Source organism: Paraburkholderia sp. SECH4, assembly GCF_030511745.1.
GTDB classification, from domain to species: domain Bacteria; phylum Pseudomonadota; class Gammaproteobacteria; order Burkholderiales; family Burkholderiaceae; genus Paraburkholderia; species Paraburkholderia madseniana.
The window spans coordinates 1-57,671 of sequence record NZ_JALOCP010000044.1; the positions used below are offsets into that span (position 1 = coordinate 1).

Genomic DNA, 57,671 nt, shown 5'->3' on the forward strand with positions numbered 1-57,671 from the left:
TCGTATCTCTGATTGACGCCGCCGTTTAGTGTCGGCTTCTCACAGCCGTTCACAGCTGACAAGCAGTACGCGGCAATCGCAATGGAGAACAGAGGTCGCTTTACGGAGGCTTTTTCGAGAGAAAGGCTGGAGCTTGTCTTCGGCAAGGACCGGGTCTTTGGCAACGTCGACGTCTACGAGTCCAAGGGGAAGCGGGTCGGGGAAATCGATGTACTGGTCCTGTTTGCGAACCGTGCAATTGTCCTTCAGGCGAAGTCGAAGAAGCTGACCTTGGAGGCGCGTAAAGGAAATGACCTTCAAATCAAGGACGACTTCAAGAAGAGCGTTCAGGATGCGTACGACCAGGGCCTTACGTGTGCGTCGCTTCTATCCGACGAGGGCTACAGATTTGTGGTCGGAGCAACAGGAAAGGAAATCGCTCCGGGGAAGCTGAAGGAGGTGTTTCTTTTCTGTGTTGTCTCCGACCACTATCCTGCGCTCAGCTTCCAGGCTCGGCAGTTCCTCGCGCTGCAGAGTTCGGATGCAATTACAGCACCCTTTGTCATGGACGTTTTTACTCTGGATGCCATGACTGAGATGCTCCAATCTCCGTTGCGCTTCCTCGCCTACGTGAAGCAACGAACGTACTACGCCGACAGGATACTTGCCACCCACGAGCTCACTGTTCTGTCATACCACCTTAAGCACAATTTGTGGCTTGAGCAGGGTACCGACATGTTCATGCTGCATGACGATATCTCGGCCGACCTTGACGTTGCGATGGCTGCCAGACGGGGCGGCGTGCCAGGCAAAACTACGCCAGCCGGAATCCTGACAAGATTGCGGAATACGCCTGTGGGCACTCTCCTAGAAGACATAGAACGCGTGGCGGACCCGGGAACGATTGACTTGGGATTTATGCTACTTACTCTCAGTGAGGACACAGTTATTCGCATTGGCGACGCGATAAAGAAAATCGCTGCAGCAACCCGGCGAGACAGGAAGTCGCATGACTTGACGGTCCCTATGAGGGACGAAGGAACGGGCCTGACGATTCACTGCAATGACAACCCGTTTCCGCGGGCGGGTGCGTCACTCCAGCGACACTGTGAACGTCGCAAGTACACGGAGCATGTCGACAGCTGGTTTGGGCTTTGCATTCGACCAGCCGACATGCGGATGCGCTTCGGTTTGGAACTCGAGTACCGCTGGGAGCAAAGCGACCGCATGGATGGGCTGACGAGCAACATGGCGGAGCCGGTAAGCTGGGAAAAAGCAATGAATAGGGTTGGGCGAACCCCAAAGATTGGTCGAAACGACAAGTGCCTATGCGGGAGCGGCCGGAAGTACAAGGTTTGTTGCATGCCGTGACGCCGCGTCTGTCTTGAACGAGAAGATAGGCGGCGCCCAGGCCTATCGCTTTGTCCGCAGCTTCACGCAAGTCGGCGACATGGCGGCAGTGGTCTTTTCCGCGGATTAGCCGTGGGGACATGGCTTGCAGACTAAAACCGCCGCGTTGGTGAGTCGCCGATGGCACGACGTCGTTCGGGCACGTGGAATCGTCGTCGCGGCAACTTGGTCGGGGTCGTACGGTCCAAGAATCGTGGCCCGTTGGTCGCTCCCCGAGCGGCGATTTCTTGCCACTGCTATGCCAATCGGCTTCATAGGAGGACTGGTGCGTCTGAAGCATTACTTTGCATTGCTGCTGGCACTGACAGCTTTAGGTTCAACCGGAGCATGGGCGAACGATATTCGATGTGCGACCACGCGACAACCGGCAGAGCGCGTGATATGCGACCACGCCATCCTGAACAACGAATACGACGATGTCTTCGCGCAGCAGCAGGCTCTGCTGAGCAGTGGAAAGCTGTCACCCGAACAACTTGCTCAGTGGCGGCAATCGCGCAACGGCTGCAGGGACGTCCACTGCATCGACGGCGTATTTGCTCGGTGGGCGGCGATGGCCAAGTCTGTCGAAACCAATTCCCGCGCTGCAGTGGCTCCGGTTATAGCCTCGACTAATGCCATGGCCCCTGTCGGACCTGCTTCGGAACCAATCGTACTCCCCGCGCCCCAGGCCTTGCCGACATCGGAAGCATCTCTTGTGCGTCAAGGGAGTGCCGCCGGGGTGGCGCTTCCGAAACCCGTGGAGACACAGGGCTCTTCGCCTACAGCCGCGTCTGCTCCTTCTAGCGCAAGTGAATCTCGTAGTACGACCGGCATGAGCACCGTCCTGTTAACGGCATTGCTTGTCGCCGTTGGATTCGGCGCTCTCTTCCGACGCCGAAGGAGGGGCGGTGGAAGTACCGGGGAACCACCAGGTAATGTTCGTGGCAAGGACAAGCCTTGAGCGGACCGCATTGAAGGGCATGGAGCTCGGCGACACAGTGTTGTGATTTTTGGTGATACGCCGCTTTAGTCAATGCACTAGCCTTTTCTCGCGCGACCGTGGCATATTGCGACCACATTTACGAGGAGGCCACTTGAGGGCAACGACTTTGGAAGCAATGCAGGCGAAGATTAAAAAATTGCAGGCCCAAGCGGATGCGCTGATTGCAAAGCAATCGTCGGGCGTCATCGAAAAGATTCGCGAGTTGATGGCGAAGCACGGCCTAACCACCGCTGACATTGACGCGCACCTTGGCGGCAAGCAGCGCGCCACGAAGGCAGTTGCTAAGACCATGAGCAAAGGCAGCGCTGCTGCGGTCAAGTATCGCGACCCGAAGAGTGGTGCAACCTGGACCGGACACGGCCGGGCACCAAGTTGGATTGCCGCCGCGAAGAACCGAGACAAATTCCTGGTTGATGGAAGTACGGCGACAACGAAACTGGCTTCTGTTGGCAAAGCGAAGGCTGCTGGCAACTATGTCCGTGGGCCGCAGCCGGCGATGTACCAGGACCCAAAGTCGGGCGCGACGTGGAGTGGACGCGGCCGCGCGCCGGCGTGGATTGCCGAAGCCAAAGACAGGAGTAAGTTCCTGATTGCAGGTGTTGTTGAAGCAACTGTTGCGACGAACGCAGCTGTTGTGAGCAAGACGAAGGCTGCGGTGAAGAAGGCCTCGAAGGCAGTTGGTGCGACCTCTACCAAGGGTCAGCCAAAAGGTCCGCAGCCGGCTAAGTATCGCGACCCGAAGTCCGGCGCGACCTGGAGCGGACGCGGTCCGGCACCGGCTTGGCTGTCTGGTGCCAAAGACCGGACGAGTTTTTTGATTGATGGCGCCAGCGCGGCGGCCGATGCGGGTGTTTCAACCAAGATGGAGCCTGCGGCAAAAAAGGCGGTTGCCAAGCAAGCCGTCGCCAAGCAGATGGCGACGAAGAAAGCCACTGGCAAGAAGGTCGTCGTTAAGCAGGCTGTGGGAAAGAAGGAGGTCAGCGCAAAGGCACCTTCGACCAAGGAGGCCCCCGCAAAGAACGCGACTGCGAAGAAGGCGGCGCCGGCCGCAAGCAAGAAGGCATCGTCTAAGAAAGCACCGAACGCGGGGGCGGGAGTGACCGCCGCGCCGGATACAGTCGAATCGGACGTCAGCTCGACAACCTAACCGTATCTGTCAGTCTCCCGGTGGAACGTCGACCGGCTGGCCCCCCACACGTGCCCAGATGACTAGCACGGGAAGTGTTTCAACAGTCTGCTAGACAAAAGGGTTATCGACAATACCGGTCGGAGCCGGCGGCTCGTCGGCGACGTGCTCCGGCAACGACGGGTCTTTCTGCAGCACATCGATGACGCTCCCGATGGCCTGCTGCAGCGCGAGTGCTGCCTTCAGTCCAACCCTGTCGCGGGTGAGTTCCAGTGTGCCCGATATGACAATACGTACCAGGTCGTTGGTTACTGTCAACGCGTCGCCGTCAATGTTCAGGACGTCCGTGTCATTCGCAAATGCCTTAAACACCATTCAGCCCTCCGATTCGCTTGTCCTTCAGGGACTCCGGGATGCCGGGGAAGCGCAGACCGCTCGCGGCTTCGAGTTCGTGCACGCTCTTCACGTCGTACCGATTCGTGGCTTCATTATTAACCACGATGGCAAACGCGAGTTGCTGCGACGGAATGTATACGACTTTGAACAGCTGAGTGGGTACGAAGACGCCTGTTGCGCCGATAGTTTTCAGCTGACGGCCGGTGAACATCGGGCCGGTCACAACATATGTGTCACCAGCACTGACCGCTATACGGCGAACCGCCTCCTCAATATGGGCCCACAAATGACGGTTATTCGTCGGATTCTGTGGGACCATGTTTGCGAGCGTGAACGATTCCGCCATGGCTTCGTCGTTCCACCGGTCGCCCGCGGGGCTCATATGCCCGCGGTCGAAGCCGCTCTTTCGGTAGTCGGCGAGCGTCGCACCGTCGCCTTCCGGCAGAGCGGTCTCCTCATAAAACTTGTTTGTACGGAGTTCGCCTCTCGCGGCGCTCATATGAGCGCGCGTCAAGTGTTCGGCTGACCAGAGCGGCCCGTGCGTGACGCCGGAGTGAAGGACTGCGAAATCCGAGTAACACAACGCCTTGGTCTTTGTCGCCAACTTCGCATTCGCGAGGGCGGGAGGCTGTCCGTTCGGACTGAACTGAGGACATGCGGGGCCAGCGGAAGCATGCGTTGCCACTGCGGCTAGCAGAGCAGCTAAGAGTTTTTTCATTCGCATTGTGAATACGCAGGTTAGTACACCGCCCGCACCTCTTCAGCTTCGAAGCTCGAGCTTGTAGAAGAAGTTCTCGATGGCATAGCGGTGTCGATTGAATGAGTCAAGGTCCCTGACGCGATTTTTCAGGTACACGTAGTGACGGCACTCTTTGGCCTTGCTCAGGCGGTCAATGCCTTGCATCGCCGCACTGAATTCGGCCAAAGATAACGGCTTGGCCATGGTCAGCTTGTCCACGTCAGGCAAGGCGGCCGCGTCCGTTTGGCGCGTGTCAGGCCACGCCGGGGTGATAAGCAGCCCCTCGGGCAAAATCTCGATGGTAAAAAGGAACTCGACCTTCCCGGTTTGCTCGTTTGCCCAGCACGGCGGGTAATCGCGCCCGCCGCGCGCATCGAGCCGCGCCTTCAAGAAGGCGACCTGTCCCCGCAAATCGGCGTTTTCCTTTTTTAGAGTTCCAGGCATTAGCGGGTTCTGCCCTGTTTCTCGCTCAAACTTGCTCGCCGCGACGAGTTGCTTGGCTAGCTGCGCTTCCTGCCCTGGGATGTACGTTTCGTCGAGTTGTTCGCGCAACTGCTGCTGAATCTGGCCTTTCAAGGTGACGCCGGCGAGCGCTTCTGTCGTGACATCTCGCGGGGCCGAGGGGCGCGTGGGGCCGCTCGCCACCGTAACGGCGCTCGCCGGTTGCCCCGATTTGTCCTCCGCCTTCAGCTGCTTCTTCAGTTTGGCCTTGAGCGCCAGCGCATCAGTGACTTCCTTTTGAATCGTGTCGCTCGCCCCGGTGCCTGCGCGCGCCGCATCGAGCGTATTCTTTACCTCGGTCAGGGCGCTGAGCTGCGCATCGAGGTCGTCGACGCGTTTTTTGAGCGCATCGCGTTCTTGCACAAGCTTCGACTGCGAAACGAGCGACGAAATGATGTCATCGGGCTTCGCTCCCTTTTCTGACAACGTTTTTGCTAGTTGCGCGCGGGCCGTCTCCAGCAGCTCACGTTCGGCTGTGACGTTGCCGGCCGCGAGCAGCGCTTGCTCGAACTGCCGCGCACGTTCGTCAGCCTGAAAGAGCATCCATCCCAGCAGCAGAAGCAGTAGGAATGTCAGCGTGAACGCAATCTCAGTCAGGGAGAGCTGGAAAATCTGGTCATTGGCTCGCTGCACATCAGACTCCTTTCCCTAGAGTTCCGCGCGCGGGAGTTCGTTGACCGGCGGATGAGTGGTCGGTGGGTGCTCCGAATTCCATGCGGGGACTTGAAGGGTCGACCCGTTGCCAAGCTGGACGACATGACTACCATCAAGCCCAGAAGGCGTGAGCGGGGCCAGCACTTGCCCGTTCGAGGAATTCGCGGGGAACGCCGAGCGGTCGCGGGTGTAACTGTGTAACTCGCGCACCAAAGTGGCCAAGTGCTCCGTCATCGCGTGAACGGCCTCCTTCATCCCCGGCAGTTCGTGCATCGCTGCATCGAGTCGCTGTGCCGTGTGTTGCGTTGTAGTGTGAGTTTGCTCGGCCGTTACTTGGGCGTCGGCCACGCGTTGCGAAAGCGCGAGCACACCGTGTGAGCTTTGGTTGACAGCGGCCGCAACATCGCCAAGGGTACTGGTAAGTCCTTGCAACTCTCGGGTCACTTGGCCTAGCGCCGCCGCTTGTCCGGCAGCTTCGGCGGATACCGATGTTAGGGTCTTCTGCTGTGTTGCAATGTCTGCAACGGTAGTTTTGACTACCTCACTGAGCGACTGAAATGCCGGCACGACATTCGCCAGACTTGCGGCCTCCGCCGTGAGAGCCTGTGCGGCTGCCGTCAGCGCTTCCCGTTGCGAAAGCACGTTATCGCTAAGCCTGCCCAAGCCATCTTGAGTGGCCCGCAGCGTCCCGTTGAGAACGCTCAAGGTATCGAGTTGTGCTTGCGAGCCGACGAGTAGAGCGTCTTGGCTGGCGGCGAGTTGAATAACACGCTCCAGCATGGCGTCGACGTCGCCGCTACGCGAGCGCATTGCTGCCGCTGCAGTCCGCAACGAGTCGACGGATTGATGCATTTCCCCCGCCGCCGTGCGAACTGTTGTCGCAATGTCGTGCGTGCTCTGGCTGAGCTGCGCCATCGGTTCACTGAGTTTGCTCGAGAAGTAGTCGTCTGGAAATGTGGTTTGCTCGAGTCGCCGGGTCACCTCGTCAGCGAACTGAATAACCCTGGCCTCGACACTCTGGAGATTTTGGTTCATCCCGTTCGAGTAGCCGTCAACGGAGTGCGATAGCCTTCGACTGGCCTCCTTCACTTCGTTGAGAGATGAGCTGAAGGCTTTCGTGTTCTCAGCAGCCAGTCGCTGGAAGAACTCGGTCAATTTCTGCCCGTAAGACTTGGTCAACTCCTCAACGCCGACGCTCACTTTGGCGACGGACTGGTTCGTGGCGTCATCCACTTGCGTTTGAAGGTCCCGGAGATTCTCAAGAACCATCGTGAGTTGCTCGCGCAGCCGGTGTGACGCATCAATGACTCCTTCCTCGGCCGATTTAACCGCGTCGTCAAGGTCCTCGCGAAAGCTTACCCAGTACACCCGGACCATCAGACCGAATACAGTGCTAACCATCGCTGCGCCAAATCGCACCGCGATGAGCGACATCTTGGTGCCGATGCTGGGCAGGTCAAGAAGGCAAAAAATAATCGACGTAATCGTGAAAATGAAGCCGAGGTAGTAGCAACTATCCGCAAACTTCTCATCGGAGACGCTCTTATCAAGCCGTTTGCTGCCAATCAGGATGTACACGGCCATAACGGTCAACGGAATGGCAAAGCCGAACCACCAGGGGTCGTTGATGGCCCAGCCGATGCCAGAGGATGTCACCTTCAATAGAAGGGTGACAATGAAGAGCTTTTGGACGGGTACGGAGAAAATCTTGCGCATGGCTTCACCCCTCGAGTGGTCTGACTGCCACAATGTGCGCGCCGCCCGCAGCAAAGTAGTCCTCCCAGAATTTCAGGTTCCGGCGAGTTTGTAGCTTCGGCGTGTTGAGAAGGTACTCAATCTCGACCTCAACCCCTGTGAGGTCAGCAGTCGCTTTCCGACCGTAGTCGGAGTCGTGAAACCGGTCGAAATCGAAGTTGCCCCGGTACATCGAATATTCGGGCGTGTTGTGCAGCATGTCGGAGACGATAATGAGGCGGCGCGGACCTGTTACATTTTGCTTTCGGAAGCCATTGATGGCGGTCATCTCGAGCATCTCGAATATCGGCGAAAACCTCGACGACTTTTTCGCCTCGAGTTCGTCGGCAAGCCGCAACATCGGTTCACGGAAGCCCTGTTCGAACCGCTTTTTGAGATGTGAAAGGTTGGCATTCATCTCGCTTTTGCCGGTCCCATCGCCCGGATTGCATTCCTCGAACACGGGTCGCGCAGTGGCGGTGTAGTCATTATCGAGGACGAACACGGACAGCAGATATCCGGCCGGGATGCGTTGCGTTATCAACTGCTCCAGAAACGCCTGAAACGCTTGCTTTTGCGTAAAGTTGAGCGGGTCAGTCTTGTCGACGAGCAAGACAAATTGACCCACCGGTCCGCTAACCGGGCACATGCGCTGGTCTAACTCGGTTGCGCGGGTGAGGCGCATGTAGAAAACGGCCGTGCCGAGAATCGCGACGCAAAAGGCTAGGATGGCCATTCCCCACACCCGGTTACGCGTTTGGCGTCTGGCTGCCGCTCGGCTTCTCCTCATGCTGCCACCGCTTTGAGTGAACGCGAGTTGGCGCGGGGCTGAAGGTGGTCCTCAAGGGCAGTAAGCGTGTCAAACTCTTGATTGAAGGACGACTGAATCGCAGCGCGCAGCGTCTGAACCTTTTCGAGCAGTGTTTGTACGCGCGCGTGTTGTGCGTCGAAGGCTGCTCGGTTTTCTTCGAGTTTGAAGTTTGGCCACTCGACTTCCACTAACGTCGGAATCACCGAAAAGCTCGCAGGCGGAGGGGTCCCTTTTCTATGCATCACGTTCTCGGTGCGGAACAATGTGATGAGCGCTTGGTGGCACCGTTGAGCGTTGAGCATCGCGTTCTGAAGGCGCGATAGTGTCTTTGTCTTAATCCCGAGCGACGCCTCCTGCCGCACGAGAAGCGCTTGCGCGGCTTTGATGTTTTCGTCGACCAGTTCCAGCGCTTCGTCCTTGAGTGCCGCCAGTTCATCGCGCACGTCCGAAATTTCTTCCTGATAAGCCTCGTGGGCCTCGTCCGCTTCCCGCGCATGCCGTCCATATCCCGGATAGGCGTCGTCGAAAAGGACGCCGTCAGCGAGCGCGGCAGTGGCGAAGAGCATGCTGAGGCCAAAGAGAAGCCAGGACGTAATGTCGTCAAACCCGAAAGGAGTATGTTTCAGGGTCTCCAACGCGATTTTTCCCGGGGCGTCGACGTCGGCGACCAAGGCCGCACGATAGTGGGCGATAGTGAGGCTGACGCCTGTCATCATGACAAGCGCGGCAATCAAACCGAGGCTCCCCAAAGCTTTACGAAGCCGACTACGATGAAAGAGATTGGGCAGGAAAAACCGCCCGAGGCTGGCGGCGAGCGCCACGTTGACCAACGCAAGCCCGGCGGCGTACACGAATCCGCTTATCAGCCCCCCCTCCAAGCCTGTCGCAAAGAGCGCCGAATTCACGCCGCCCTCCACCACGATGAGCAGGACGAGGACGGCAATCCGAAGGAACGTCCCGGCACCTTGCGGATAGCGGGCACTGCGCACCAATCGATTCTGCTGCCTGAATTCATCCAGCGCCGAATCGCATCGAGCGACCTCTTCCTTGAGTTCGCGCAAAACGGCGCTTCGTTCGGATAAGAGCGCGCTTGCTTTACGTGCGAATTCCTCGGCGGCCTGTGCCGCGTGGTTCACGACCGTCGTGACGTCCAATCGCGACAGGTCTCCATTGACCACAGCGAGTCTGCTGGCGGCCCAATCGAGGTAGCTTGCCCGAGCCTTATCGATGCGCTGAACAATCTGTGCCTCGATGCCGGCCGGAATGGTGGAATCGGGGGCGGGCTGCCCTGCTTCCCCTAAGCGTTTCGCTTCTTCGCGCAGCTGGAGTTCTTTCGCGATATCCGCCTCGTTGGGTTCGGGAGGGAACTCCGGCGAACGTGTCTCCTGTCGTCGCGACGGCGAAAAAAGCCACGCGGTACACCGCTGCCACAGGCCCATGTCAGCTTCTTTTTAATCTATATTTTTGATAAATCGTTCGCCGCTCGTTTTTGTCAGAGTCGGTCGAACTCCCCGAGAGATGCTGGAAATAACCATATCTTGGGTACCGCGCTTGGCATTGTTCGCCAGCGTACTCATGACGGAAAGATTATCGTCAGCGTTCGCGCCGTCGTTGTTCACCCGACCAATTGACCGGCTGGCATACACCCCGGTTCCGCTGGGTATTGTTACCACCGCTACCAGGCCAATTGGATGGTCGGCGTTCTCTTGACGCTGAAACCACTTTCGTCGCAATCGGCTCGACACGCCGCGCGCACTGGAGACGTGCATGCGCCCAGTGTTATGGCGCTCGATGACGTCGGATTAGCATAGTGTCTTGGCGCTCAACCGAAGTGCGTCAGGTTCCACCCGAGCTCGTGTCGTGCTTCCACGCGGTATTTGTGCTCCATTTGTCGCAGCCTGATTTCGCCTCCTAGCTTCGGTTACGGCCGATTTCGCGTACGCCTTGAGACTGGTAAACCCCTGCCTCGCCGCCGGGACAAATCCAGCCATTGATTTGCTGGGTTGGGATGTAAAATCTGGGGCATTTCGTGCCGGTAACTACGGCGATGCCATTCACCGTCCGATTCGGGCGGCCGACATATATAAGTAGTAGCGGGTACAGGCTCCGAAAAAATGAACCACCAAGCCCTCTCATCCTTCATCTGGTCCGTAGCCGACTTGCTACGTGGGGATTACAAGCAGTCGGAGTACGGACACGTCATCCTGCCGTTCACCGTGCTGCGCCGTCTCGATTGTGTACTGGAGCCGACCAAGACCGCGGTAGTTGCTGAATTTGAAGCCAAGACCAAGGCGGGGCTGAATCCGGACCCGTTCCTCACCCGTAAAGCCGGACAGTCCTTCTACAACACCTCACCCCTCGACCTCGTCACGCTGCTCGGCGACCAGGACCATATCCGCCAGAACCTCTACGCATACATCCAGGCGTTTTCTCCCGCTGCAAGAGACATCTTCGAGCGCTTCGATTTCTACACGCAGGTGGAGCGACTGGCGAAGGCCAATCTGCTTTATCTGGTCACTGAGAAGTTCGCGAATATCGACCTGCATCCGTCCGCCGTCGATAACGCACAGATGGGGCTGGTGTTCGAGGAACTCATCCGGAAGTTTGCGGAAATCTCGAACGAGACCGCCGGGGAGCATTTCACCCCGCGCGAGGTCATCCGGCTTATGGTGAACCTGTTGTTCATCGAGGATGATGACGTCTTGACTCCCGGCAACGCCGTGGTGCGGACCATCTATGACCCGACGGCGGGCACGGGTGGCATGCTCTCAGTGGCGGGCGAGTATCTGCTGGAACACAACCCGGCCGCGCGGCTCACCATGTTCGGGCAGGAGTTGAATGACGAGTCGTACGCCATCTGTAAGGCGGACATGCTCATCAAGGGGCAGGATGTCGCCAACATCATTGTCGGCAACACGCTTTCGGACGACGGGCACGGCGGCCGCAAGTTTGACTACATGCTCTCCAATCCTCCGTTCGGCGTCGAATGGAAGAAGGTCGAGAAGGCTGTTCGCAAGGAGCATGAGGAAAAGGGCTTCGATGGCCGCTTCGGCCCCGGGCTGCCGCGTGTATCGGATGGCTCGATGCTGTTCCTGATGCACCTGCTTTCAAAGATGCGTCCGGCACAGGATGGAGGCAGTCGCTTCGGCATCGTGCTTAACGGCTCGCCGCTCTTCACCGGTGGTGCTGGCTCGGGGGAATCCGAAATCCGCCGCTATGTGCTGGAGAACGACTTGGTTGAAGCAATCGTCGGTTTGCCGACGGACATGTTTTACAACACCGGCATCTCGACCTACGTCTGGGTTCTGTCGAACAAAAAGCCGCATAACCGCAAGGGGTATGTGCAACTTATCGACGCGTCGAGCTTCTGGCAAAAGATGCGTAAGTCGCTTGGCAGCAAGAGGAAGGAAATGCCGGGCGAGCATATCGCGACAGTGACTCGGATTTTCGGAAATTTCATCGAGGCGGACCTAACAACGGTGCGTGACGCTGAAGGCCAAGCAATTTCCCGCGTGGTTGTTACCTGCGGCGGACAAGCACCGGAAGTAGTGCCTGGTGGCACCGTGAAGTCCGTGCCGATTTCGCGTATTTTCAGGAACGAGGAGTTTGGCTATACGGCTATCACGGTGGAACGCCCGTTGCGCAACGAGCAAGGTGAGGTTCTCCTAGGTCAAAAAGGCAAGCAAAAGGGGCAACTACAGTCGGATGCTTCGCTGCGCGACACCGAGAACGTCCCACTGACGGATGACATCGAAAGTTATTTTGAACGCGAGGTGCTGCCGCACGCTCCGGACGCTTGGATAGACCACGATAAAAGCAAGGTCGGTTATGAAATTCCGTTCAATCGCCATTTCTATGTTTTCGAGCCTTCGCGCGACCTGCATACCATCGACGAAGAGCTTAAGGCAGTCGCTTCGAACATTATGACGATGCTCGGGGAGTTGGCAGAATGAGTTTGCCTCACTATCCGGAATATAAGGACAGCGGTGAGCTTTGGATGGCTCAAGTGCCTTCGCATTGGCAGGTACTCAAAGGCGCGCATATCGGCAGGCTCTTCGGTTCAGAGGCTGTGCCTGAAAACTCTGTCCTTGAGGACGGAAGTCTTCCTTTCATTAAGGTTGGTTCCTTATCCTTGGACACGCTGGAGATTGCTTCTTGGGATTGGTACGTGGATGAACTTACCGCGGCCCGAGCAACGCCGAGGAATAATTTCATAGTTTTTCCGAAAAGAGGGGCTGCAATTTTTTCGAATAAAGTCAATATTGTAGGCCGTCCTTCTTTAATAGACCCGAATTTGATGGGGTGGGAGATTGGGCCCCGAGCTATTGCAAAATTTATTGCGTATTCAATTAAAGCAAGAAAATTGGGCCAACTTGCCGATGTTTCCACGGTCCCGCAAATAAACAATAAACATATTGAACCCGAGAAATTTCCAGTTCCTCCGCTATCCGAGCAATTCTCAATAGTTGCTTTCCTCGACCGCGAGACAAACAAGCTTGACGCTCTCGTTTCCGAACAGGAAAAGCTGCTCACGCTTCTCGCAGAAAAGCGTCAAGCAACCATTTCACACGCCGTCACCCGTGGCCTTAATCCTAGCGTAGCAACGAAGGACTCAGGTGTCGCTTGGTTAGGGCAAGTGCCTCAGCACTGGGAAGTGAAGCGATTGAAGCATGTCGGAAACGCGATTATTGGGCTCACCTATGACCCGGAGGAGGTAGCTACCGAGGACGATGGGGTCCTTGTACTCAGGTCATCGAATGTGCAGAATGGTAAAATAACGCTCGAGGACAATGTCTACGTAGCTAAGGATATTCCTCCAAAACTACGCACCTTAGATGGTGACATCCTAATATGCTCGAGAAACGGAAGTCGCAATCTAATAGGGAAAAATGCAAAATTATCGAAAGATAATGAAGGCTTGACGTTTGGTGCCTTTATGACAATTTTTCGAAGCAAATTTAATAATTATCTATTTTGGGCATTCAATTCTCAGGTTTTCTCTTTCCAGTCTGGAACGTTCTTAACTTCCACTATTAATCAATTGACGGTGGGTAACCTCTACAGCTTCGAGATTCCTATACCCCCAATGGACGAGCAAAAAAGCATTGCTGATTTTCTCGAGCGGGAAACTGAGAGACTTGATGCCCTCACAGCTGAAGCGGAACGTGCCATCCAGCTGCTGAAAGAACGACGTAGCGCGCTGATTGCCGCTGCGGTCATCGGGAAGATTGATGTCCGCGACGCTGTTGGCGCGACCGCATCATCGGCCGACCTTACGACGCCATCAGTAGTTGAATAGACTATGAATCTGCACCAGGAACATCATTTCGAAGCGGAAATATGCGAGTACCTGTCGAACCATGGCTGGCTGTATGCAGAGGAAGATGCCGCTCGGTATGACCGTGCCAGTGCGCTCTACCTACCCGACCTACTGGCATGGATTGAGAGCACGCAGCCCGACACGTGGCAACGTCTGACCAAGACCCATCGCGCGGGACTGTCCGAACGGCTGGCCGAACGTGTCCGCAGAAGCATGAATGAGCGAGGCACGCTTGACGTTCTGCGCCGGGGCGTTGAAATGTTGGGGCTGGTAAAACCCCTATCCCTGGTTCAATTCAAGCCGGCACTTGCCATCAACCCGGTCATCCAGCACCACTATGCGGCCAATCGGCTGCGCGTGGTGCGGCAGGTGCGTCATTCGCCGAACAACCCGCAGGATGCCATTGACCTTGTATTGTTTGTCAACGGCATTCCGGTCGCCACCGCGGAGCTGAAGTCGGATTTCACGCAGAGCGTCCAGGATGCAGTCGACCAGTACCGCTTTGACCGCAACCCGCATCCGAAGGGCGGCCTCGCCGAACCGCTCCTGAGCTTTCCGGGCGGTGCGCTGGTCCACTTTGCTGTGAGCCAGGGCGAAGTGATGATGTCCACGCGGCTGGCTGGGCCTGCGACGTACTTCCTGCCTTTCAACCGGGGGAACCAAGGCGCAGCCGGTAACGCGCCGAACCCAGATGGATTCGCGACTGCTTACCTTTGGGAGGAGGTCTGGGCGCGTGACAGCTGGCTAGAAATTCTGGGCCGCTACCTTATCGGCAAACGTGACGACAAAAAGCAGCTTAAGAGCGTCATCTTCCCACGCTATCACCAGCTCGACGCGACGCGCAAGCTGGTGGCCGATGTGTGGACACAAGGAGTCGGCCAGCGTTACCTGATTCAGCACTCCGCCGGCTCCGGCAAGACCAATTCGATTGCGTGGACGGCGCACTTCCTGGCCGACCTGCACAACGCCGAACATGCAAAGCTGTTCGACAGTGTGCTGGTGGTCTCCGACCGTACTGTGCTGGATGCGCAGCTACAGGAAGCCATCTTTGACTTCGAGCGGACCACCGGCGTGGTCGCAACCGTCACGAACGAACGTGGCAGCAAGAGCGCACAGTTATCTCAGGCGCTGAAGGACGGCAAGAAAATCATCGTCTGCACCATCCAGACCTTCCCGTTTGCCTTGCAGGCAGTGCAAGAACTGGCGGCAACGGAAGGCAAACGCTTTGCGGTAATTGCCGACGAGGCACACAGCTCGCAGACCGGCGAGGCGGCGGCCAAGCTCAAACAGTTGCTGTCGGCCGAGGAATGGGCAGAACTGCAAGATGGGGGGGAAATTGATACCGAAGTGCTACTTGCCGCGCAGATGGGCGCACGCACCGGCCGCGAAGGGCTGACCTACGTGGCGTTTACCGCGACGCCCAAGCAGAAGACGCTGGAGCTGTTCGGTCGCCCTGGCGCCGACGGGCTGCCGCAGCCGTTCCATGTCTACAGCATGCGTCAGGCCATCGAGGAGGGTTTCATCCTCGACGTGCTGAAGAACTATATGACCTACAAGCTTGCGTTCCGGCTCGCCAACAACGGCCAGGAATACGACGAGAAGGAGGTTGAACGCAGTGCGGCGATGAAAGGCATCATGCAATGGGTCCGCCTGCATCCGTACAATATTTCGCAGAAGGTGCGCATCGTTGTCGAGCACTATCGTGAAAACGTGCAACCGCTGCTGGATGGCAGGGCGAAGGCTATGGTTGTCGTCGGCAGTCGCAAAGAGGCCGTGCGCTGGCAGAAGGCGATTCGCGCGTACATCGAAAAGCAGAATTACCCGCTTGGGGTGCTGGTGGCGTTCTCCGGGGAAATCGACGACCCGGAAAGCTTTCCGACGCCGGTTACGGAAACCAGTAAAGAATTGAACCCTGGTTTGAAGGGTCGCGATATCCGCGACGCATTTGCCGAGCCGAACTATCACCTGCTGCTGGTGGCCAACAAATTCCAGACAGGCTTTGACCAGCCCTTGCTGTGCGGAATGTACGTGGACAAAATGCTCGGGGGCATCCAGGCAGTGCAAACGCTGTCACGTCTGAACCGCGCGCACCCCGGCAAGGATACGACCTACATCCTTGATTTCGTCAACGATGCCGCCGAGGTTCTGAAGGCGTTCAAGACCTACTACGAGACCGCCGAGCTCGAAGCTACCACCGACCCGCACCACGTCTTCGACCTGCGCGCCAAGCTTGACGCCAGCGGCCACTATGACGACTTTGAGGTCGACCGCGTGGCAAAGGTTGAGATGGACCCGAAGGGAACGCAGGCGCAACTGAGCGCAGCGATTGCGCCCGTCGCAGACAGGCTCCTCAAACGGTACAAGGCTGCGCAGCAAGACAAGACGGCCGTTGAGGACCAGCACGACGACAAGGCCGCACAGGCAGCGAAAGATGCGCTCGACGCCCTCGTGCTTTTCAAAAACGATATGGGTGCTTTTATCCGCTTATACGCGTTTTTGTCGCAAATTTTCGACTACGGCAACACCGATATCGAGAAGCGCTTCCTGTTCTACAAGCGCCTGCTCCCATTGCTGGAATTCGGCCGCGAACGCGATACTGTCGACCTGTCGAAGGTCGTGTTGACGCACCACAACCTGAGAAACATCGGCCGGCAACCATTGAGCCTAGGTCAGGGTGAAGCGCCGAAGTTGCCACCAATGGATGCTGTAGGCAGTGGCGCCGTGCAGGAGAAGGAAAAGGCACTTTTGGCACAGATTATCCAGAAGGTCAACGGGCTCTTCGAGGGCGAGCTGTCGGACGACGACCAGCTGGTGTATGTGAACGGAGTGCTCAAGGGCAAGCTGCTGGAAAATGACACGCTCATGCAACAGGCGATGAGTAACAGCAAGGAACAGTTCGCGAACTCACCGGACCTGCGGCAGGCACTTGTGCATGCAATCATGGATGCTTTCGAGGCGCATAGCGCAATGAGCACCCAAGCGCTTGGTTCCGAGCGTGTGCAGGAGGGGCTGACAGAAATCTTGCTGGGGCCGGCTCAGCTCTATGAAGCTTTGCGGGCGCGCTCGGGCGTAGGCGATTCTGCGAATTCGTCGAGATAAATGACAGCAGTCGCCTTTTAATGCAGACCGTATGGTTCGTTTGGTGTCGAACATCATCCGTCCTGTTGTCGCAAGCGTGCTGCTAAACGGGGATAAAAAAAATGCCGGACATCCCGATTCGGTCGGATGCACTGAAGGAGTATCGAAAGCTATACGAGGAAGGCGCGCCATTCGCGCAACTCGCGTCGTTATTCCAGGTCAATTTGATACTCGACGCCAACGTCATCATCAAAGAACTAATCTGGGCGACCACAAAGCGCAAGAACCCTCTGGGACGCTCCGACCTCCTGGAAGTACTTGAGGTCGAAACCGTGGTCGCGTGGGCGCCGACATTCCTTGAGTGCGAGGTTGAAAAGAACTTCGCGGTAGTAGTCGGCAAGGGTGCAAAACGAGAAGATGTGGTTGCCCATTGGGTGCACCTGCGTGCGCTTATCAACTTCGTTGACGTCGGTGGCGTACCTGACGACGACGTGAAATATCGCGACCCGAAGGATGTCCCATATATCCTTCTGCAACGTAAGATTGAAGCAGCCATTGTCACAGCTGATAAAGACGTAGCCGCCATGGACGGAAAAGTTGTGCCCCTAGCGGTTTTCGCGACCCTCCGCGCATATTCACGCGCGGCGGCAGTCCAGGTGACCCTTCAGGTTAGCGGATACACCCTAGGCAGTCTCGGATTGAGGGCCTTGGTCCAAATCACTCGGTTCGCGTCATCTGGCGTGAAAAAAGCAGCGGTGAATGTGCCGCGCGAGGTGTGGCTGGCAGTGCTGGGAATGCTTTGCGTCGCCCTGGTTGTCCCCGCATCGCAGAACTGGCTCCGGTTGCAGATGCAGACATTGACGGGACGATTCGGGACGGCTGCTGAGGGGCTCGTCCAGCTTTCGAATGCTGTCGCAACCGATTTCCACCAAAAAAAGCATGCGACCAACGAAGCTTGGTCACTGGTCCAGGCCCTTCTTGGCGACCTTCCTGAGGTTCCGAAAAAGCCGATTTTGCCGCGGCAGGAAATATGACTGGATTCATGCCGATATTTGGACCTGCAGCGCGTGTCGGTTTCGCTTCAAACACTTATGATGAGGCCCCGAAGCCGGCTCCTGTCAGCAAAGCAAAGGCTGCTGGCAATTATGTTCGCGGTCCGCAGCCGGCGCTTTACCTTGACCCCACGTCTGGTGCAGCTTGGAGCGGGCGTGGACGTGTTCCGGCGTGGTTGGCTGGTGCTAAAGACCGGAGTTATTTCTTTATTGGCGGCTCAGCCGACACCGGCTCGTTTGCAAACGCCGCACGCTGAAAATTGGAGTCAGGAAAGCTGTGGCAACGAGGGCGGGTGGCAAGCCTTGAATTACCGGAGCAGGTGGTTGCAGTACGCACTGACTCCTGGAAATTTGCAAAGTCGCATATTCCCGAGAGAGAACTGCCTGCGACTGCTGAGTCACTGGAAATAGTCAAATGATTGAGGTGAAATGTGAGCCTTGAGTCCGTTATCGGATGCGTACAAGAGTGGTGGAATCGAGTTGATGCAAATATCGATGCCTCAGACCTATATCTTTTCGGAAGTTCCATCTATCGCGATGGGCTGCAGTTCGACTGGCATCGAAGTGACCTGGATTTGGTTGCGCTAATTCCCGAGTCGAAGCGTACAGCGGTGGATAGGTATGAATGGCTTGTCGAACTTGCGAAGCACAAGCAGAGGTTAGAACTGGACCTCGTGCCTCTTTTGCAACGAGAGAACGCAGGGATGCCCGCTGTAAGTTTGATTCCGCTCACCACGGAAGAGTTGAGGGCTGACGTTCACAAGTCGAAGGTCAAGCACTTCTTCGCCGATAACGAATTCCTCAATATCCGGACGAAGGGCCTGCGCAAGGGTATTCCGCGTGCTGGGGACGGAGGGAACCGCTCTCCGCTCATTTTGCAGGGGCTCGAATATGCGCAAGAGTTGCGCTGCTAGTATTTGTCGGTCGCAGCAATCGGCAAGCAGAACAAGCTGGAATGGACTTCAGATGCTGACGCGATGCCAAAGGCCGCCATGCGATGTGTCGCGCAAATAGCTGCAGGGAATGGTCAGGATGCGACAGAAGACGAGCGATTTGACGTTAATGTCGGATTGTCGCACTTCAGCGCATACGTTTTTCAGATGCGGCGTCGCGGCGAGATGTACGGCAAACTGTACGATTGGCTGATGGCTCGCGGCGGTGGACGAGGACAGCGTGAAGGGCTGACTTCAGAGATGCACTTATTCCTTACTGAGGTCATCTTCGACCTCGCTGTGAGCTCCGACAACTCGACCGCCGACGCCGCGACTGTGGGGACGAGTGTCGCTGCGGAGACTCGTGCCGAAGTCACAGGCCAAAGACCGCTGAACGCGGAGTTTTTTATTAGTCGAAGCGGGCACCTTGCCGGCACTCAAGAGACGATTTTAGCGTCTGTTCTGGACGCAACGCACAACCTAAAATGGAGAAATCAGCCGTATCTATCGGTGCGTATGTCGGAAAGCGAAGTGGTCGACGAGATTGTTGCCTTCGAGAAGCTCAATGACGTCGCATCGAAGAAGCGAAGGCTAGAATTGCTGGACGAGCAGCGTTGGCAAGCTATCAAGCGCAGCGACCTTGAGCGGGGTTTCCAACTTATATTGTTCTTTCAGAGGCCGCTGTTTCCGGATGAGGCTACGCGGGACGACCTTCTTGTTCTTGCAATGCAGAGCTACGCGTTGCTATGCCAAGAACGTGGCATAGCCAAAGCGTCGAATTTTGATGGGCCGCTCGTGAGCGAAAATCTTAATCTGCAAGATACGCCGATGCGGAGCGCCATCCGATTTGGCATTCAAGAATCCATCCTGAAGAAATATCTCATGGAAAATTTCGCTGACGAGAGTTTGTTGCATCTAGGTGTGACCCAAAAGTCGATGCGCACGTTTCCTGAAGATATGGTCGCAATTAGCTTCGTGCCGCTTCTGGTTAAAGCATTGCTCGAAAGTATGCCGGAAGTCATTGATATCCCGACCAAAAGTCCTGACTATGTCGAAGTGGCATGCGAGTTGAGATACTGGCAAGTTGGCGTCTCCTGACGCACACGAGGATGGGTCGACGTGGGGTCTCTCGGAGCGGGTTTGTCGCAAAGACCACGAACAAATGAGGCAACTCAACGTCAACCGGGCTTCTCGCAGCAGCCAATGACCGTTATCGCTGGGTTCCGCACCAGCGCTAGTCGTCTGCCTCGTCGCGAGCCCCATCCACTTCGTCCCAACGTCGCACTACCGTTGGGTCCAACCAATCTGCCGCACGGCGAATCCAGCCGGCGTCAATCACCCCGTCGGTTGAAGACAGTTTTTCGGTCTGGAACTTGTCGGCAAGGCTCCTCAACCGATTTGCCCGCTCAAGTTGAGTCGCCCACTGTTCGACCTGTTTGAGACGCTCCAGCGCCTGCGTTCGTAATTCGGCCTGGCGCCGCTCCTCCGCGGCCTTGGCTTCGGCGATGACTTGGCGCTTCGGGTCAATTTCGGCTTTCACGCGTCGGCGTATCGACAGCTCACGAAGTCGGCCGATGTACGCCACGATTTTAGTTTCAACGGATGCGGTCCGACTGTCGCCAATTTTTGCCAGCTCATAGCTGCTATCGGGCTCGGTCACCGCGATAGACGAGAATGCTGCCGTCAGGAAGGTTACTCGCAACCTCTCCATCTACCGCAAAATAAGCTTTTGGAATCACGCCGTACCCCTAAGTTTCGGCGCTAGAGGCTAAAAAGCCAGGCACGAACCCCATTTATCGGAGAAATTGGCGAGAACTTTAGTTCGCAGTGGTATTTCGCTATGCGCCCGTCACCCATATGCAATCCGCTCGAGCGGGTCGAGAACACCTCTCGTAAGCTCCAGCGTACTGCGGCTCCGGACTTTAGCGCTGTCCCGTTTGTCGTTTTGACGTCAGACTCCGACTTGACCATATTCGTTGACACATGACCAACCGAATATGCGCCGTCAATCGCTGGGGCTTTATGCATCCTTGGTTCCAAACATGTCCGCCTGCCCGTCCGCTGGCTGTTTATCTGCGAAACGCTTCCTCCGCCCTTGAGACGTCTCATGAACTTTGCCACTTCCATCAATCTTGTCGAGTACAGTCGTCACGCGATAACCCGTTACCTTCTCGTTCCCGGCTTCATCTAGCTTCCGGTCGGTCTCAAGGACGCATCGAATGCTGTCTCCGTGCTGGAAGCTCACTTCGCTTCGGAACACTTGCTGCTTGAACGCCCTATCGTTCATCGCAAACGTGATGACTTCGCCACTACGGCGCCCCTTCCACTTCATATCGCCTTCGGAGATGACCGGTGAGACTATCTCAATTAAAGCGTCACTGACATCTGGTTCGAGTACGTTGCTCTGCATGATGAACGCGGTGAATTGAGAGCGTTCAGTGATGACTTCGTCTGGCGCGGGGCCACCGACAGGAATCGCGCGAAAGCCAACCGCGGTGACTCTTTCATATGCCAAGAGATGCTTGTAGAAGTTGGACCTCCGTGTGACCACCTTCAAATCGCTTTGCAATTGAAGGGTATTACCGCCCCCGTTCGTAGAAACCACCGGATTTGAGTCATTAACTGCGGAGGAGGACCGCTCGGGAACAGGCATCGGAGGTGATGCGGGAACCGCCGTCGTCGCAGCCGTGCCTGCCTGCGGTTTTGCAGACGGTTTTGACACCAAGGCACTTTCGCGCTCACGCTTCTGGATTTCCAGTTGCGAAAGCCGATTTTCGAGTTTCCAATGCTCGATATTTAACCGGTTGATTTCCAGCTGCTGTTTTTCGAGCTCCGGGTTCGGCTTTGGCGGTGCATTCCAAATATTTACGGTCTGAGTAAGCACCAATGACAAGAGCGGAATGAGCACGGTCCCCACCAGAGGATGGCTGGCTTTGCCAACCACAATTCGCCATATGTCTCGGAATCCGCCTTCGACGGGAACGGTCGCCTCGAAACGAAGCTCGATGCCAAGCGCTTGCGTTATATACGAAACGGCCGCCAAGAACTCAGCCTCGCATCGATTCCGGACAACCGCGTCTATGGAATGTGAGTCATCTTGCAGGTAGTAGTGCACTTCGAGGCGCGGAACGATATCCACCTAACGTCTCCCCACGGTATGTGAATACAGATTTTGAGCGCAACACCACGTACGCGACAAGGGTGCTCCCATGGACTGACGATGCGTTTTTCGCCACACTTTTTAAGGTACGTTATTTCCGATTCAATTGTTGCGTCCTGGGTCGACCCAAAGAAGCGTTTGCTCGGGATGCGGCCTCACCGAAAGTGCCACACGTCAGCGACCTGCACCGAGGGTCAATCTGCCACCGCAGCGGAAAAGGAAGGCGGGCGGCGGAATGTCGGTTCGTCTTCCATTCCTCAGCTACTCAGAGAAAGGCACACTTACCAATTCTGTGTTGATGAAGCAGTCCGGAGGTAGCGTAAGCGTCGCACTGTTGGTCTCAGGACCCGTCAGCTCAATCTCGACCCGTTCATCGGGCAGCAAAGATAGCCGAGACAGAGCCGCGCGCAAGGTGGCAAGGTTCACGGTGCTACCAAGGTAGCTTGATTGCAGGTCACTTTGCCTTGGCCGAAGAAGCGACGTGTCGGCTTTTCCCGGGTAAGTTGCAACGACCTCGCGGATTACCGCAGAATCGTTTTCGACGCCATAGACGACGCGCACACGAAGCGTGTGCTGTTCAACGCCCGGAATCCAGAAAAATCTGGTTTCATACGATTCGAGTTGCCCTTTTATAAAATCTCGCGCTGGCTCCCACCCCGGTTGAGTGACCCGGTCAAGCAGCATCGGTAGGCCTTCCCCGAGCACAGTCTCGCGAAGATTGCCCCTCGATTTGAAAAACGCCTCAAATAGTCCCCCAGCAATAAACCCCTGTTCGGGTAGGGGCGCCTGCAATTCGAGCGAGCGTGGGCCGCTGAAGAGAATGGCAGCTTTAGCCGCGCCCCGTTGCATAGCCGCAAACATTGCTCGGCCCACGGCGAACGCGGTATCTGTCGTCGGAGGTACACCGACGAGCTGAAACCGCCTGATTGCCAAGTCTTCCATCTTTCGGTTTTCCGAAAGGAGATTGCCAATCAACTGTACATAGGCTGCAACCTGAGGCATCGACCCCAGCCTTGTCCTCTCTACCATCACCTCATCTGAAACAAGCAATCCTTCCTCGGCGTCGGCCGCATGCGCGCCTGCGTCTTGCTCGCGGTCCGCGTGGTCGCCTGCTAAGGTTGCGCCGGCCTCAGAAGCTTCTTGTGCTGTCATCGCAAGTTCAGGTTCGTAATCAATCGCCTGCTCTTCCGCTATCTCGGCACTGCCTTCACCGAGTTGTCCTTCCACTGTCGCTACTTTCGTGTCAGCGACACGTTTCTGCTTCCGCATGGCGGAGATAAACATCCCGACCGAGTCCTGGAACTCTCGTTCCATAATTGCGGTGAGCGCACCAGCAGCAATCGACTCAAGATTTGCAAACGCTATCCGCCTATGACCGACCCTGAACTCAAATTCAGAAGCTAGTCGCGGGTCAATCAGGCGAATATCCGCGTTGTCTTCTGTCTCGACCTTCTTTTCTGCACTCGCCAGCCGTCGTCTTGGGCGATATAAAAAGTCTTCTTTCTTTTCTTGGGTGATAAACAAAACTTGGCTCTGCTTTGATTGCTCCGTAGCGGACTCCCGTCCGGATGCGCGCTCCGCCGATAGTTGCAACATCTCAAGCCACACTGCTAAGTCGCCCTCGGCGTTGCCGGCTGCCTCTTCCCCGTCTGCGGCGATTCCCTTCGCAACATCAGTGAGCCCAGGAGGAATACGACTGGAACGGCGATAAACAGCCTGCTCGCAAAGCATACGTGCAATCTGCCCCAAGTCATTGGAAATGAATGCTGCGCGCAGTTCTGTCAGTAACTCGCGATGGACGGCATCGATAGCCAAATCCCCACCGGCGTCGCCCAACGCGTACGCGAGCTGTTCGACACGTGCGTTCAATTCTCGGCTCGCTTCAGCTGGGGTCACCTTTAACCGCTTCGCGATTTTTTCCATGTCACGGTCGGACGCAACCTGATGGAGAATTGCCGAGAGCTGTTTGGTTGCCGGAAGCGAGGAGCGAAGGCGTTCCAAATCGGCTTCGCGAAATCCGTGACCGTTCTTCGAGGCTTTAAACGCGTTATGCACATATTCGTTCGCAACCCACGCCGGTACGACGAGTCGCTTTGACGCTAACGGGATGCGCAACAGCTTGAACAGTCCTTCTCGCGCTTCCTGGTGAAGACGGAAAGCCGCAGACAGCACGTTCGTGTCCAGAAATACTAATGTTTCTTCGTCCGATAGCGCCTTGTAGCAGGCGGTCTCATAACCGGCCGGAGATAGCGGTAGCTCCCAAAGGCCGATTGGTTCATTCAGGTCAAACAGACTGGACACGATACAGGCACCGATTTAATTTGACGAAGTCAACATGGACTGCCGTGTTGACACGTTTGAAAACGTCGTAGTCCCCGAAATCACTTCCGTGTCGCAGACTTTTTTACCGCCTTCCGAGTTGTCGAAGTTGTTCTCTTCGCGCTTACCGGAGGCGGTTTGAGTTCGAATCGCTCCTCGGCCAGTATTGGGTGTGCACGCTTTATTTCGTCAAACAAGTTCGAGAGCGTCCGCGCCGCTGCCGTTATCTCTTCAAACTGCTTGTTCGAGAATGTCACTTCCGAAACGGGGTCCCTCTGAGCTTTTGAGGTCTCAGATACCACCGGTGCACTAGGCCCGGACATTGAGCGATTTATTCGGTTTTCTGCCGAACGCTCATTTTTAGCAACTTCCGCACTCGCGCTTCCATGACCCTCGTCGGCGGACAGCCTAAAAGGCGCGGAAGCGCCCGGCAGCACATCGACGGAGAGAACTTTTGCGGACGCACGCGGCATACGGGACAACAGTTCAAATTGTCCGACGGACTCTAACCAAGCAAACTCGGTCCACGAAAGGTCAGCAGCAGAAGTGGACACTATGTCAAAGCCACCCCGCAGCATTTTGGCTATTGCCGCCGTGGTTCGAGCCCATTCCGGGTGCCAAGAACCCGGTCCCAAAACGCCTGCGAACGCGCCGAACCAAGCGAACGTGGCAGGCATACTCGACGATACTTCAGCCAGTAAGCTGATATGACTCGTCCCGGAACCGACCCACAAAGCTAGCGCAGCGAATATGGCCGGAAGTCTCACCTGTAACTGTTCTGCTTTCGCTCCAGTCTGAGGGATTAGGAGAGACACCACTCGCTCGAATTCCTCAACGCGATATTCGAGCGGACCGCTCGCGAGCTTACGCAGGTCAAGAGATACCGCACGCAGTTCTTCAGGGAGCTGTGGCATTGCGCCCCTTGAATCGCGCTGACGCTCGAATGTCCAAGACAACACACCCACCAAATCGCGTGTGAACGCGTCTAAGGCGAACGCATCTTCCGCAAGTGCCCAGGTTTCCCTGAGAACGCCGGTGTTAACGTTGCGCCATTGCCGTTCCGCCTTCTCAAGCAACTCCATCCTATCGGCAGCCAACACAAGAGCGACCGGGTTGCTACGGTACAAGGCAGAGGCACGGGCTTGTGTGTAGCTTCGGCACAATGGCACGCGCGACAAGGGAAGCGAGGTTAGCCGCAGGTCCGGGGTAGCAGCTTGGGCGAGTAGCTCGCCAAGGATGAGCGATGGCCAAATTGGGTCGGCCTCAAGTCGCGTGCAAGCCGGGACGTTCCCCATTTGCAGCCACTCATCGGTGTCCAAAACTCGGACGTATTGGCTTAGAGGAAAGATATCGGGGGAGTACGTCGCAAGCCACGCAAAAAGGTCTTCAGCGCGTTGTTTGTCGACTATCGCGACAGCTGGCGCCAGCGAGTTCCCTGCCCCGTTGCTGAATCCCAATACGATACCACCGCTAACAATCGGCTCGGATATCTGATTTGCAGGCGCAAGGACATTGGACGATGCGTCCTGGGTGCCGAGGAGAGCCGTGGCTACATTCCCTCTGTCGACAGAAAACCATACGATTGAGCTTGAGGTCATGAGCAGATTTTAAAAAAGGTCGTCCAAGGTGGGTTCAGCGGGTTCTGCGAATGCTGCATCTAGAAGCGGAGGCACCGAACCCGTCGAATAGGCCGTCAAGCTGGTCTTAGCCCGAGTTACAGCAGTGAACAGCTTCTCGGGACGCGCACTCCGAAGCTTTTCGACAAACATTAGGTGCACCGCGCGAAATTCCAGCCCCTTGGCCGAGTTCACCGTAATGACACATACCCTTTGGTTGACGTTGAAGGAGCGGTCGCCTTCGCGCCCCGGCTCATGGTAACTAACGACGTCAGAAAACTCCGTGGTCGTCAGCCTCTCCTTTACCCTCTGGATATCAGCGTTGGCCGGAACGAGCACACCGAGCAACTCGTCTGGATAGGCCCTCAATTGCCGTTTGATAGCGATGACGAGCCTGTCAAGTTGCTCATCGACCGAAGCACAAGGAATCAGCTTGGCCGACGACGGCTTGGCACCCTCATCGTATTTACATCTTGATAGCAAGCTGTCGGCCGGGTCAGCAGGAGGCGAGATGCAGTCTGCCACCTTACAGATGGCATGGCCGATTCGATAGTGATATGGAAGCTGAAACGTATTCAGTCCCAGTGCCTTCGCCGACGCTATACCCCTGCCCGCCTGAAGTTGCTGCTTCCCGTCGCCGGCCAGAATCAACCTCGGCGTGATTCGCCGCATAAACTCCAGCTCCTGCGCACTCAGGTCCTGCACTTCGTCGACAAGTATTGCTTGGTAGCGCTCGGGCCCGAGTTCGTCAACGAATTCTGACAAAATCTCGGCGCAACGAGCGCTACTCTCGCCGAAATCCCCCTGCATTGCTTCGGAAGCACGCGATGGTCTGTATTGACGGATAAGGTCCAACGACCATTGGCGGTGAGTCGCGATGTGGTCAATTTCTAGCACTTGTTTGACCGCCACCCCTGTCCTAATGAATTCAGTAAGGGAACGCCCAACCGTCAATACGACGACGTTCTTGAATCTCTTTAGAAAGAGGTACTGCGCCCGCAGCAGTAGGATATTCGTCTTGCCTGAACCCGGTCCCCCGGTCACAAGAAAGGAATCGTCAACGCCAACCTTGTTCACGATATGTGCTTGTTGCGGGTCTAGCTGTTCGGCCTTAGTCCACCACCCTGCATCCACTTTTATTCCCCGTCTCTCAAATCGGAGTTTGTATTTCGATTGCCAGCAAGTCCTGTCTTTTATTGATAACTGACAACCATCGGTAAAACTGGCCCTTCGACAGTATATCCGCCTAACGTTTCAACATCACAGGAAAGGCCACCGACGTGGTCGATAGCCCAAGATGGCTCAGCCCTGAGCATCTTCCGTGGGTTTGAATTCCCGGGTGGTGAGGCTGAGCCCGGTTCGGCCGATACACAGTCGTCGCCGTTGACGACCTGCCCAATGAGGTCCAGGCCCATAAGTTGTACGCGGTCGGGGAATGTGGGCAATTTTGGCTCGCGGCCCTCATGTGTCCATGTGGATGTGGCGATACCATCCAGCTCCCGGTGATTGAAGGACAACGCCCACCCACGTTGGACCCTCACGCAGAAAAGCATCCGCCTTCCGAGCCTCTCTCCGTCTGTCGACCGCACGGTCGGCTGCCGCTCCATTCTGGCTGAAGCACGGTAGTGAAAAACGCTGAGGTGACGCTCGCTGGAGATGTCACGTGAGTGCTACCGGCGGGCACACGACGCACGCCCCCTGCGACAACCTCGACGCTCGACCGCGAGCCAATTGAACTGAAGCCTGCGCCATTCTGACTACGCCGCAGCGGCTGCTGCCAGGACCAGCAGCCAGACATCATCCCGCTGGGACACGGCGGGATGCACACCTTAGGCTTCTCCGGTCACCTGGACCCCACCCGGTACCTCGGCGATGCCAGCCGGCCAGCCCGCCAGCGGTTCAGGCAGATAGTCGTCAAGCTGGTCAGCCATATCGCCCACGCGTTCCAGCTCCTCCGCGAGTGCCGTCACCCGCGCCCAGACGGACGGCGTGCGCAAGGTCTCATCCGTCACCCGCACGAGATGCTCGAGCGCTCCCGGCGGTAACAGCTGCGATATCCCATCGGCCACTGCCAGGTCGTGCTCGAACTCGGCGTCGGCTTGGGCCGCCTCCATTTCAAACGCGCGCTGCGCGTAGACAGTTCCTGCAACCGGGCCAGCCAGTCGGCTGCACACGTGCGCCCGGACCAGGCGGCGCCATATCTCCAGGTTTTCACTCGGGGATTTTGGCTGTTGCCCCTTCAGCACGACGCTGCGCGCCTGCTCCACGAGCCGCTCGAATCCTTCGCGGTTACTTACGAACTGCTCCGTCTCTTCATCCCACTGGACATGCATGGTCACGGACGGCTCGTCCGACGCTTCGCAGATACCGAGCAGGTCAACCTTCTCACGACCTTTCCGGGGTTGATAGCGCCACGCGCTGCTGCCGGTCGGGGCAACAGCCACGCGATAGACATGCGCGCCCCCAAGGGCATGGATGATGGCGCGTCCGGCTTCACGAAAGCAGATGGCACGGCGGTGTTCTTGGGTCAATTCAGGCATGACGTCAAAGGTTCCTGCGGTTGGAGTGGTACGGACAATTACATTTCATCTGTTCCTTTATCGGCACGCCCCTCGCAATCCTTAAGCCCGGGACGCCAGCCGCGAGGTTCCGCGGTCCAAACCCAAACGGCTCCGGACGACCCCGTCGCAATCGTCACGCATCTCCTCACACCAGCACCTGCGCTGCCGTGCCTGCCGGAAACTGGACCGTGTCGGGCAAGCATGCCCGTATCCCGCCTGCCTCCCAAGTGTCATTGCGTCGACTCGACAGCGCCCGGCCCGAAATCGTACCGGGCGAGTTCTTGCGCGCGGTTGCTTGACCTCTACTTAGAATGAGAGACGTAGCAACACGCGTTCGTAAGGTAGGAACGCGCCCGCTCGAACTCTCGCCCTCGAGCAGGCGCACGAAATTCACGGATACGCTATTCAGACGGAGACACATCCGGCACACCGTGACTGACAATCCGCTGAATATCACTTGCCTTCCAGGCAACGCAGCGAGGACCGAGAGAAACCGGCTCCGGATAGCGGCCTTTTTTCACTCCCGCATACCAGGTGGCACGGGAAACAGGAACAAGCGCCAGCACTTCCGGAAGGCGCAAAAGAAAGTCATGCTGTGTTTGCATGTGACCATCCCCAAAAATATTGCCCTGGAGATATTTCCTGGCTCTACGAATAAACCGTAGAAATACTGCTCGAATTTTTCCTATACGCCGCCGGAGTCGGGCTTGCCGGCGGCTGTCATCTATTAGCGGCAGAAGAAGTCATCGTCCACCACCAGGCGCACCGTCAAGCGGTTTCTACATCGACTAACGCCTCGTCTTCGGCACCTTCACGCAGGCGGTCCAGATAGTCCGCCCATTGCTGCATCATTCGTCGCCTATCGGCGAGAAATCTCGTGCGGTTATATGCGCCCCCCAGCGGGTCAGGAACACGGTGAGCCAACTGATGCTCAATCACTTCAGGTGTGAAACCCAGACCTTCGTGCAGGATGGTCCGAGCCATGGCCCGGAAACCGTGCCCAGTATGTTGCTCACGGGTGCTATATCCCGCGCGACGCAACGCGGCGTTCACCGTGGCGTTAGACATCGGCTTTTTCTTATCAGCCACGCCAGGGAAGACGTACCCATGTCGCCGGGTGAGCAGCTGCAACTCACGCAGGATTACGACCACTTGGGTTGCCAGCGGAACCAGATGAAGAACAGGCGGGACCGAAGTGTCAAAATTCTCGCCCCTCTTTTCAGGAATGTAATTCCACTCCCCCTTCTCCAGGTCGATGTCATCCCAGCGCATCATGCGCAGTTCGCCGGGACGACAAAAGACGTAGGGGCTGATTCTCAGGGCGCATTTGACAGGGAAGGTCGCACTGACCTCATCCATCGCGCGGAGCAACGGTCCCACCTCTGCCGGATTGGTAATGGCAGCGAAGTGCCCGGGCCTGGCAGGTGCCAACGCTCCGCTCAGGTACACGGTAGGGTTGTTTTGCGCCCGACCGCAGGCGACTGCGTAGTTGAACACCTGCGAGCAATTCTGCTTTGCGCGGTGCGCGGTATCTTTGGCCCCGCGGCCCTGTATGCGTTGAAGACAGGCCAGCACCTCAGGTGCGGTGATTTCCGCGATGGGCCGCTTACCCAGCCACGGGAAAATGTCGTTCTGGAGGCGGGCGAAAACTTTCTCCCGGTGCGATTTCGCCCTAGTGGACATCATCCGCTCAAACCAATCGCGCGCGACGGCTTCAAAGGTACTAGCGACGCTCTCAAGTCTCGCGGCCTTGGTGGCTTTTCTATGCGCACTCGGGTCAATACCGTCGTCCAGCAGTTCGCGCGCAGCGTCTCGCCTTTTGCGCGCCTTCTCCAACGCGGTTGTCGGGTATTGGCCTAACGAGACTCTTTTCTCTTTCCCGTCGAACCGATACTTGAGTCGCCAAAGTTTCGACCCGCCGGGAGTAACTTCGAGATACAAGCCCCTGGAATCATAAACGCGATAAACCTTGTTACGCGGCTTCGCGTTTTTGATGGCAAGGTCCGTGAGCGGACTGTGAGCATTGCGCTCAACCGCAACCGGGCGTTGAGCAGGGAAAAGCGCCACTACATTAGAATGGCGCACAATGGAGTCGTGCAAGTGTTGCATTCGACTATCTCCGCAAATAAAACCCCTGGAGATATGTCCTCAATCCACACATTAATCGTGGAAGTACTGCCTCAATTTTTTCCTGGAAGCTGCTGGAGCAGGGCTTGCCAGCAACCTGTCGTCCAGTGACGACGAAGCAAGTATTATCGACCGGCCAGAAACCCGTCAAGCGCTTTTTTGAAGCGTCTGGAACACCCTTTTTTAGTTTTCACGCAGGATGTCTAAATAGTCCGCCCATTCCTGCATCATTTTCCTGCGGTCATCGAGAAATCTCGTTCGGTTATAAGCTGTGCCCAATTGGTCGGGGACGCTATGCGCCAACTGGTGTTCGATGACTTCCGGCTTAATGCCAAGTCTTTCGTGCAGTATCGTGCGAGCCATTGCCCTGAAACCGTGGCCAGTCTGCTCGTCTCGGGTACTAATGCCTGCCCGTCTTAACGCGACATTCACTGTATTGCCTGACATGGGCTGAGCCTTGTCGTCCCTGCCGGGAAAGACATATGTCCAACTCCCGGTCAAAGGCTGCAACTCACGCAGGATGGCGACTGCCTGTGATGCCAGCGGGACGATATGGGCTGTTTGGGTCTTGCCGACGATATAGCGCCACTCGGCTGCGTCGAGATGGACCTCACTCCATCGCATCGAGCGCAACTCGATAGGCCGACAAAACAGATATGGGGCAAGCCTGAGCGCACACCTGACAGGAAAGGTGGCGTTCACCTCGTACATCTTGCGCAGCAGCGGGCCAATATTCTCGGGTTCCGTTACCGCTGCAAAATGGCCCGGTCGGGCTGGCGGCAGCGCCCCCCTCAGATGGTCAGCGGGATTGCCGTGTGCTTTGCCGATAGCCACCGCGAACCGGAACACTGCCGAGCAGTTCTGCAGCGCCCGATGCGCCGTATCACGCGCACCGCGTTCCTCGATTCGTCTTAGGCAGGCGAGTATCTCGGGCGCGCTGATTTCAGATATGGGCCGCTTGCCCAGCCACGGGAATACATCGTTCTCGAGCCGCGCAATGACTTTGTCTTTGTGCGATTTCGCCTTGTCGGACATCATCCGTTCGAACCACTCCCGGGCGACCGCCTCAAAATTGTTGGCCGCGCTTTCGAGCCTCGCCGCCTTGACCGCTTTCTTGTGCTCGCTCGGGTCGATGTCGTCGGCCAGCAGCTTGCGCGCGTCGTCGCGCTTGGCCCGTGCATCCTTCAGGCTGACGTCGGGATACCGACCAAACGAGAGCCTCTTTTCTTTTCCGTCGAAACGGTACTTCCACCGCCACAGCTTCGACCCGCCGGCGGTAACCTCGAGATACAGGCCGCCGGCGTCCCACAGGCGGTGGGTTTTTCCGGTTGGCCTGGCGTTCCTGATGGCGACGTCCGTGAGGGGCATTGGGGGCATCCTGAGTTGGAAGCAGAGGCCGATGCCCCTTATCCTGCCCCGAAGAGCATCAAGATTCCACTAGACGTAGCTGGACAACCGTGGACGTAAAAAAGGCCGGAAGCCTTATGGGATAAGGACTTTCCGGCCTTCGCTGGACTTAACCAGACTTGAATTTGGTGGAGAGGAGGAGGATCGAACTCCCGACCTTCGCATTGCGAACGCGACGCTCTCCCAGCTGAGCTACCCCCCCAACGTGCAAACAATTCTAGCACAGGCATTTTGCGTTTTGCCAAGCCCCCGCGGCGGTAAAACCCGGAGGCAAAACGGGCGGCAAAACATCACTTCGACGGCGCCCCAGCCAGCACCCAATCCACTACCGTGCGGATGTCCGCATCGCTCATCGATTGATGCGCCGGCATCGGAATCATCCCCCATACACCGGAGCCGCCGTCCTTCACCTTGCGCGACAATTTTGCCGGCGCTTGCGCATCGCCCTTGTACTTCGTAGCGATCTGCTGGAACGACGGACCGACCAGTTTTCGGTCTACCGCGTGACATCCCATGCAGGCATTCGAGTTAGCAACGATCTGACCACGCGGTGCATCGGCCGCACGCGCTGAAGAGGCAAAAGCACCGGCCAACGCGCTAGCCGTCAACATCGCGACAACGAAAGCAACGCCCCGCTTCATGGCGTCGTCGCCTTCGGATTACCCGGATGCACCGCGTTCGAATTGCTGACCGGCGCCGGCGCCTGCTGATCGAGCGGACGCGAACTCACCGATGAATCGGGGATCGCACCGACAGTCGGCGCACTCGCGTCCGGCTGCGAAGCGGCAACCGGTGCGGTCGCCGCCGCAGCGGCAGCAGCCGCCGCTTCCTGCGGCTGAATGTACTGGAACACCTTCACGACCTGCGTGACACCCGGCACGCGGCTCGCGACGTCGGCGCCGCGATTGCCTTCGTCCATCGTGACAAGCCCCATCAGATACAGCGAGCCGCGCTCGGCCACGACCTTGAAGTTGTTCGCCGAAATGTTCTTCTCGGCGATCAGCGCGGTCTTCACACGCGTTTCCAGGTACGTATCATTGGTGCGCGACGAGAACGAGCTGGCCGGCATGATCGCCAGTTCGTTGACGATCGTGTTGACGTTGTTCAAGCCACGCACGATGCTCTCCGCGCGTTGCTTCGAGACGTCACCCGCCACTTCGCCGGTCAGCAGCACGCGGCGGTTGAACACCGTCACATTGACGTGCGCGTTGTCAGGCAAGTTCTGGCTGATCTGCGACATCGCCTTCACCTGCAACTCGCGATCCTCGGTCTGCGCGCCGAGCGTGCGCCGGTCGGTCGCCACCAGCGCGCCGCCGCCCGCCGCGCCGGCAACGGCGAGAAAGCAACCCTGCAACGTCGCGGACAGTCCCGCGGCGAACCCGACCACCAGCACGGTTCTCACCAGTGTCTTCTTGACGCGGAATACGCTCATCAACTAGCTCTCCTTCGGAATCAATCTCAGTCTTCGCCCAGCAACATGGCATCGATGCCGTCGCACAGACAATGGATGGTCAGCAAATGCACTTCCTGAATACGCGCGGTGCGATCGGACGGCACACAAATGTGAATATCGGTATCGCCCAGTACTTCCTGCATACGGCCGCCGCCTTTACCGGTCAGCGCGACCACGATCATTTCGCGTTCGTGCGCGGCCTCGATCGCGGCCAGCACATTGGCGGAATTGCCGGACGTGGTGATCGCCAGCAACACATCGCCTGGCTGGCCAAGCGCCCACACCTGCTTCGAAAAAATCTGCTCGAATGAGTAATCGTTGGCGATGGCAGTGAGCACGGACGTGTCGGTGGTCAGCGCAATTGCCGGCAAGCCCGGGCGCTCACGCTCGAAGCGGCCGATCAGTTCGGCGGCGAAATGTTGCGCGTCGGCCGCCGAGCCGCCGTTGCCGCACGCCAGAATGCGGCTGCCGTTGGCAAGCGCAGCGAACATCGTGTCGATCGCAGCGGCGATCGGCATCGACAGGGTTTCGAGGGCTTCGAGTTTGACTGCCGCACTGTCGCGGAAGTGTTGTTGAATGCGTTCGACTGACATCGAGTCTCTATTTTCTACCGCGAATGGACCGCAATGCGCGGCCGTGTTGTGAAGTCGTATTGCGAAGTCGTGCCGCTCTGATGAACCATGCCGGCAACACAGTGCGGATGCGCAAAAACATCGCGAAATGCGCTACCTCGTCGCTGCTTTCTATACGCCGGTGTGGTTCACGAGGCCCGCACGCGAGCGCAAGTTTATCGCACTCACGCGCGTTCTCCCCGCACTGCATCAGACTTCGTCAGCGCGAAACGCATCGCGCAGCCACACGAGCCGACCCGCTTCGAACGCAATCACGTCGAAACGGCATGCGGGCTCATCGTGCGAACGCCTGCTGCGGGTTGCCAGGTAATGCCGCGCGGCACGCACGATCCGCTGCTTCTTTTGCCAGCCGATGCTCGCCGCCGCGCCGCCATAATGCTGCTGCGCACGCGCGCGAACTTCGACGAACACCAGCGCACCGTCACGGTCGCGCATCACCAGATCGATCTCACCGCCCCGGCACAGCACGTTGCGCGCGACGAAACGCAAACGCTGCCGCTGCAAAAACTCCATCGCACGCGCCTCGAAAGCCGCGCCGACGAGTTTGGACCCGGTTGGTCTCGAAAAGTTGTGGCCGTCGGCCCGCGCACTCACCTGCCCACCACCCGGTTCACGCGCCGCTGCGTGGCACAATGGCGGCCTCGTTCTGTCTGTCTGCGTCTTCTGTCTCATGACTCCTCTCTCCGAACTCGCGCAGGGGCAGCAGTACCCTGCCGCCGCGCTGTATGTGGTGGCCACGCCGATCGGCAACATCGCCGACGTCACGCTGCGCGCGTTGCATGTGCTCGGACTGGTGGACCGCATCGCCGCCGAAGACACCCGCAACACCGGCCAATTGCTCGCGCGCTACGGCATCTCGAAGCCGCTCGTCGCGGTTCATCAGCACAACGAGCGGGCCGCGGCGCTGCGCCTGATCGAACACTTGCAAGCGGGCGAACGCGTGGCCTACGTATCCGATGCGGGCACGCCCGGCATCTCGGACCCCGGCGCAAAACTCGTCGACGCGGTGCGCGAAGCCGGTTTCCCGGTCATTCCGCTGCCCGGCGCAAGCGCGCTCGCCACCGCATTAAGCGCGGCCGGCGACTGGGTCGCGACGTTCTCGTTCCTCGGCTTCCTGCCGCCGAAGGCAAAAGCACGCGCCGCGGCACTGCAAGCGCTCGCGAACCATCCGCACGCGATGGTGTTCTACGAAGCGCCGCACCGGATCGTCGAAACGGTGCAGGCGTTGGCCGACGCATTCGGCGGCGAGCGCAAGCTGCTGATCGCACGGGAATTGACGAAGTTACATGAAGCGCTGCACCGCGGCACCCTGGCCGAAGGGCCAACGTGGCTCGCGGCCGATCCGAACCGGCAACGCGGTGAGTTCGTCCTGGTGGTGGAAGGTGCGCAGCCGGAAGCCGCTGGCGAACACGATCACGACGCGTTACTGGGCATCCTGCTGGAAGAGTTGACGGTGAGCAGCGCGGCAAAAGTTGCGGCAACCCTCACCGGTGCATCGCGCAACGCGCTCTACACGCGCGCTTTGGCGCTTAAGAAAGACGAGGAATAAAGCGGACGGGAAGGGATGTGCGCCAGCGGATCAGGCTCGCAGCGCGAGCCAGGACCGCAAGGAATGAGCGGCTGCGTGCAGCCACGGTTGATGAGCAAAGACAAAGGGCCGCGCGAAGCGGCCCTTTGTCTTTCGGCGAACAACGGCGCGAGTTAGCGCCATGTTGCCCGGCGTCACGAGCGCGTCAGAGGCGCGCCCGCGGCCCCTGCATTATTTCTCTGCGCTCGAACCTGAGTTCGACGCCAGCGTTTCATTCAGTTCAGCGCGTGCTTCCTGACTCGTCAACCCTTCGATCTTGACTCGCGCCGTACCGGCATGACGCATGTCGAGCGCGGCGGCGGCGGCCATCGACAGGTCAATGATCCGGCCACGCGCATATGGGCCACGGTCGTTGATGCGCACGACAACCGAGCGCGACGTAGCCGGATTGGTCACGCGAACATACGAGCCGAGCGGCAACGTGCGATGTGCCGCGGTCAGCGCGTGCATGTCGAAACGTTCGCCGTTGGCCGTGCGGCGGCCATGGAAGCCGCGGCCGTACCACGAGGCGCGACCGGTCTGCTGAAAGTCCGAAATGCCCGAACCGCCGTCAGTCAGCGGCTTGGCATCGGCCAGCGACGAGCCTTTGGCGGCTGCGTCGGATGCCGGCGCGCTACCGAAAGCTTGCGGGCCGAAGGAACCTCCCTGCGCATTCTTCGTGCTCAGCGGTACGCCGCTTTCCGACGTGTTGCTCGCGCCCGGAGGCGTGGCGCAACCGGCCAGCACAAAAAAGGCAAAAAGAGTCCCCAGACCACGGGATAACCGAGTTTTCATAAGACGTGCAATCAAATTGTCGAGCCGCATCACGCGAAAAGTTGAGCGTGTTGCCTGCGACTCCGGCGGCAATGGACGACAACGCGCCGCGCAGAAAAGCGCAGTACGTCAAAGCCCGGATGCGGCTTACCCAGCCGCTACCGCACGGTTAATTTTCACGTCTGGCGCAACCTGTCCCCGGCAGCCTGACCAGACCCCACATGCCGCCATCGAACGTGGCAAACACGTTCTTGCACGCGGAACTCAGCGCGCAGGAACAGCGGCGTAGGCCCCACCCAGCGTCACGGAATTTAAGTCCGTTGCAGGCGCGCGGCGCCTGGCTGGGTAAGACGTGTGCATCGAATGCATCGATACCTGATGGCCGCCCAAAACTGCGACAGCCCATACTTGAGTGGCAATCCGCGTGCCCATTTTTGATGGGGACGCATCGCCGTGTGGCATGCACAATTCCTTGTGCATGGAGGCCATTATACCCAAAAGAAAATTTTGGGATGGCAAGCGACTGAAAACCTTGATGAATTTTCACTCTTGCTGCAAAAATGGGCAGCTCAAAGCCCGCTGCAGCGGGGCCTCAGCGCCCTCGACGAGCGTCGACGAGACGCCGGTACAATCAACGTTTTTCCAGCGGCGCCGTCATCCATGAAAGTCACCTTGATCCCCGTTACGCCGTTCCAGCAGAACAGCTCGCTGCTCGTTTGCGAGGCAACCGGACGCGCGGCCGTCGTCGATCCGGGCGGCGACCTGGATGTCATCCAGGGTGAAATCGCACGCCAGAATGTGACGGTCGAAAAAGTATTCCTCACGCATGGCCACATCGATCACTGTGCCGGCGCGAAGACGCTCGCCACACACTACGGCGTGCCGATCGAAGGGCCGCATCCCGACGAAAGTTTCTGGCTCGACAAGCTGCCGGATCAAAGCACGCGCTTCGGCTTTCCTGCTGCCGAAGCGTTCGAGCCGGATCGCTGGCTGCAAGACGGCGAGACCGTGCAATTCGGCGACGAAACCCTCGAGGTCTATCATTGTCCGGGCCACACGCCAGGCCACGTGGTGTTCTTCAGCCGCGCACATCGGCTCGCGCTGGTGGGTGACGTGCTGTTCGCCGGATCGATCGGCCGCACGGATTTTCCGCGCGGCAATCACGCCGACCTGGTCCGCGCGATCCGCGAAAAACTCTGGCCGCTCGGCGACGACGTCACCTTCGTTCCGGGCCATGGTCCCACCTCGACGTTCGGCGCTGAGCGCCGCACCAATCCGTATGTCGCCGACGGAGTCAAAGCATGAGCAGCGAAATCTACGTGAGCACCGATGTCGAAGCGGACGGCCCAATTCCCGGCCCGCATTCGATGCTCAGTTTCGCCTCCGCCGCATACACGGAAGACAAGCAGTTGATCGCCACCTTCTCCGCGAATCTCGAATTGCTAGACGGTGCTAAGCCGCATCCGGTGCAGGAAGCATGGTGGAAGACGCAGCCGGAAGCGTGGGAAGCCTGCCGCAAGGATTTGCAGGATCCGCAGGCCGCACTGACGGCCTATGTCGAATGGGTGGAGGCGCTGCCGGGCAAGCCGGTGTTCGTGGCGATGCCGGCCGGTTTCGACTTCACCTATATGTTCTGGTACATGATGCGGTTTGTCGGCCGCTGTCCGTTTTCGTGGTCGGCGCTCGACATCAAGACACTGGCCTTCGCACTGACTGGCCTGCCGTACCGCAAGAACATCAAGCCGCGCTTCCCGAAGCACTGGTTCGACGAACATCCGCACACGCATGTCGCGCTGGATGACGCGATTGAACAGGGCGCGCTTTTCTGCAACATGCTCAAGGATCTGCGCGCGGTCCAGGCAGCCACGCTGGTGGCCGCTAAAGATGGGGACGGCTCAGGACAAAACGCCGCTGAGGAACCGGCAAATTAGGTAATCTCCCTCGCCGAAGCCGTTTTACATTGCGTTTCGTTTTCGAGACCTCTACCATGCGTTGATAGGGCGACGCCAACGGAGGCGCAGTTGACACTCGATACGTTCTCTCAAAAAATCCTGCGCCTGCTGCAGCTCGACGCACGCCGGTCCGTGCAAGAAATTTCCGACCAGGTCGGCCTGTCGAGCACCCCGTGCTGGCGCCGTATCAAAGATATGGAGCAATCAGGGGTGATCCAGCGCTACACGGCATTGCTGGATCGCGAAAAGCTGGGGCTGCACGTCTGCGCGCTTGCGCATATCCATCTCACGCGCCACACCGAGGGCGGGGTCGAACAGTTCGAGCGGGAAATTGCCACCTGCCCGGAGGTCACCGAGTGCTACAGCACGACCGGCGAATCCGATTACATCCTCAAGATCGTCGCGCCGGACATCAAGGCGTACGACAGCTTTCTGCACGAACGCATCTTCAAGATTCCCGCCGTCGCGCAAGTGCGCACGAGCGTTGTGCTGCGCGAGATCAAATTCGATACGCAATTGCCGCTGTGAGACTGTAACCGCACTCACGTGGCGCTATGCGGTTGCTCAGCCTTGGCGCTGGCGATGGTGTCGCCGGGCCCTGCTTTCGTCGAGACGCCGCTTTCGGCCTGCAGTACGTCCACCCCCTGCAGCACGTCCAGCTTGCGGGCACCGAGACGGCGCCTGAGCGCGTCAAGATCGACACGAGCAAGACACGGCTCATCACTTTCGGCCGTGCGCGAGCCCGGCGTCGGCAAAACCACTTCGACATCGAGCCCCGTGCTCAAGTAGTGCATATTGACCGCCGCGGCCTTCACGCCACCCGCGGCGAGCGCAGCGTTGACAACGGCAACGACCCGCTCCCGGGTCGGCAGATTGACGGGCGGGCGCGCAACTGCGTCGTTCTCCGGGTCGACATGGATCAGCGCGTCGAGCACGCGGTTGTCGGCCAGCACGCGCAAGCGCGCCGATTCGGCGATGTAGTGCCCTTCCGATACCGAGATCAGCGGGTCGACCAGAATGTGCGCATCGACGAGAGCGAAGTCACCCATCTTGCGGGTGCGCATTTCATGCACGTCGCGTACGCCAGGCGTTGCGAGCAATAGCGCACGCATGTCGGTGGAGGTGGCTTCGTCGAGCGCGCGGTCGGAAAGATCTTGCAGCGCGTCCCAGCCGAACATCCAGCCCATGCGCGCCACCATGAAACCGACAATCGCCGCGGCGATCGGATCGAGCAGACGCACGCCTGCGAGGCTGCCGATAATGCCAATCGCGACCACCAATGACGAAGCGGCGTCCGAGCGTGCGTGCCATGCGTTCGCAATCAACATCGCTGAACGCACGCGTTGCGCTTCGCGCAGCATGTAGCGAAACAGGCTTTCCTTGAAAATCAGCACCAGCACAGCCACCGCGAGCGCGCTCATATGCACGGCAGGGATGCTTTGCAAATCGGCGAGACGCGTGCCGGCACGCCACAACATACCGACGCCGACCACAATCAGCAGCGCACCCAAAAACAATGACGCAACCGTTTCATAGCGGCTATGTCCGTAATTGTGATCCGCGTCGGGCTTGGCGCCGCTGTGCCGATTAGCGATTAGCACGACAAAATCGGAAATCAGATCGGCTAACGAATGGATACCGTCGGCGACCAGCGCCTGCGAATGGGCAAACACCCCGATGACGATTTGCAGCGCCATCAGCACCGTATTGAGCGCAATACTGACAAAGGTACTTTTGCGCGCGACGCGATGTTTCTCGACGGACTGGACGGCGGCGGTGGAAGGCATCTCTGAAACGACGTGAAGAGTTCAATGCCTGTATTCTACCCGGCCCATCTTGATATGCACTGGATAAACCACAAAAAAACCTTTTAAATCAGACGCTTATCTAAACGAAAAGCATTCGCATTCCAGTTTCATGGAACGCGTGTGACAAAGAGTCACGGCAATTTGCAGCGACAATAAAAAAACCGCGCCCTGACGGTACGCGGTTTTTTTCTGGTAACAGCAGGCGCTATATGCGCCACTGATTGACCGTATAACTATTACTTCTGGATCAGAAATTTCTCGCGATCCAGACCTGCGATCCAGCGCGGCGGCTTGCCGCGGCCCGACCACGTGCTACCGCTATCCGGATCACGATACTTCGGCGCGACGCCTGCACGCGGACGACCGGCCTTAGCAGCCTTGGCACCACGGCCACCACCGAGTTCAGTCAGCGAAATGCCGTAATCGGCCATTTTCTGCTTGATCTCATTCAACACTTCTGCATATTCACGCGACTTTGCTTCTTCGATCTGCTTTTCGAGCTTCTCGCGCTGGGCGAGTAGTTCCTTGTAGGAAGACATAGGTTCCCTTGTGGTTTGGATAAATGACTGCCAGTCTTAAGCCAGCTTGCCCTTTGAAGTGATCATGCCTCGGAATTTGATGGCGAGATTAACACAAAATAGAAAGACTACAAAAGCGCCGTCGTAAAATTAATCTCAATTCGTTTCAAAAAATTTCACTCCGACGCGATGTTACGCAGACCCTTTCAAATAGCTAATTTTCGCATTCCGCTGAAAAGCATGGTCGCACATCGATCATTATTGGATTAATTATCAAAAAATGAAATTTAAGATAAAAAAATTGTCCCAACATTTCATGCCATGAAAGCTTTAACATGAAACGTCGGAACATATTACGACCCGTGCTCTGCCTTGTTATTGCGGCATGAGTGTTTTCCCGAAACAGCAATCGAAACTTAATTAGCGTGGCGCTGGATGCAATCTTCGAGCGCCGCATGCAAGGTTTCGGTATTGCGTTTCGCATCGTCGAAGACAAAACGGGTACGCGCGCCGTCCAGCTTCAGATCAGCGCCATAGCGATCGACGCCGAGCAGTTGAAGTCCACTGGCGCCCGGGGAATGACCGGCGAAATGTTCGATCAGCGCATTTTCTTCATCGAAGCCGAGTGGCGGCAGTGGATCGAGTTCGGCGCCGTCGAGCCAGCCCATCGCACCGAAGCCGCCGATGTAGCGCAGCCGCTCGAGCCTCATTGCCCAGAACGTGAAATCGCCGAGAACCAGATACCGTTCGGCGTCCGGGTGATAGCGCAGATAGCGCTGTACGACTTCGGGGGTCGAGTCGACCGGTTCGAACGTGCCGAGCAAGGTGACGCGCTGGCCGCTCAGCACGTCGCCGTCCGGTGCGTCGACGACCAGAAAGCCGGCGCGCGGGTCGGCGTGCAGGTTGTGCGTATGCTCGGCGAGCCGGCTCACGAGGATCGTCGGACGATGCCGCGGATCCGGCGCGAACGGCAGCACCGAAGGATAAGGAAAGCCTTCCGGCTGACGCGCGTGAGTTGCGAGCGTACCGATAGCGGCCATATGAAGCAGATGCAGCGGTGCGTGAGCGGGAATGTTCAAGTTCGCGTTCCTCGATGGCCAGGCATTGGATCGATCTGCTCCAAGCATAAGACAGCGCGCTTCGTTAGAATCGGAAATTCGCTTTCAACGCGCTTTCTCACGCGTTCTCCCTCCTCGAGATTTCCGTGTCCGACCGCTCCGCCGAATTCGTCACTCTCCCCGCTGCTCATCGCGATCTCTCCGACACCGCGCGGCAGCGCGCCCGTATCGCCACGATGGCGCTGTTCTTCATCGCCGGCATGATGTACGCGTCTTGGGGCGTGCACGTGCCGACAGTGCGCGACCGCTTCCATTTGAACGCGGCGATGCTCTCCTACGCACTGCTTGCTCTCGCCGGTGGCTCGATCGGCGCAATGGCGGCGAATGCGTCCTGGATTGCGCGGGTCGGCACGCGCCGGGCCTGTCTGACGGGCGGTCTGGTGATGTCGGCATGTGCGGTGCTGATCCTGATCGTGCCGGCTTACTGGATGTTGCTGATCGTGCTGGCCGTCTTCGGTGCGGGCATGGCCACGCTCGACGTCGCGATGAACGCGGAAGCCAGCGCTGTCGAGAAAACGCTCGGCAAGCCGATCATGTCAGCGCTGCACGGCATGTTCAGCGTCGGCGGAATGGTCGGCGCGGCGGTGGGCGGCGTCCTGTTGTCGCGTGGCATGGCGCCGGCTGTGCATCTCACGCTGGCCGCGGCGATCAGCGCGCTGGTGCTGATTGCGGCCTGCCCTTCCGTACTGCCGCACGTGCCCCACGCCGACCATCCCGACGCCGCCACGCCGCGCGCCAACCGCTGGCGATCGCCGGCCTTGTGGGCGCTCGGTGCCATGGCGCTGGTCGCGCTGATCGCCGAAGGTGCGATGTACGACTGGGCTACCGTCTACATGCGCGACGTCGTGCTGTCCACGCCGGCCCTCGCGAGCGCGGCCTACGCGGCGTTTTCGGGCGGAATGGCGGCGGCGCGTTTCGCCGGCGACGCCGTGCGCGCCCGCTTCGGCGCACCGCAACTGGTGATGGCGAGCGCGTCGCTTGCCTGCGCGGGGATGGTCGGCGCACTGCTGCTGCCGAATCCGGTCATCGCCCTCATCGGCTTCACGCTGATGGGTCTCGGCCTCGCGAACATGATGCCCGTGCTGTTTGCGGCCGCTGCGAGCGTCAAAGGCATTCACGCGGCCGAAGGACTCGCGCATGTCGCCGGGCTGGCGTACTTCGGGCTGCTGCTCGGGCCCGTGATCATCGGCGCAGTGACGCAGGCGACCAGCTTGCCGATCGGATTGTCCGTGGTGGCCCTGTGTTCGGCGCTGATCGCGATCGCGGGTCCGAAGGTGCTGCGGCGTTTGAAGATCTGACGCAGACGCGCGCTGCTGTTGCATCGGCGGGCGTCACGCCATATGAAAACCCGCGCTCTTACGTTACGTTACGCGCGGCCTGAACGCTGATGTGTTCCCCGCCACATCGGCGGCATCAACACCTTCATCGCGTCACGCACCCTCTCCCAACCTCTTGATTTGTATGACCTTACTCATCGAATCGAGCATGCGAACACAAGTGGCATAGGCCTTGCAGTTAGCTTCCCAGCAATTTTCAAATTACGGGGGAGCAGACCATGAATCGCAATTTCAAACTGTCGGCGATCGCCATGTGCGTGACGTCGATGATCTTACTGACCGGATGCGGAAGCACGTTGACCGTCCCGAGCGCCAAGGCCGGGGCGGGTAGTGGTTCCGGCAGCGGCTCGGGCTCTGGTTCGGGAAGCGGCTCGGGAGGCGGAACGCCGACGCCGACGCCTACTCCGACACCGACGCCGACGCCTACTCCGACTCCGACACCGACGCCGACGCCGACACCGACACCGACGCCGACGCCGACGCCGACACCGACGCCGACGCCGACGCCCACGCCGACACCGACGCCGACACCCACTCCGACGCCCACTCCGACGCCGACGCCCACTCCGACGCCGACACCGACGCCCACTCCGACACCAACGCCGACACCAACGCCGACCAGCGCCAATCCGATCGGCGTCGTCGTCCAGAACACCAGCAACGTGCTGACCACAGCCGGCCAAACCGTCTCCTCGATCGGCAGCCAGATCGGCCTCACGCCGATCCCCGGCGCGAACCCGGCCACCACGACCGCGCTCGGCAACGTCGTCTCGAATCTCGGCGCCGGTGTCACCGCAGTCGGCACGGGTGCGGCGAACGGCCTCGGCCAGCTCGGCAATTCCACCGATCCGCTCGGCACGACGCTGGCGAGCAGCGGCGGCCTGATTTATAACGCAGGCCAGGCCGTCAACAGCGCCGGTCAGCTCGTGACGAGTCTCGGCAGCGGTCCCACCGCACCGCTCAGTCCGCTGACCACGCCGCTCGGCAGCACGGTCTCGACGCTCGGCATTGCAGTCAGCAGCCTTGGCACGCAACTGAGCTCGCAGCCGACGAACGGCCAGATCCAGCAAGTGACGCAAACCGTCAGCACCGCGATCACGCCGATCACCGCCACACTCGCGCAAACGACCCAAACCGTCGGCGATACGACCGGACTCGGCGCACCGCTGAACGGTTTGCTGTCGACCATCGGTCACGGCCTCGACACCGCGGGCAGCCAGGTCAGCAGCGCGACCAACAACCCGATCGGCCAGAACCTCGGCAATGTCGTGACCAAGCTCGGCGACACGGTCACGTCCGCCGGCGGCCTGCTGACAGCGGGCGGCACAAGCAGCAGCAACCCGCTCGGCGGCCTCACCGGCATCCTGAATCCGGGCGGCAGCGGTGGCGCAACGGGCAATCCGCTGGCGCCGTTGACCAGCATTCTCACCGCGTTGCCCGGCACCTTGAGCGGCGGCCTGACCGGCGGCAGCGGTTCGGGCAGCCCGCTTGCGCCAATTACCAGCGTCCTTAGCACGGTGACCGGCAGTCTCGGTGGCCTCGGCGGCAGCTCGGGTAGCAGCCCGCTTGCCCCCCTGACCAGCGTCCTCAACACCGTGACTGGCAGTCTCGGTGGCCTCGGCGGTAGCTCAGGCAGCAGCCCGCTTGCACCGCTGACCGGTGTGCTGAACTCGGTCACGGGCGCATTGAGCGGCGGGACCGGTGGCAGCGGCAACCCGCTGGCACCGGTGACGTCGGCAGTGTCGTCGCTGACAGGCGCGCTCGGGTCGGCTGCGGGCTCGGGCGGCACTGGCAGTACCAGCAACCCGCTTGCGCCGATCACCGGTCTGCTGGGCACTGTCACCGGCGCATTGACCGGTTCGGGGACCTCGACCGGCGGCACCACGGGCGGTGGCTTGCTCGGCGGTCTGGGCGGCCTGACGAGCAAGAAGTAACGAATACGAATAACGACAGCAAATAAAGACGCGAAAAAACAAGCGTCGAAGGGGGGCGGCGAGCCGGGTCAACCGGCTCGCCGTTTTTTTGTCACAGCTCGTGATATGTCACGTAGTCGCGCGAGAAGTCGTTACGCTGCAGAAAATTGGTGAACGTCATCGTCACCGATGCATCGAGTCCTTCCACGTAATGCCACCAGCCGATCGGCAGAAACAGTAATTCGCCGGGTTCGAGCGTGCATTCCATCAAATGCGCATTGCGCATCGACGGGAAACGCTCGTAGTCGATCGCACCGCCGTCCACCTCCGAATAACAATGCAGCATGTTCGCCATATGCGGCGTATCGGACAAGGGCACCAGCTTGATCTGTTTGCGGCCGATCACCTGCGCCATGAAGTTATTGGTCAGATCATGGTGAAACGGCGTCTTCGTTCCTGCCGGCCCCATCCAGAAAAAACCCGTATCGGGCGACTCGGCATCGAGATATTCGCGGATAGTCGGCGCGTCTGACCATAACGCCGCGAGGGACGCGCGATTGTGCGAAGTGTTATTGGCGGTCATGTAGAAATCGTTAGTCGGGCCGCTGCGCTCGACGAGATCGACATAATCGGCAAAGCGCATCATGCGCTTGAGCTTCGGCTGATTGATCTCATAATTCGCATCCGACTCGCGGCCGAACTGCACCTCGACTTCACAATCGCCGCACCGCTCGCGAAAGTAGTCGAAACTCCACTGCGTGCGCGCCGGCCAGAAATCGAAAGCGCCGGTGATGATGACCGGCCGGTTCTGAAAGTAGTACTGCTCAAAGAACTCGTCACGCGATAAACGCTCGCGCCGTTCGATCACGCCGCTTCCGGCGCGCATACGATTGAGCGTGCCGTACACCGACAATATCCATTCACGCTTGCGCAAACGATTGCGCAAGCGCACGGCACCCTCAAAGTAAGGACTCGCGAGCGCCGCCTCGATTTCGCGCGCGGCTTCGGCGGGGTCGAAACCATGTCCGACCAGCGCACCGTGCAGCGCAGGCGGCGGTGCGTCGAGCAGCAGATTCTCGGCAATCCAGCGGCGCCAGCCGTTGTCGATCGAACGGATCACAGTGGTCACGGCATTCTCCCAAACGATGTGCTCAAACCCGCTAGCCTCGCACGCAAACGCTCAAAAGAAAAGGCACGCGAGCCTTGCGGCGCGCGTGCCTTTTATCTGCTTGATCGAAGACAAACCAGGCTGTCTTCGGTCATGCGGCTCTTACATCTTCACTACGTCGAGCAGCGTCTTCTTGCCTGCCTTGTAGTTGTACAGCGAGATCACGCCGTGTTGAAGGTCGCCCTTCGAGTCGAACGTGGTTTCGCCGATCACACCCTTGTAGTCGGTCGCCGGCATAGCTGCCAGGATCTTCGACGGATCGGTCGAGTTCGAACGCTTCATAGCGTCGACGATGATGTACACAGCGTCATACGTGAACGGAGCGTAGATCTGGATCGGCTGACCGAAACGCTTCTGATACTTGGCGAGGAACGCTGCGCCGCCAGCCATCTTCTCGAGCGCCATACCGGCTTCCGAGCAGACGATGTTGTCGGTTGCGTCGCCAGCCAGGTCCGACAGCTTGTCGGTACACACGCCGTCGCCCGCCAGCACCTTCGCACGCAGGCCGAGCTGCTTGGCTTGCTTGGCGAACGGGCCGCCGGTTGCGTCCATACCGCCGTACATGATCGCGTCCGGGTTTTCGCCCTTGATCTTCGTCAGAATCGCGCGGAAGTCGACAGCCTTGTCGTTCGTCGCGTCATGCGACATCACGTTCAGGCCCAGCGACTTGGCGGTCTTTTCGAATTCGTTGGCGAGACCCTGGCCGTAAGCGGTCGAGTCGTCGACGATCGCGACGCTCTTCACTTTCAGACCCTTGGCTGCATAGTTAGCCAGCGCCGGACCTTGTTGCGCATCGGTCGCCACGACACGGTACGTCGTCTTGAAACCTTGTTGCGTGTAGGCCGGGTTCGTTGCCGACGGCGAGATCTGCACGATGCCAGCATCGCTATAGATCTTCGAAGCCGGGATCGAGGTGCCCGAGTTCAAGTGGCCGACCACTGCGACGACCTTATCGTCAACCAGCTTCTGCGCGACTTGCGTAGCCGTACGCGGGTCAGCTGCGTCGTCCTGTGCGTCGAGTTGCAGCGTGATTTTCTGGCCACCGATCGTCAGACCCTTGGCGTTGATTTCTTCAACAGCCAGACGTGCGCCGTTTTCGTTGTCTTTACCCAGGTGAGCGATACCGCCGGTCAACGGTGCAACGTGGCCGATCTTGACGACCTCGTCCGCCACCGCGCCCGTTGCCAACGACGCAAACAACATGGCCGCAGCGCTGATCGGCAACAGCTTTTGAATCTTGATGTTCATGTAAGTCTCCAGTTTCGGTCCCAAAAACAACGTAATCGCCCTGTGCCCCCGCTTCCCTACACGTGTCGCTCAGTCCCGTGGACGACCACGCCGGTTGCATCGTTCATGCACTTGGCCAGTACGTTCACCGGACTGTTTGTGGCAGACGGCAAACCGTACTTGCGCGCAAGTGTAGGCCATCAAATTAAATTGTGGGACTTTTTTGAGGAAGTGGGATGAACACTAATAGCGTTTATCCAACAGGAGTCGATCCCGGCTGGAAAGACAGGCTGGAAAGCACCAGCCCATGCGGGTTTCCGCTAGGTACGCCTATCGTCTAACAGCGCGGCCTAAAGCTTTTAGCGTGTTAAACCGTTAATGTTTCGAATAGGCTTTGTGCGTAAAAACAAAGCGCGTCGCAGTTGCTGCGACGCGCGTCTGAGCCATGCCGAATCAACGTTTGAGCGCGCCGATCCGTGCTGCCACAGCATGCCATTCCTGCTCGAGTTGCCCAACCAGTTCGGCAGCGCCGAGGCCTTCCCGGCGCTTGCGGCCAAGCGGCGCGCCCTGGCCTGACCACAGAGACAGATAGTCGCCGTTATCCGCGCGGCTCGCGGTTTGCCGCAGTTCCTGCGTCAAGGCGTTTTGCACCGGATAAGGCGCGACCTTATGCGCCGACTCGCTTAACCGCTGCATCAACGCATTGCGTATGCCGCGCGCATGACGGCCGGTGATCGCGCGCGTCACGGAGGTCGATGTGTCGGACATCGAACGTACTCGGGTTTTCCATGCCTGCGGTATCGCACTCTCCAGACAAGTGAGGAACGCAGTGCCCATCACCGCGGCTTGCGCGCCGAGCGCGAGTGCGGCGACGATGCCGCGTCCGTCCATGATGCCGCCGGCGGCCAGTACCGGCAGCCCGGTCGCATCGACGAGTTGCGGCACGAGCGCCATCGTGCCGACCAGCGCTTCCTCGAATGCGCCGATGAAGGTGCCGCGATGCGCGCCCGCCTCCGCGCCTTGCGCGGCGATGGCATCTGCGCCCACGTCGCGCCAGGCGACACCCTCGGCAACATGCGTCGCGGTGCCTATTACATATAGGCCGTTCGCATGCAGTCGGGCGACGTCGGCGGCGGAAAGCAATCCGAACGTGAAACTCGCCACCGGCACGCGCAATTCAATCAGCGTTTCCAGTTGCGCGCGAAAATCCGGCGCGTAGCGTTCGAGCGGCTGACCCGGCGGCAAACCGAGGTCCGTGCGCAATGGATCGATTGCTTCGAGCGCGTGACGCACGGTGGCTTCGTCCGGCGCGGCCGGCTCCAGTACAAACAGATTCACGCCGAACGGGCGATCCGTCAGCGCGCGAATCGCCGCGACTTCGCTTGCGATCTTCTCGGGCGACAGTGCCGCCGCCGCGAGGAAGCCAAGACCGCCGGCATTCGATACCGCCGCCACCATCGCAGGCGTCGTCGCGCCGCCGGCCATCGGCGCCTGCACGACCGGCACCCGCAACTCGAAACGCGCCGCAAACGGCGTCACAAAACTGCCTTCATTCATGATCGATTCCCTCTCCGGCAAAGCGCTCGTAGCATCGACGATGCCAGGACTTTAGACTCTACCGAGCCGTGCGCGCGCGGAGAAATGAATTATCGAGAATGTTTCAATCGCCTTACGAGATTATCGCCGCGCGGCGGGCGTCGTCAGGCCGCGCGCGGCCTCAATGCAAGCCGTTTCTTTTGATGGCAAACTGACCGCCCGTCTCAGGTATTCAGGCCTCTGGCATTCATTCAGACCGACCCCGCGCATCGACGCACGAGTAAATGGAGAGCAACATGAGCACGACTTCCCGCTGGATCGACATTCCCGTCGGCAACGACAGTTTCGGCGGCTATCTGGCGCTGCCCAAAGGCGGCAAGGGACCGGCCGTCATCATCATTCAGGAAATCTTCGGCGTGAACAGCCACATCCGCTCGGTCGCGGACCAGTACGCGCAAGACGGCTACGTCGCGCTCGCACCGGACATTTTCTGGCGCGTGCAGCCGCGCGTCGAATTGACGTATGACGGCGCGGATCGCGAGAAAGGCATCGAGTTGATGCAAAAGACCAATGTCGACCTGGCGGTGGCCGATATCGGCGCAGCCGCCGCGGCGCTGCGCGCGATGCCGGAAGTGACCGGCAAAATTGCGGCGATCGGCTTCTGCTTCGGCGGTCAGCTCGCGTATCTGGCCGCCGCGCAAGGCTCGCTCGACGGCGCGGTGGCGTACTACGGCGGCGGCATCCAGAACAAGCTCGAGCAGGCCGCGAAGATCAAAGTGCCGATGCAATTCCACTACGGCGAACTCGACGCGCATATCCCGCTGTCGGCCGTCGGCCAGATTCAGGAGCGCTTCGCCGGCCGTGCCGATGCGGAATTCAACATTTATCCGAACGCCGATCACGGCTTCAACTGCTCGGACCGCGCGTCGTATAGCCAGCCCGCTGCAGCGCTCGCGCATGGCCGCACGCTGATCTTCCTCGGTGAGCGGTTGTAATAACACTCGATAGCGAGGGTCCCTCCGTCGTGCAATCAGACTATCTCGCCCATGACGCCATCGGCCTCGCCGAACTGGTTCGAAGCCGCGAAGCAAGCGCTCGCGAATTGCTGGACATCGCGATCTCCCGCACCGAGGCCGTCAATCCCGCGATCAATGCGATCGTCCTGAAGGACTATGACGCCGCGCGTCAGCGTGCCTCGCGTGATGATGCGAACAGAGCGAACGGCGCGAACCAAGCGGATGGTGGCAGCACGCAAGCAGCGCTCGCGGGCGTGCCTTATCTGATCAAGGACCTGGGCGCAGCGGTCGCCGGATTGCGCATGTCGATGGGCAGCCGCCACTATCGCCATTTCATTCCTACCGAGGACGCACCGGTCGTCGCGCTCGCAAAGGCGGCCGGTCTCAACATCTTCGCCAAGACCAGTACGTCCGAACTCGGTCAGATGCCTTATACGGAGCCCGAATTGTTCGGCGCGTGCCGCAATCCGTGGAATCTCGACCACACGCCTGGCGGTTCGAGCGGCGGTGCGGCCGCGGCAGTGGCTGCGGGCATCGTGCCACTCGCGCATGCATCGGATGGTGGCGGCTCGATCCGCATTCCCGCTTCATGTTGCGGACTATTCGGCCTCAAGCCTTCGCGCGGACGTGTCCCGCGCGCGACACCGACTGCCGCAGTCGGTGAACTCGGCATCGATCACGCGGTATCGCGCAGTGTGCGCGACAGTGCATTGCTGCTCGATCTGCTGGCGGGCAACGCGGACAGGCCGCTCGGCGCGCCGGGCACTTTCCTTGGCGCCAGCCGCGAGCCATGCAAGCCGCTGAACATTGCCTACGTCACTGATCCGATGCTGGCCTTCTCGCTCTCCGCCGACTCGCGCGCCGCGCTCGAAGACGCCGCGCAACTCGCCAGTTCGCTAGGCCATAACATCGAACCGGTGTCGCTCGGCATCGATTTCGCGGCAGTCCGCCATGCGTTCCTGATGATCTGGTCGGTGACGGCGGAAGAAATGGTGCTGAACGCCGATCGCATCACCGGCCGCAAGCCGCTGCGCGACGAATTCGAAATCTCGACATGGACGATGGCGCACATCGGCCGCAAACTCGGCGAGCACGGCCTGCCCAGCGCACTGGAAGAACAGCGCCGCATCACAGAGCGTCTCACCGATTTGCTGAACCGCTACGACGTGCTGCTGTGCGCGACGCTCGCCGACGCGCCGATCAAGATCGGCGAAATGCACCCCACCTCCGCGGAGCGCATGCAGATGCGCGCCGTCACGGCGATGCCGCTCGAAGCCCTGATGAAGAAGGTGCTGACCGAAGCGTCGAACAAGGGGTTCGCATGGGCGGGATGCACAGCGTTGTTCAATCTGAGCGGACAACCGGCGATGTCGGTGCCGCTTTACTGGAACGCGCGCGGGCTGCCCATCGGCGTGCAGTTCGCCACGCGTAACGGCGGCGAAGCAACGCTGTTGCGACTGGCCGCGCAACTCGAAGCGGCGCGGCCGTGGTTCGACAAACGGCCACCGTTGATACCGGCACGCAGCTAGACGAACTGGCGCCGAACGACTGAACCCTCAAGCCGGTTTGCGCCGCGCATCGAGATCCGCGTGGCGCTTGCCGGGAATGCACGCCACTGCCACGATCGACAACGCCAATCCGCCCATCACGTAATAAGTCGGCGCGAGCGGCGAACCCTTAGTGTTGATGAGCCACGTCACGACAAAATTCAGCGCCTCGGGCGAGAGGCCGTGTGTGATCAACGCGCCAACCACCGCACCGAGCAGAAGCGCCGCCGCCTGGCTCGCCATCTGCCGTAGAAGCCGCGCTTCGAGAACGGCGCCGCTTCGATCAGCAAAGCTGTAGAACTGCCGAATTCACCACCGGCGGAGAAACCCTGCAACAGACGCCCGAGCACGATCATCAAAGGCGCGCCGATGCCGATCGCCGAATACGGCGGGGCAATCGCCAGCAGCAGAATGCCGAGCGTCATCAGCGCGATGACGAGCGATAGCGCCGCCTTGCGTCCCGCCCGATCCGCGTAAAGTCCAAGTACGATGCCGCCGATCGGCCGCATGACGAATGCGACGCCGAAGGTTGCGGTGGTCAGCAACATCGACGCATAGTCGTTTCCTGCTGGAAAGAATAATTGTGCGATCACCACCGTGAGGAAACCGAACACGGTGAAGTCGTACCATTCGAGCGCGTTGCCGATCACGGCCGCCATGACGGCGCGTGTATTGAGGCTCCGTAACGCTGGTGCCATTCGAATCTCCAGCCTGCGAAAAATGTCGCGTGGTACGGCGTCTCAGCGTAGATGTGCTTCAGCGTGCCTTAGTGCGCCCTGGCGCGAGAGAGAAAAACAATGCCCGCCGCCGCAATCGCATTGGAGTGTAAAGAGCGCACAAGCTGTTTTCAAGCAGCAAAAAAGCGTCTGTCGCGCACGGCGGCAGACGCCTCTATGATCAGACCGCAGTCCGGCACCGCAATGTTGCGGCGCATTTACCGCGACACTGAATGTGTATGCGGCTGAAACGTAATCAGGCCTTCTTGTTATATGCGCTGCACCAACCTGTGCTCGCGACCTGCTTGCCCGCGAACATCGGGCAGCCCGCGTAGGGGTCGGTCGGCTTGCCTTGATAGAAGCTGCAGTTGCCGCAGTCCTGGCCCGCTGCGTATTTCGCGAACTTGGCCTTGTCGACTTTGCTCGCGTCGGCCTTGTAGCCGAGCGCTTGTGCGGTCGGGTCGGTCTCGGCGACCTTCGGTGCGTCGGCGAAAGCCTGGCGCGACAGGGCAAACGTGGATGCCACACCAATGCTGGTGATCAAAAACGTACGACGGGAAGATTTCATGGGGACTCACTCCATTTATATTGAACTGATCGCCATTCTGATGACAGCGGTCCCTAAGGATAGCAATGAAGCTGTCGCGCGTGACGGCCCAAATGATAGAGATAACCGAATTTGCACTCCCCCGCGCGCTCGTTACGCGCTCGGAATGTCCGTTGCTCGCATGACGTGAGCAGCGGGGCGAGAAGCGAGGTGAAAACGCGAGGGTGCGACAATTAAGCGCGCCCACTCAGTTCGCAGACACGCTGAGCGATCGCTAGCGACGCCGTCAATCCAGGCGACTCGATACCGAACAGATTGACCAGCCCGCGCACGCCATGCGCGGCCGGCCCTTGAATCACGAAGTCGGCGGCGGGCTCGCCTGGGCCGGAAAGCTTCGGACGAATCCCCGCATAAGCAGGCTGCAAGGCATCGTCGGGAAGCGCGGGCCAGTACGCGCGAATCGCCGCGTAAAAGGAATCCGCACGATGCGGATCGACGTCGTAATTAATCACATCGACCCATTCGACGTCGGGACCGAAACGCGCCTGGCCGCCGAGATCGATCGTCAGATGCACGCCGAGGCCGGCTTCGTTCGGCATCGGATAGATCAGACGGCTGAACGGCGCGCGCCCCGAGATGCTGAAGTAGTTGCCGCGCGCGAGATAAAGCGGCGGCACATGCCGCGCGTCGAGGCCGCGAATCTTGCGCGCCAGCGCATTCGCGTACAAACCGGCGCTATTGATCACGCAGGCTGCGCTGATCGTGGTCGGCGCGCTGCCGCCCACGTTGATGATGAAGCGGCCGTTGCTCGCTTCGATCGCCTTGACCGGCGCATGGAACGCACACACCGCGCCGTCGCGCTCGGCGTCGCCCTGAATCGCCAGCATCAATTGGTGACTATCGACGATGCCCGTCTGCGGCGAGAACACGGCCTCCACACATTCGAGCGCGGGTTCGAGCGCTTGCGCCTGGTCGCCGTTGATTCGCATCAGGTCGAGCACACCGTTCTCACGGCCCTTCGCCATGATGCTTTCGAGCTGAGGAATCTGATTGCGCGAGGTGGCGACCAGCAGTTTGCCGCAGCGCGAGTGCGGCACGTTGTGCTCGACGCAGTAGTCGTAGAGCATCTCGCGACCGCGCACACAAAGCGCCGCTTTCAACGAACCGCGCGGATAGTAGATCCCCGCGTGAATCACTTCGCTATTGCGCGAGCTGGTGCCCACGCCAATCGCTTCCGCCGCTTCCAGCACGATCACCTCGCGCCCGCGCGCCGCCAATGCGCGCGCCACGGCAAGACCGACGACACCAGCGCCGATCACTACACATTCGATCTGATCCATGTCCCTTGACGCGGCTAACCTCGCCGCGCGCTGCCTCGTTCACCCGATAATCATGAAGACAGGGTACGGCTATCGAGGACCGCACACCGCTCGCTGTCGAACGCACCTGGCCTTACGCAACCGCTTTACAAAATTGTACGACGCTGCACAGACAGAAATGCCCGCAGGCAGACGACTGCGGGCATTCGGTCTTGAGCAGGGCTTAAACGTATGGGCCGGACAAGACCAGTGTACGCCGTCGACGATTGTCGCGCTCGAATCTTCATGCGCGCGATGGCATCGCCCCGCGTCCTCGGAGCATTGCCGGCTATGGCGACCACCTTGCCGCCGGACGCCCGTCTGGCCGAAGACAGACCGACGCAAACCCTCCGAAATCGCGAAACTAGCAACAATTGCTGCGACATTCATCCTGTTTTAAGTGTCGAACCGCCTGTTTCGTGTCCTCAGAAAGCCGTCCGAAGGCGGCTTTCTGCCAAAAACAGAGCAAAAATGCTCAAAAACCGATCGGTTTCCTGCGATTTCCATAATCCAGGCGGATGTCGCCGGCTTCGATCCGATCTCGCCCGTCGATGCGCGCCGCGCCGAAGCCATTCAGAATCGCGCGCCGCATTTCACGCGGCGAGGCCAGCTTCAGCGCATCGAGCGCGGCGTCGCCGAGCATTTCGGGAAAACGCAGACCCCAGTTATGCGCCGAGCGAATCTCGTCGTAGATCGATTGAGCGATACGGCGTGCGCCGTCACGATCCGGCGGCGGAATCTCATACACGTTCATCCGGTTCAGAATCGGCTCCGGGATCGAGCGCTCGTCGTTCGCGGTCGCGATCCAGATCACGTGACCTGCATTGATCGGAATCTCCGCGAATTCGTCGATGAACGTCTGCGCCGTGTCGTGTTCGAGCAGCGCGTAAAGCGCGCCGAGCGGATCGTATTGCGAATCGCCCGTGGCCTTGTCGATTTCGTCGACGGCAATCACGGGGTTGGCGTAGCTGCCGTTCACGAGCGCGTCGAACACCTTGCCCGGCTTCGCGTTCTTCCATTGCGACGATGCGCCCGACAGAATCCACCCCGCTGTCAGCGAACTCATCGCCACGTATTGGTACGCGGTGCCGAGCATGCGCGCCAATTGCTTGGCAAAGTGCGTCTTGCCGATGCCCGGGTCGCCGAGCAACAGGATCGGCATCAGTTCGAGCCGGTCTTCAGTCTCGAGACACAAAGCGACCTGCTTACGGATGTCGTCGAGCGGTTCCGCAAAGTTGGGCAACGCGTCGATCAGATCGTCAATCGACGGCATCCGGTTCGGCTTGACGCAGAAGCGCAGATTGCCGGTTTTCAGCATCTTTTCGTACGTCGCGCGCAGCGCCTCGTTCGCCCCTTCGCTGAGCTCGTTCAGCGCGGTCTCGACCTGATCGAGGTCGTACACCCTGCTGAAAGATGCCACGGCGATTTCCTGTTTGACCATTGCTGTTGTCATCGCACACCCCGTCTGGCTGGTCTTGCTGCTGCGGCGCCTGATGGGCACCGTTTCAGGTCCAGTGTAGCGAGGCCATATTCGCGTGCAAGCCAGCAGTCATGCGGGTCTGCTGCTAACAAGGGCTTGTTTCCTGCGATGCCCCGGAGGACGCCCCCTTGGGGATTCACCTCCTCATCGGAAATGGTGTTTTGCTGAACCCGGCCCCGTTTGAAGTGTCAGAAAGGCGTTCAGCCCATCAGGCGTAAGATGGCCTTCTGTCTACTCTGCCGGACGCAGTGACCGGAGAATCCTCCTATGTGGAAAACCAGTATCGCCGCCGTGCTGTTCGGCACTTCGCTGCTTGCGAACGCGCAACAAGGGGCGGCGCAACAGGCCGTGCAATGGCAGTTGCAGGTCATGCGCGACGGCCAGCAGATCGATTCGTTCGACGGCACCACCACCGTCGGCCAGGCGCGCACGGACACGCATCACAAGATGGTCCAGCATAACGTCGGCTGTAAAGACCAGCCTGGCGGCAGCATCGATCTGGCGCGCACGCTGACGATCTCGCCGCTGCAGGCGGATGCGAGCACGGTCACGCTGTCGATCGAAGCCCAGGAAACATTCGAGGAAGACGCCGCACAACAAACCGACACCGGTTGCAAGTTGCCGCCGCAACCGCGTCAGGTGAGCGCAAGCCATCCCGGCCTGAAGCTGCCGCCTGGTCAGTGGGTCAATTGGACGATCGTCGACAAGAATCCGAGCCTGGTTTATCGCGTGCGTGCGAGCCTTGCGAACAGCGCGAACTAGTGCAATGCGAACTGCACGAACCGAAACGAATAACCCAAGCGAACAACCGAAGCCCCCAACAGAACACGTGGACAACGCGGCATGCGAAACCCAGAAGAATTGATCCGCGAGAGCGCAGCGCCCAAGGATTTCATTGCGGTCAGTTGGAATCTGCATAAGGGCCGCACACCGCTCGGCTTTCAGGCTTGGCAGGCGATGCAGCGCTGGGTTCAGTCGACCCATGCGGACGCGTATTTTTTACAGGAAGCGATGGCGCGGCGCATGCCCTCGCCGATATTGGCAAGTAGTTTCGGCTCGCCGCTCGGCGATCCGTTGAGCGATGTCTGGCACTGTCAGGCCACCGAGATCGCTCGCGCGGCCGAACTCGAAATCGCGCTTGGGCCAAACGTCTTCAAGCCGTCCTGGCGGCATGGCAATGCGATTCTGTCGCCGCATCCGCTCGATCTCGGCGGACGCTGGGATATCTCCGCGCATCGCTTCGAAAAGCGCGGACTGCTGGTGGCGCGAGCGACCTTCGGCGGTCATTCGGTCACGCTGCTGTGCGCGCATCTCGCGCTCACGCGCTCGGCGCGCTTGCGGCAGATGAACTGGATCGCGCACTGGATCGCGAAGGAAGCGCCTGAAGGTCCGCTGGTGCTGGCCGGCGACTTCAACGACTGGCGCAACGACTCGGTGCCGCTCTTCGCCGAACACGGCCTGCAGGAAGTGGCGACGCTGCTCGGCGAATCGGGCCGCACATTTCCGGCCTTCTCGCCAGCGCTCGCGCTCGACAAGATGTTCGTGCGCGGCATGGAGCCGGTCGAATGGATCCAGCCGACGCAGGAAACCGCGTGGCTATCGGATCATTTGCCGTATATGGCGCGGTTGCGAGTCGAGTGAACTACTTTAAAAGGCGACCTAGCCGCCTTTCCGCCTTTGTCTTTTTGCCCGCCACGAACGAACGTGAAGCCGGCAAGGCAGCGCTGATCAACGCGCACTACTACACGCATTAGCCTCTTCGCGGCGTCCAGTTCAGCGCCGCCGCGATCTCCTCGCCGGGCAGCAACACGCAGCCGCCCACCTGCTCCCGCATGCCCATCGCGTTGAAGCAATCGGTCGTGTTGGTCACCGGTTCCACGCACAGTTGCGCATCGTTGGCGGGCGCGAATACCACCATATGATCGAAGGGCGCATCGGCGGTCATCGTCAGTTGACGGTGTTCGTCGGGCCATGCAATCGTCGCCTCGCGCGACCAGTTGGCGAAGTTGTTGTCGAGCGCGAACGTGTCCGGCGACATGCCGTGGCGCAACGCCTCGACCGCAGGGTGCGGGCCGAGATGCGTGGGCAGCACGTCGGCGT

The 57,671-nt window shown here is 59.2% G+C and carries 46 protein-coding genes, 1 tRNA gene and 4 pseudogenes (1 of these 51 running past the window's edge); 19 read left to right on the forward strand and 32 right to left on the reverse strand.

What is annotated here, in order from left to right; all coding sequences use genetic code 11:
* The first annotated feature begins 12 nt into the window (after positions 1-12).
* Together M0D67_RS35860 and M0D67_RS35865 are read left to right on the forward strand one after the other, a co-directional pair.
* Positions 13-1,350 carry an SEC-C metal-binding domain-containing protein gene (locus M0D67_RS35860; RefSeq protein ID WP_266241845.1) on the forward strand — a complete coding sequence of 446 codons (1,338 nt, stop codon included), beginning with the start codon at positions 13-15 and terminating at the stop codon, positions 1,348-1,350.
* A 1,136-nt stretch (positions 1,351-2,486) separates the two neighbouring features.
* A complete protein-coding gene (locus M0D67_RS35865; RefSeq protein ID WP_266241847.1) occupies positions 2,487-3,518 on the forward strand; it encodes an H-NS family nucleoid-associated regulatory protein in 1,032 nt (343 codons plus the stop codon).
* A gap of 90 nt (positions 3,519-3,608) precedes the next feature.
* On the opposite strand, the gene M0D67_RS35870 is transcribed toward M0D67_RS35865, so the two are convergent.
* Genes M0D67_RS35870 through M0D67_RS35895 form a run of 6 tightly spaced genes read right to left on the reverse strand, consistent with a single transcriptional unit; the run spans position 3,609 to position 9,771 of the window.
* On the reverse strand, positions 3,609-3,869 hold the full coding sequence (locus tag M0D67_RS35870) for a hypothetical protein (protein WP_266241904.1): 261 nt from the start codon (positions 3,867-3,869) through the stop codon (positions 3,609-3,611).
* Positions 3,862-4,611, reverse strand: coding sequence for a DNA/RNA non-specific endonuclease (locus M0D67_RS35875; RefSeq protein WP_266241906.1), 750 nt, complete (start codon positions 4,609-4,611; stop codon positions 3,862-3,864). The genes M0D67_RS35870 and M0D67_RS35875 overlap by 8 nt, the downstream gene beginning before the upstream one ends.
* 42 nt (positions 4,612-4,653) lie before the next feature.
* On the reverse strand, positions 4,654-5,766 hold the full coding sequence (locus M0D67_RS35880; RefSeq protein WP_266241849.1) for a hypothetical protein: 1,113 nt from the start codon (positions 5,764-5,766) through the stop codon (positions 4,654-4,656).
* 15 nt (positions 5,767-5,781) lie between these two features.
* Positions 5,782-7,503 carry a hypothetical protein gene (locus M0D67_RS35885; RefSeq protein ID WP_266241851.1) on the reverse strand — a complete coding sequence of 574 codons (1,722 nt, stop codon included), beginning with the start codon at positions 7,501-7,503 and terminating at the stop codon, positions 5,782-5,784.
* Between the two features lie 4 nt (positions 7,504-7,507).
* A complete protein-coding gene (locus M0D67_RS35890; RefSeq protein WP_266241853.1) occupies positions 7,508-8,257 on the reverse strand; it encodes a hypothetical protein in 750 nt (249 codons plus the stop codon).
* 50 nt (positions 8,258-8,307) lie between these two features.
* Positions 8,308-9,771: a hypothetical protein gene (locus tag M0D67_RS35895; protein WP_266241855.1), complete on the reverse strand. Its 1,464-nt coding sequence runs from the start codon at positions 9,769-9,771 to the stop codon at positions 8,308-8,310.
* A 675-nt stretch (positions 9,772-10,446) separates the two neighbouring features.
* Here M0D67_RS35895 and M0D67_RS35900 point away from each other — a divergent pair.
* From M0D67_RS35900 to M0D67_RS35930, 6 genes and pseudogenes are all read left to right on the forward strand, one after another.
* The gene (locus M0D67_RS35900) at positions 10,447-12,285 is read left to right on the forward strand and encodes a class I SAM-dependent DNA methyltransferase (RefSeq protein WP_266241857.1); all 1,839 of its coding nucleotides are present in this window, start codon (positions 10,447-10,449) and stop codon (positions 12,283-12,285) included.
* Entirely contained in the window at positions 12,282-13,631 is a 1,350-nt protein-coding gene (locus tag M0D67_RS35905; protein ID WP_266241859.1) for a restriction endonuclease subunit S, read from the forward strand. Before M0D67_RS35900 ends, M0D67_RS35905 begins: the two co-directional genes overlap by 4 nt.
* 3 nt (positions 13,632-13,634) lie before the next feature.
* Positions 13,635-16,751 carry a type I restriction endonuclease subunit R gene (locus M0D67_RS35910; protein ID WP_266241861.1) on the forward strand — a complete coding sequence of 1,039 codons (3,117 nt, stop codon included), beginning with the start codon at positions 13,635-13,637 and terminating at the stop codon, positions 16,749-16,751.
* Between the two features lie 101 nt (positions 16,752-16,852).
* Positions 16,853-17,764 carry a hypothetical protein gene (locus M0D67_RS35915; RefSeq protein ID WP_266241863.1) on the forward strand — a complete coding sequence of 304 codons (912 nt, stop codon included), beginning with the start codon at positions 16,853-16,855 and terminating at the stop codon, positions 17,762-17,764.
* 89 nt (positions 17,765-17,853) lie between these two features.
* Positions 17,854-18,000, forward strand: a pseudogene (locus M0D67_RS35920) (H-NS family nucleoid-associated regulatory protein); the annotation flags it as partial.
* Positions 18,001-18,213: 213 nt separating this feature from the next.
* Positions 18,214-19,812: pseudogene (locus M0D67_RS35930) on the forward strand (hypothetical protein).
* A gap of 136 nt (positions 19,813-19,948) precedes the next feature.
* Here M0D67_RS35930 and M0D67_RS35935 read toward each other — a convergent pair.
* The 5 genes from M0D67_RS35935 to M0D67_RS35955 form a co-directional block, all read right to left on the reverse strand.
* Complete coding sequence (locus M0D67_RS35935; protein WP_266241868.1) at positions 19,949-20,416, reverse strand: hypothetical protein; 468 nt, start codon at positions 20,414-20,416, stop codon at positions 19,949-19,951.
* 318 nt (positions 20,417-20,734) lie between these two features.
* The gene (locus tag M0D67_RS35940) at positions 20,735-21,853 is read right to left on the reverse strand and encodes a hypothetical protein (protein WP_266241870.1); all 1,119 of its coding nucleotides are present in this window, start codon (positions 21,851-21,853) and stop codon (positions 20,735-20,737) included.
* 282 nt (positions 21,854-22,135) lie between these two features.
* Positions 22,136-24,175: a PIN-like domain-containing protein gene (locus M0D67_RS35945; protein WP_266241871.1), complete on the reverse strand. Its 2,040-nt coding sequence runs from the start codon at positions 24,173-24,175 to the stop codon at positions 22,136-22,138.
* Between the two features lie 80 nt (positions 24,176-24,255).
* Positions 24,256-25,275 (reverse strand): hypothetical protein, encoded by a 1,020-nt coding sequence (locus tag M0D67_RS35950; protein WP_266241873.1) that lies wholly within the window; start codon positions 25,273-25,275, stop codon positions 24,256-24,258.
* A gap of 525 nt (positions 25,276-25,800) precedes the next feature.
* Positions 25,801-26,886, reverse strand: a complete 1,086-nt coding sequence (locus M0D67_RS35955) for a UvrD-helicase domain-containing protein (RefSeq protein WP_266241874.1) — start codon at positions 26,884-26,886, stop codon at positions 25,801-25,803.
* A 341-nt stretch (positions 26,887-27,227) separates the two neighbouring features.
* On the opposite strand from M0D67_RS35955, the gene M0D67_RS42165 reads away from it, so the two are divergent.
* Entirely contained in the window at positions 27,228-27,425 is a 198-nt protein-coding gene (locus M0D67_RS42165; protein ID WP_367892358.1) for a DUF6527 family protein, read from the forward strand.
* Positions 27,426-27,638: 213 nt separating this feature from the next.
* On the opposite strand, the gene M0D67_RS35960 is transcribed toward M0D67_RS42165, so the two are convergent.
* The 9 genes from M0D67_RS35960 to M0D67_RS36000 form a co-directional block, all read right to left on the reverse strand.
* Positions 27,639-28,349 (reverse strand): hypothetical protein, encoded by a 711-nt coding sequence (locus M0D67_RS35960; RefSeq protein ID WP_266241876.1) that lies wholly within the window; start codon positions 28,347-28,349, stop codon positions 27,639-27,641.
* 422 nt (positions 28,350-28,771) lie between these two features.
* Positions 28,772-28,975: an AlpA family transcriptional regulator gene (locus M0D67_RS35965; RefSeq protein ID WP_266241877.1), complete on the reverse strand. Its 204-nt coding sequence runs from the start codon at positions 28,973-28,975 to the stop codon at positions 28,772-28,774.
* A 163-nt stretch (positions 28,976-29,138) separates the two neighbouring features.
* On the reverse strand, positions 29,139-30,479 hold the full coding sequence (locus M0D67_RS35970; RefSeq protein ID WP_266241879.1) for an integrase arm-type DNA-binding domain-containing protein: 1,341 nt from the start codon (positions 30,477-30,479) through the stop codon (positions 29,139-29,141).
* 201 nt (positions 30,480-30,680) lie between these two features.
* Positions 30,681-31,865, reverse strand: coding sequence for an integrase arm-type DNA-binding domain-containing protein (locus M0D67_RS35975; RefSeq protein ID WP_266241880.1), 1,185 nt, complete (start codon positions 31,863-31,865; stop codon positions 30,681-30,683).
* A gap of 165 nt (positions 31,866-32,030) precedes the next feature.
* Positions 32,031-32,106 (reverse strand) — tRNA-Ala (locus tag M0D67_RS35980).
* 88 nt (positions 32,107-32,194) lie between these two features.
* Positions 32,195-32,545, reverse strand: a complete 351-nt coding sequence (locus tag M0D67_RS35985; protein ID WP_154558883.1) for a c-type cytochrome — start codon at positions 32,543-32,545, stop codon at positions 32,195-32,197.
* Positions 32,542-33,336 carry a BON domain-containing protein gene (locus M0D67_RS35990; RefSeq protein WP_154558884.1) on the reverse strand — a complete coding sequence of 265 codons (795 nt, stop codon included), beginning with the start codon at positions 33,334-33,336 and terminating at the stop codon, positions 32,542-32,544. The genes M0D67_RS35985 and M0D67_RS35990 overlap by 4 nt, the downstream gene beginning before the upstream one ends.
* Before the next feature lie 26 nt (positions 33,337-33,362).
* A complete protein-coding gene (locus tag M0D67_RS35995; protein WP_097390968.1) occupies positions 33,363-33,950 on the reverse strand; it encodes a phosphoheptose isomerase in 588 nt (195 codons plus the stop codon).
* Between the two features lie 228 nt (positions 33,951-34,178).
* Positions 34,179-34,661: a YraN family protein gene (locus M0D67_RS36000; RefSeq protein ID WP_266241883.1), complete on the reverse strand. Its 483-nt coding sequence runs from the start codon at positions 34,659-34,661 to the stop codon at positions 34,179-34,181.
* Here M0D67_RS36000 and rsmI point away from each other — a divergent pair.
* Positions 34,660-35,538, forward strand: coding sequence for a 16S rRNA (cytidine(1402)-2'-O)-methyltransferase (rsmI, locus tag M0D67_RS36005; RefSeq protein ID WP_097390966.1), 879 nt, complete (start codon positions 34,660-34,662; stop codon positions 35,536-35,538). The genes M0D67_RS36000 and rsmI overlap by 2 nt on opposite strands.
* 210 nt (positions 35,539-35,748) lie before the next feature.
* On the opposite strand, the gene M0D67_RS36010 is transcribed toward rsmI, so the two are convergent.
* Positions 35,749-36,381, reverse strand: a complete 633-nt coding sequence (locus tag M0D67_RS36010) for a septal ring lytic transglycosylase RlpA family protein (RefSeq protein WP_266241885.1) — start codon at positions 36,379-36,381, stop codon at positions 35,749-35,751.
* A gap of 609 nt (positions 36,382-36,990) precedes the next feature.
* Here M0D67_RS36010 and M0D67_RS36015 point away from each other — a divergent pair.
* The 3 genes from M0D67_RS36015 to M0D67_RS36025 all read left to right on the forward strand — a co-directional run bounded on the left by M0D67_RS36015 (position 36,991) and on the right by M0D67_RS36025 (position 38,810).
* Complete coding sequence (locus M0D67_RS36015) at positions 36,991-37,635, forward strand: MBL fold metallo-hydrolase (RefSeq protein ID WP_097390963.1); 645 nt, start codon at positions 36,991-36,993, stop codon at positions 37,633-37,635.
* Positions 37,632-38,261 carry an exonuclease gene (locus M0D67_RS36020; RefSeq protein ID WP_266241887.1) on the forward strand — a complete coding sequence of 210 codons (630 nt, stop codon included), beginning with the start codon at positions 37,632-37,634 and terminating at the stop codon, positions 38,259-38,261. The genes M0D67_RS36015 and M0D67_RS36020 overlap by 4 nt, the downstream gene beginning before the upstream one ends.
* Positions 38,262-38,351: 90 nt before the next feature.
* Complete coding sequence (locus tag M0D67_RS36025) at positions 38,352-38,810, forward strand: Lrp/AsnC family transcriptional regulator (RefSeq protein WP_012431468.1); 459 nt, start codon at positions 38,352-38,354, stop codon at positions 38,808-38,810.
* A gap of 14 nt (positions 38,811-38,824) precedes the next feature.
* Here the strand turns inward: M0D67_RS36025 and M0D67_RS36030 are convergent, their stop codons facing one another.
* The 3 genes from M0D67_RS36030 to M0D67_RS36040 all read right to left on the reverse strand — a co-directional run bounded on the left by M0D67_RS36030 (position 38,825) and on the right by M0D67_RS36040 (position 41,687).
* On the reverse strand, positions 38,825-40,069 hold the full coding sequence (locus M0D67_RS36030; protein ID WP_266241889.1) for a cation diffusion facilitator family transporter: 1,245 nt from the start codon (positions 40,067-40,069) through the stop codon (positions 38,825-38,827).
* A gap of 257 nt (positions 40,070-40,326) precedes the next feature.
* Entirely contained in the window at positions 40,327-40,629 is a 303-nt protein-coding gene (locus M0D67_RS36035; RefSeq protein WP_054037926.1) for an H-NS family nucleoid-associated regulatory protein, read from the reverse strand.
* A gap of 395 nt (positions 40,630-41,024) precedes the next feature.
* Positions 41,025-41,687: a HugZ family protein gene (locus M0D67_RS36040; RefSeq protein ID WP_154558891.1), complete on the reverse strand. Its 663-nt coding sequence runs from the start codon at positions 41,685-41,687 to the stop codon at positions 41,025-41,027.
* 125 nt (positions 41,688-41,812) lie between these two features.
* Here M0D67_RS36040 and M0D67_RS36045 point away from each other — a divergent pair, with 125 nt between their 5' ends.
* Complete coding sequence (locus M0D67_RS36045) at positions 41,813-43,024, forward strand: MFS transporter (protein ID WP_168435586.1); 1,212 nt, start codon at positions 41,813-41,815, stop codon at positions 43,022-43,024.
* Positions 43,025-43,590: 566 nt separating this feature from the next.
* Positions 43,591-44,997, forward strand: a pseudogene (locus M0D67_RS36050) (collagen-like triple helix repeat-containing protein); the annotation flags it as partial.
* Positions 44,998-45,088: 91 nt separating this feature from the next.
* On the opposite strand, the gene M0D67_RS36055 reads toward M0D67_RS36050, so the two are convergent.
* The 3 genes from M0D67_RS36055 to M0D67_RS36065 all read right to left on the reverse strand — a co-directional run bounded on the left by M0D67_RS36055 (position 45,089) and on the right by M0D67_RS36065 (position 48,928).
* Positions 45,089-46,105 carry a cupin-like domain-containing protein gene (locus tag M0D67_RS36055; RefSeq protein WP_168435587.1) on the reverse strand — a complete coding sequence of 339 codons (1,017 nt, stop codon included), beginning with the start codon at positions 46,103-46,105 and terminating at the stop codon, positions 45,089-45,091.
* Between the two features lie 141 nt (positions 46,106-46,246).
* Positions 46,247-47,392, reverse strand: coding sequence for a branched-chain amino acid ABC transporter substrate-binding protein (locus M0D67_RS36060; RefSeq protein WP_154558892.1), 1,146 nt, complete (start codon positions 47,390-47,392; stop codon positions 46,247-46,249).
* Between the two features lie 432 nt (positions 47,393-47,824).
* Positions 47,825-48,928 carry a nitronate monooxygenase family protein gene (locus tag M0D67_RS36065; protein ID WP_171925059.1) on the reverse strand — a complete coding sequence of 368 codons (1,104 nt, stop codon included), beginning with the start codon at positions 48,926-48,928 and terminating at the stop codon, positions 47,825-47,827.
* Between the two features lie 275 nt (positions 48,929-49,203).
* Between M0D67_RS36065 and M0D67_RS36070 the strand changes: the two genes are divergently transcribed.
* Both M0D67_RS36070 and M0D67_RS36075 read left to right on the forward strand, forming a co-directional pair.
* Positions 49,204-49,902 carry a dienelactone hydrolase family protein gene (locus M0D67_RS36070; RefSeq protein ID WP_154558894.1) on the forward strand — a complete coding sequence of 233 codons (699 nt, stop codon included), beginning with the start codon at positions 49,204-49,206 and terminating at the stop codon, positions 49,900-49,902.
* A 29-nt stretch (positions 49,903-49,931) separates the two neighbouring features.
* A complete protein-coding gene (locus tag M0D67_RS36075; RefSeq protein ID WP_171925058.1) occupies positions 49,932-51,452 on the forward strand; it encodes an amidase in 1,521 nt (506 codons plus the stop codon).
* A gap of 180 nt (positions 51,453-51,632) precedes the next feature.
* Here the strand turns inward: M0D67_RS36075 and M0D67_RS36080 are convergent.
* From M0D67_RS36080 to M0D67_RS36095, 4 genes and pseudogenes are all read right to left on the reverse strand, one after another.
* Positions 51,633-52,168, reverse strand: a pseudogene (locus M0D67_RS36080) (MFS transporter); the annotation flags it as partial.
* Between the two features lie 274 nt (positions 52,169-52,442).
* A complete protein-coding gene (locus M0D67_RS36085; RefSeq protein ID WP_154558896.1) occupies positions 52,443-52,754 on the reverse strand; it encodes a high-potential iron-sulfur protein in 312 nt (103 codons plus the stop codon).
* A 212-nt stretch (positions 52,755-52,966) separates the two neighbouring features.
* A complete protein-coding gene (locus M0D67_RS36090; protein ID WP_154558897.1) occupies positions 52,967-54,073 on the reverse strand; it encodes an NAD(P)/FAD-dependent oxidoreductase in 1,107 nt (368 codons plus the stop codon).
* Between the two features lie 493 nt (positions 54,074-54,566).
* The gene (locus tag M0D67_RS36095) at positions 54,567-55,544 is read right to left on the reverse strand and encodes an AAA family ATPase (RefSeq protein ID WP_266241894.1); all 978 of its coding nucleotides are present in this window, start codon (positions 55,542-55,544) and stop codon (positions 54,567-54,569) included.
* A 294-nt stretch (positions 55,545-55,838) separates the two neighbouring features.
* Between M0D67_RS36095 and M0D67_RS36100 the strand changes: the two genes are divergently transcribed.
* Positions 55,839-56,333, forward strand: a complete 495-nt coding sequence (locus tag M0D67_RS36100) for a hypothetical protein (RefSeq protein ID WP_266241896.1) — start codon at positions 55,839-55,841, stop codon at positions 56,331-56,333.
* 81 nt (positions 56,334-56,414) lie between these two features.
* Entirely contained in the window at positions 56,415-57,212 is a 798-nt protein-coding gene (locus M0D67_RS36105; protein WP_154558900.1) for an endonuclease/exonuclease/phosphatase family protein, read from the forward strand.
* 109 nt (positions 57,213-57,321) lie between these two features.
* On the opposite strand, the gene M0D67_RS36110 is transcribed toward M0D67_RS36105, so the two are convergent.
* A protein-coding gene (locus M0D67_RS36110) for an aldose 1-epimerase (protein WP_266241898.1) crosses the window boundary here: on the reverse strand, positions 57,322-57,671 show its final stretch. Its footprint extends 640 nt past the window's final position; 350 of the gene's 990 nt are visible here — the last part of the coding sequence; its start codon lies beyond the right edge, outside the window; the stop codon is at positions 57,322-57,324.

Bases quoted from the DNA above. Each gene is read 5' to 3' on its own strand.
- M0D67_RS35885 (WP_266241851.1), bottom strand. From the start codon at position 7,503: ATGCGCAAGATTTTCTCCGTACCCGTCCAAAAGCTCTTCATTGTCACC.
- M0D67_RS35895 (WP_266241855.1), bottom strand. From the start codon at position 9,771: ATGGGCCTGTGGCAGCGGTGTACCGCGTGGCTTTTTTCGCCGTCGCGA.
- M0D67_RS36095 (WP_266241894.1), bottom strand. From the start codon at position 55,544: ATGACAACAGCAATGGTCAAACAGGAAATCGCCGTGGCATCTTTCAGC.
- M0D67_RS35960 (WP_266241876.1), bottom strand. From the start codon at position 28,349: ATGCCTGAATTGACCCAAGAACACCGCCGTGCCATCTGCTTTCGTGAA.
- M0D67_RS36090 (WP_154558897.1), bottom strand. From the start codon at position 54,073: ATGGATCAGATCGAATGTGTAGTGATCGGCGCTGGTGTCGTCGGTCTT.
- M0D67_RS35965 (WP_266241877.1), bottom strand. From the start codon at position 28,975: ATGCAAACACAGCATGACTTTCTTTTGCGCCTTCCGGAAGTGCTGGCG.
- M0D67_RS35875 (WP_266241906.1), bottom strand. From the start codon at position 4,611: ATGAAAAAACTCTTAGCTGCTCTGCTAGCCGCAGTGGCAACGCATGCT.
- M0D67_RS36065 (WP_171925059.1), bottom strand. From the start codon at position 48,928: ATGAATGAAGGCAGTTTTGTGACGCCGTTTGCGGCGCGTTTCGAGTTG.
- M0D67_RS35900 (WP_266241857.1), top strand. From the start codon at position 10,447: ATGAACCACCAAGCCCTCTCATCCTTCATCTGGTCCGTAGCCGACTTG.
- M0D67_RS36020 (WP_266241887.1), top strand. From the start codon at position 37,632: ATGAGCAGCGAAATCTACGTGAGCACCGATGTCGAAGCGGACGGCCCA.
- M0D67_RS35975 (WP_266241880.1), bottom strand. From the start codon at position 31,865: ATGCCCCTCACGGACGTCGCCATCAGGAACGCCAGGCCAACCGGAAAA.
- M0D67_RS36000 (WP_266241883.1), bottom strand. From the start codon at position 34,661: ATGAGACAGAAGACGCAGACAGACAGAACGAGGCCGCCATTGTGCCAC.
- M0D67_RS35915 (WP_266241863.1), top strand. From the start codon at position 16,853: ATGCCGGACATCCCGATTCGGTCGGATGCACTGAAGGAGTATCGAAAG.
- M0D67_RS36010 (WP_266241885.1), bottom strand. From the start codon at position 36,381: ATGCGGCTCGACAATTTGATTGCACGTCTTATGAAAACTCGGTTATCC.
- M0D67_RS36060 (WP_154558892.1), bottom strand. From the start codon at position 47,392: ATGAACATCAAGATTCAAAAGCTGTTGCCGATCAGCGCTGCGGCCATG.
- M0D67_RS35985 (WP_154558883.1), bottom strand. From the start codon at position 32,545: ATGAAGCGGGGCGTTGCTTTCGTTGTCGCGATGTTGACGGCTAGCGCG.
- M0D67_RS36100 (WP_266241896.1), top strand. From the start codon at position 55,839: ATGTGGAAAACCAGTATCGCCGCCGTGCTGTTCGGCACTTCGCTGCTT.
- M0D67_RS35970 (WP_266241879.1), bottom strand. From the start codon at position 30,479: ATGCAACACTTGCACGACTCCATTGTGCGCCATTCTAATGTAGTGGCG.
- M0D67_RS35865 (WP_266241847.1), top strand. From the start codon at position 2,487: ATGCAGGCGAAGATTAAAAAATTGCAGGCCCAAGCGGATGCGCTGATT.
- M0D67_RS35910 (WP_266241861.1), top strand. From the start codon at position 13,635: ATGAATCTGCACCAGGAACATCATTTCGAAGCGGAAATATGCGAGTAC.
- M0D67_RS36085 (WP_154558896.1), bottom strand. From the start codon at position 52,754: ATGAAATCTTCCCGTCGTACGTTTTTGATCACCAGCATTGGTGTGGCA.
- M0D67_RS36035 (WP_054037926.1), bottom strand. From the start codon at position 40,629: ATGTCTTCCTACAAGGAACTACTCGCCCAGCGCGAGAAGCTCGAAAAG.
- M0D67_RS35890 (WP_266241853.1), bottom strand. From the start codon at position 8,257: ATGGCCATCCTAGCCTTTTGCGTCGCGATTCTCGGCACGGCCGTTTTC.
- M0D67_RS35995 (WP_097390968.1), bottom strand. From the start codon at position 33,950: ATGTCAGTCGAACGCATTCAACAACACTTCCGCGACAGTGCGGCAGTC.
- M0D67_RS36030 (WP_266241889.1), bottom strand. From the start codon at position 40,069: ATGCCTTCCACCGCCGCCGTCCAGTCCGTCGAGAAACATCGCGTCGCG.
- M0D67_RS36105 (WP_154558900.1), top strand. From the start codon at position 56,415: ATGCGAAACCCAGAAGAATTGATCCGCGAGAGCGCAGCGCCCAAGGAT.
- M0D67_RS35905 (WP_266241859.1), top strand. From the start codon at position 12,282: ATGAGTTTGCCTCACTATCCGGAATATAAGGACAGCGGTGAGCTTTGG.
- M0D67_RS35990 (WP_154558884.1), bottom strand. From the start codon at position 33,336: ATGAGCGTATTCCGCGTCAAGAAGACACTGGTGAGAACCGTGCTGGTG.
- rsmI (WP_097390966.1), top strand. From the start codon at position 34,660: ATGACTCCTCTCTCCGAACTCGCGCAGGGGCAGCAGTACCCTGCCGCC.
- M0D67_RS36070 (WP_154558894.1), top strand. From the start codon at position 49,204: ATGAGCACGACTTCCCGCTGGATCGACATTCCCGTCGGCAACGACAGT.
- M0D67_RS35950 (WP_266241873.1), bottom strand. From the start codon at position 25,275: ATGGAGTTGCTTGAGAAGGCGGAACGGCAATGGCGCAACGTTAACACC.
- M0D67_RS36015 (WP_097390963.1), top strand. From the start codon at position 36,991: ATGAAAGTCACCTTGATCCCCGTTACGCCGTTCCAGCAGAACAGCTCG.